Annotated in this window: 61 protein-coding genes and 1 pseudogene; 15 read left to right on the top strand and 47 right to left on the bottom strand. The window is 67.6% G+C overall.

Features of this window, described 5'->3' with window-relative positions; translation table 11 throughout:
• Positions 1 to 121: 121 nt before the first annotated feature.
• On the bottom strand, positions 122 to 565 hold the full coding sequence (locus MFF07_RS05070; protein ID WP_147814951.1) for a DUF488 domain-containing protein: 444 nt from the start codon (positions 563 to 565) through the stop codon (positions 122 to 124).
• Positions 566 to 755: 190 nt separating this feature from the next.
• On the opposite strand from MFF07_RS05070, the gene MFF07_RS05065 reads away from it, so the two are divergent.
• Both MFF07_RS05065 and MFF07_RS05060 read left to right on the top strand, forming a co-directional pair.
• The gene (locus tag MFF07_RS05065; RefSeq protein ID WP_147814883.1) at positions 756 to 1610 is read left to right on the top strand and encodes a glycoside hydrolase family 25 protein; all 855 of its coding nucleotides are present in this window, start codon (positions 756 to 758) and stop codon (positions 1608 to 1610) included.
• 190 nt (positions 1611 to 1800) lie between these two features.
• A complete protein-coding gene (locus tag MFF07_RS05060) occupies positions 1801 to 2616 on the top strand; it encodes a Crp/Fnr family transcriptional regulator (RefSeq protein WP_147814885.1) in 816 nt (271 codons plus the stop codon).
• Between the two features lie 21 nt (positions 2617 to 2637).
• Here the strand turns inward: MFF07_RS05060 and MFF07_RS05055 are convergent, their stop codons facing one another.
• Positions 2638 to 5790 carry an efflux RND transporter permease subunit gene (locus tag MFF07_RS05055; RefSeq protein ID WP_147814887.1) on the bottom strand — a complete coding sequence of 1051 codons (3153 nt, stop codon included), beginning with the start codon at positions 5788 to 5790 and terminating at the stop codon, positions 2638 to 2640.
• Between the two features lie 119 nt (positions 5791 to 5909).
• On the opposite strand from MFF07_RS05055, the gene MFF07_RS05050 reads away from it, so the two are divergent.
• Complete coding sequence (locus MFF07_RS05050; protein ID WP_238230861.1) at positions 5910 to 7115, top strand: efflux RND transporter periplasmic adaptor subunit; 1206 nt, start codon at positions 5910 to 5912, stop codon at positions 7113 to 7115.
• Between the two features lie 57 nt (positions 7116 to 7172).
• On the opposite strand, the gene MFF07_RS05045 is transcribed toward MFF07_RS05050, so the two are convergent.
• Positions 7173 to 9227, bottom strand: coding sequence for a methyl-accepting chemotaxis protein (locus tag MFF07_RS05045; protein ID WP_238230859.1), 2055 nt, complete (start codon positions 9225 to 9227; stop codon positions 7173 to 7175).
• A 183-nt stretch (positions 9228 to 9410) separates the two neighbouring features.
• Here MFF07_RS05045 and MFF07_RS05040 point away from each other — a divergent pair.
• Positions 9411 to 9834 (top strand): annotated as a pseudogene (locus tag MFF07_RS05040) (cupin domain-containing protein).
• Between the two features lie 6 nt (positions 9835 to 9840).
• On the opposite strand, the gene trpB reads toward MFF07_RS05040, so the two are convergent.
• From trpB to dapF, 8 genes are all read right to left on the bottom strand, one after another.
• A complete protein-coding gene (trpB, locus tag MFF07_RS05035) occupies positions 9841 to 11082 on the bottom strand; it encodes a tryptophan synthase subunit beta (RefSeq protein WP_147814894.1) in 1242 nt (413 codons plus the stop codon).
• Positions 11083 to 11194: 112 nt separating this feature from the next.
• Positions 11195 to 11839: a phosphoribosylanthranilate isomerase gene (locus tag MFF07_RS05030; protein WP_147814896.1), complete on the bottom strand. Its 645-nt coding sequence runs from the start codon at positions 11837 to 11839 to the stop codon at positions 11195 to 11197.
• 26 nt (positions 11840 to 11865) lie between these two features.
• Complete coding sequence (locus MFF07_RS05025; protein ID WP_238230856.1) at positions 11866 to 12219, bottom strand: lipopolysaccharide assembly protein LapA domain-containing protein; 354 nt, start codon at positions 12217 to 12219, stop codon at positions 11866 to 11868.
• A gap of 37 nt (positions 12220 to 12256) precedes the next feature.
• On the bottom strand, positions 12257 to 12562 hold the full coding sequence (locus MFF07_RS05020; RefSeq protein WP_147814900.1) for an integration host factor subunit beta: 306 nt from the start codon (positions 12560 to 12562) through the stop codon (positions 12257 to 12259).
• Between the two features lie 50 nt (positions 12563 to 12612).
• Entirely contained in the window at positions 12613 to 13584 is a 972-nt protein-coding gene (gene sppA, locus MFF07_RS05015) for a signal peptide peptidase SppA (protein WP_147814902.1), read from the bottom strand.
• Between the two features lie 477 nt (positions 13585 to 14061).
• On the bottom strand, positions 14062 to 15777 hold the full coding sequence (rpsA, locus tag MFF07_RS05010; RefSeq protein ID WP_147814904.1) for a 30S ribosomal protein S1: 1716 nt from the start codon (positions 15775 to 15777) through the stop codon (positions 14062 to 14064).
• A 222-nt stretch (positions 15778 to 15999) separates the two neighbouring features.
• Positions 16000 to 17277, bottom strand: coding sequence for a tRNA (N(6)-L-threonylcarbamoyladenosine(37)-C(2))-methylthiotransferase MtaB (mtaB, locus tag MFF07_RS05005; RefSeq protein ID WP_147814906.1), 1278 nt, complete (start codon positions 17275 to 17277; stop codon positions 16000 to 16002).
• Positions 17274 to 18164, bottom strand: a complete 891-nt coding sequence (gene dapF, locus MFF07_RS05000; protein ID WP_147814908.1) for a diaminopimelate epimerase — start codon at positions 18162 to 18164, stop codon at positions 17274 to 17276. The genes mtaB and dapF overlap by 4 nt, the downstream gene beginning before the upstream one ends.
• Before the next feature lie 218 nt (positions 18165 to 18382).
• Between dapF and MFF07_RS04995 the strand changes: the two genes are divergently transcribed.
• From MFF07_RS04995 to trpS, 3 genes are all read left to right on the top strand, one after another.
• Positions 18383 to 19135 (top strand): GyrI-like domain-containing protein, encoded by a 753-nt coding sequence (locus MFF07_RS04995; protein WP_147814910.1) that lies wholly within the window; start codon positions 18383 to 18385, stop codon positions 19133 to 19135.
• Between the two features lie 115 nt (positions 19136 to 19250).
• The gene (locus MFF07_RS04990) at positions 19251 to 20027 is read left to right on the top strand and encodes an endonuclease III domain-containing protein (protein ID WP_147814912.1); all 777 of its coding nucleotides are present in this window, start codon (positions 19251 to 19253) and stop codon (positions 20025 to 20027) included.
• Between the two features lie 106 nt (positions 20028 to 20133).
• Complete coding sequence (gene trpS / locus MFF07_RS04985) at positions 20134 to 21195, top strand: tryptophan--tRNA ligase (protein WP_147814914.1); 1062 nt, start codon at positions 20134 to 20136, stop codon at positions 21193 to 21195.
• A 109-nt stretch (positions 21196 to 21304) separates the two neighbouring features.
• On the opposite strand, the gene MFF07_RS04980 is transcribed toward trpS, so the two are convergent.
• The 8 genes from MFF07_RS04980 to MFF07_RS04945 all read right to left on the bottom strand — a co-directional run bounded on the left by MFF07_RS04980 (position 21305) and on the right by MFF07_RS04945 (position 27721).
• Positions 21305 to 21958, bottom strand: a complete 654-nt coding sequence (locus tag MFF07_RS04980; RefSeq protein WP_147814916.1) for a pyridoxamine 5'-phosphate oxidase family protein — start codon at positions 21956 to 21958, stop codon at positions 21305 to 21307.
• A 185-nt stretch (positions 21959 to 22143) separates the two neighbouring features.
• Complete coding sequence (gene ilvC, locus MFF07_RS04975; RefSeq protein ID WP_147814918.1) at positions 22144 to 23163, bottom strand: ketol-acid reductoisomerase; 1020 nt, start codon at positions 23161 to 23163, stop codon at positions 22144 to 22146.
• A 13-nt stretch (positions 23164 to 23176) separates the two neighbouring features.
• Entirely contained in the window at positions 23177 to 23830 is a 654-nt protein-coding gene (locus MFF07_RS04970; protein ID WP_147814920.1) for a TetR/AcrR family transcriptional regulator C-terminal domain-containing protein, read from the bottom strand.
• Positions 23831 to 23904: 74 nt separating this feature from the next.
• A complete protein-coding gene (locus MFF07_RS04965; RefSeq protein ID WP_147814922.1) occupies positions 23905 to 24549 on the bottom strand; it encodes a glutathione S-transferase family protein in 645 nt (214 codons plus the stop codon).
• Positions 24546 to 24929, bottom strand: coding sequence for a type II toxin-antitoxin system PemK/MazF family toxin (locus MFF07_RS04960; RefSeq protein WP_147814924.1), 384 nt, complete (start codon positions 24927 to 24929; stop codon positions 24546 to 24548). The genes MFF07_RS04965 and MFF07_RS04960 overlap by 4 nt, the downstream gene beginning before the upstream one ends.
• Positions 24910 to 25212, bottom strand: a complete 303-nt coding sequence (locus tag MFF07_RS04955; protein WP_147814926.1) for an AbrB/MazE/SpoVT family DNA-binding domain-containing protein — start codon at positions 25210 to 25212, stop codon at positions 24910 to 24912. Before MFF07_RS04955 ends, MFF07_RS04960 begins: the two co-directional genes overlap by 20 nt.
• A gap of 48 nt (positions 25213 to 25260) precedes the next feature.
• Entirely contained in the window at positions 25261 to 25803 is a 543-nt protein-coding gene (gene ilvN / locus MFF07_RS04950; protein WP_147814928.1) for an acetolactate synthase small subunit, read from the bottom strand.
• 142 nt (positions 25804 to 25945) lie between these two features.
• Complete coding sequence (locus MFF07_RS04945) at positions 25946 to 27721, bottom strand: acetolactate synthase 3 large subunit (RefSeq protein WP_147814930.1); 1776 nt, start codon at positions 27719 to 27721, stop codon at positions 25946 to 25948.
• 474 nt (positions 27722 to 28195) lie between these two features.
• On the opposite strand from MFF07_RS04945, the gene MFF07_RS04940 reads away from it, so the two are divergent.
• Genes MFF07_RS04940 through MFF07_RS04905 form a run of 8 tightly spaced genes read left to right on the top strand, consistent with a single transcriptional unit; the run spans position 28196 to position 39366 of the window.
• Positions 28196 to 28696: a chemotaxis protein CheW gene (locus MFF07_RS04940; protein WP_238230854.1), complete on the top strand. Its 501-nt coding sequence runs from the start codon at positions 28196 to 28198 to the stop codon at positions 28694 to 28696.
• Between the two features lie 11 nt (positions 28697 to 28707).
• A complete protein-coding gene (locus tag MFF07_RS04935) occupies positions 28708 to 30189 on the top strand; it encodes a CheR family methyltransferase (RefSeq protein WP_238230850.1) in 1482 nt (493 codons plus the stop codon).
• Positions 30186 to 30731, top strand: a complete 546-nt coding sequence (locus MFF07_RS04930) for a chemotaxis protein CheW (RefSeq protein ID WP_147818278.1) — start codon at positions 30186 to 30188, stop codon at positions 30729 to 30731. Before MFF07_RS04935 ends, MFF07_RS04930 begins: the two co-directional genes overlap by 4 nt.
• A gap of 35 nt (positions 30732 to 30766) precedes the next feature.
• Positions 30767 to 32440 (top strand): methyl-accepting chemotaxis protein, encoded by a 1674-nt coding sequence (locus tag MFF07_RS04925; RefSeq protein WP_238230848.1) that lies wholly within the window; start codon positions 30767 to 30769, stop codon positions 32438 to 32440.
• A gap of 20 nt (positions 32441 to 32460) precedes the next feature.
• On the top strand, positions 32461 to 34695 hold the full coding sequence (locus MFF07_RS04920; RefSeq protein ID WP_147818276.1) for a hybrid sensor histidine kinase/response regulator: 2235 nt from the start codon (positions 32461 to 32463) through the stop codon (positions 34693 to 34695).
• 35 nt (positions 34696 to 34730) lie between these two features.
• Positions 34731 to 35786 (top strand): chemotaxis-specific protein-glutamate methyltransferase CheB, encoded by a 1056-nt coding sequence (cheB, locus tag MFF07_RS04915; protein ID WP_147818281.1) that lies wholly within the window; start codon positions 34731 to 34733, stop codon positions 35784 to 35786.
• Entirely contained in the window at positions 35783 to 37504 is a 1722-nt protein-coding gene (locus MFF07_RS04910) for a response regulator (protein ID WP_187272605.1), read from the top strand. The genes cheB and MFF07_RS04910 overlap by 4 nt, the downstream gene beginning before the upstream one ends.
• On the top strand, positions 37501 to 39366 hold the full coding sequence (locus MFF07_RS04905) for a response regulator (protein ID WP_147818274.1): 1866 nt from the start codon (positions 37501 to 37503) through the stop codon (positions 39364 to 39366). Before MFF07_RS04910 ends, MFF07_RS04905 begins: the two co-directional genes overlap by 4 nt.
• Positions 39367 to 39427: 61 nt before the next feature.
• On the opposite strand, the gene rplQ is transcribed toward MFF07_RS04905, so the two are convergent.
• The 28 genes from rplQ to MFF07_RS04765 all read right to left on the bottom strand — a co-directional run.
• A complete protein-coding gene (gene rplQ, locus MFF07_RS04900; protein WP_147818273.1) occupies positions 39428 to 39844 on the bottom strand; it encodes a 50S ribosomal protein L17 in 417 nt (138 codons plus the stop codon).
• A gap of 203 nt (positions 39845 to 40047) precedes the next feature.
• Positions 40048 to 41067, bottom strand: a complete 1020-nt coding sequence (locus MFF07_RS04895; protein ID WP_147818272.1) for a DNA-directed RNA polymerase subunit alpha — start codon at positions 41065 to 41067, stop codon at positions 40048 to 40050.
• Positions 41068 to 41163: 96 nt separating this feature from the next.
• Complete coding sequence (locus tag MFF07_RS04890) at positions 41164 to 42045, bottom strand: MBL fold metallo-hydrolase (protein WP_238230845.1); 882 nt, start codon at positions 42043 to 42045, stop codon at positions 41164 to 41166.
• Positions 42046 to 42071: 26 nt separating this feature from the next.
• Entirely contained in the window at positions 42072 to 42461 is a 390-nt protein-coding gene (gene rpsK, locus MFF07_RS04885; RefSeq protein WP_147818270.1) for a 30S ribosomal protein S11, read from the bottom strand.
• 173 nt (positions 42462 to 42634) lie between these two features.
• Complete coding sequence (gene rpsM, locus MFF07_RS04880) at positions 42635 to 43003, bottom strand: 30S ribosomal protein S13 (protein WP_147082367.1); 369 nt, start codon at positions 43001 to 43003, stop codon at positions 42635 to 42637.
• A gap of 223 nt (positions 43004 to 43226) precedes the next feature.
• Positions 43227 to 43829: an adenylate kinase gene (locus MFF07_RS04875; RefSeq protein WP_147818269.1), complete on the bottom strand. Its 603-nt coding sequence runs from the start codon at positions 43827 to 43829 to the stop codon at positions 43227 to 43229.
• 130 nt (positions 43830 to 43959) lie between these two features.
• Positions 43960 to 45306, bottom strand: coding sequence for a preprotein translocase subunit SecY (gene secY, locus MFF07_RS04870; RefSeq protein WP_147818268.1), 1347 nt, complete (start codon positions 45304 to 45306; stop codon positions 43960 to 43962).
• A gap of 104 nt (positions 45307 to 45410) precedes the next feature.
• Positions 45411 to 45908 (bottom strand): 50S ribosomal protein L15, encoded by a 498-nt coding sequence (gene rplO / locus MFF07_RS04865; RefSeq protein WP_147818267.1) that lies wholly within the window; start codon positions 45906 to 45908, stop codon positions 45411 to 45413.
• 10 nt (positions 45909 to 45918) lie between these two features.
• Complete coding sequence (gene rpmD, locus MFF07_RS04860; RefSeq protein WP_147047099.1) at positions 45919 to 46110, bottom strand: 50S ribosomal protein L30; 192 nt, start codon at positions 46108 to 46110, stop codon at positions 45919 to 45921.
• A 12-nt stretch (positions 46111 to 46122) separates the two neighbouring features.
• A complete protein-coding gene (gene rpsE / locus MFF07_RS04855; RefSeq protein ID WP_147818266.1) occupies positions 46123 to 46710 on the bottom strand; it encodes a 30S ribosomal protein S5 in 588 nt (195 codons plus the stop codon).
• A gap of 133 nt (positions 46711 to 46843) precedes the next feature.
• Complete coding sequence (gene rplR / locus MFF07_RS04850) at positions 46844 to 47206, bottom strand: 50S ribosomal protein L18 (protein WP_147818265.1); 363 nt, start codon at positions 47204 to 47206, stop codon at positions 46844 to 46846.
• A 10-nt stretch (positions 47207 to 47216) separates the two neighbouring features.
• Positions 47217 to 47750, bottom strand: coding sequence for a 50S ribosomal protein L6 (gene rplF, locus MFF07_RS04845; protein WP_147818264.1), 534 nt, complete (start codon positions 47748 to 47750; stop codon positions 47217 to 47219).
• A gap of 15 nt (positions 47751 to 47765) precedes the next feature.
• Positions 47766 to 48161 carry a 30S ribosomal protein S8 gene (gene rpsH / locus MFF07_RS04840; RefSeq protein WP_147818263.1) on the bottom strand — a complete coding sequence of 132 codons (396 nt, stop codon included), beginning with the start codon at positions 48159 to 48161 and terminating at the stop codon, positions 47766 to 47768.
• Between the two features lie 12 nt (positions 48162 to 48173).
• A complete protein-coding gene (gene rpsN / locus MFF07_RS04835) occupies positions 48174 to 48479 on the bottom strand; it encodes a 30S ribosomal protein S14 (protein ID WP_147818262.1) in 306 nt (101 codons plus the stop codon).
• 38 nt (positions 48480 to 48517) lie between these two features.
• Positions 48518 to 49204, bottom strand: a complete 687-nt coding sequence (gene rplE / locus MFF07_RS04830) for a 50S ribosomal protein L5 (RefSeq protein WP_238230843.1) — start codon at positions 49202 to 49204, stop codon at positions 48518 to 48520.
• Complete coding sequence (rplX, locus tag MFF07_RS04825) at positions 49197 to 49514, bottom strand: 50S ribosomal protein L24 (protein ID WP_147082387.1); 318 nt, start codon at positions 49512 to 49514, stop codon at positions 49197 to 49199. The genes rplE and rplX overlap by 8 nt, the downstream gene beginning before the upstream one ends.
• Complete coding sequence (gene rplN / locus MFF07_RS04820) at positions 49514 to 49882, bottom strand: 50S ribosomal protein L14 (RefSeq protein WP_147047092.1); 369 nt, start codon at positions 49880 to 49882, stop codon at positions 49514 to 49516. The genes rplX and rplN overlap by 1 nt, the downstream gene beginning before the upstream one ends.
• A gap of 400 nt (positions 49883 to 50282) precedes the next feature.
• A complete protein-coding gene (rpsQ, locus tag MFF07_RS04815) occupies positions 50283 to 50564 on the bottom strand; it encodes a 30S ribosomal protein S17 (protein ID WP_147818261.1) in 282 nt (93 codons plus the stop codon).
• 12 nt (positions 50565 to 50576) lie between these two features.
• Positions 50577 to 50792 carry a 50S ribosomal protein L29 gene (rpmC, locus tag MFF07_RS04810; RefSeq protein ID WP_147818260.1) on the bottom strand — a complete coding sequence of 72 codons (216 nt, stop codon included), beginning with the start codon at positions 50790 to 50792 and terminating at the stop codon, positions 50577 to 50579.
• Positions 50793 to 50806: 14 nt separating this feature from the next.
• Positions 50807 to 51220 (bottom strand): 50S ribosomal protein L16, encoded by a 414-nt coding sequence (gene rplP, locus MFF07_RS04805; RefSeq protein WP_147082392.1) that lies wholly within the window; start codon positions 51218 to 51220, stop codon positions 50807 to 50809.
• 35 nt (positions 51221 to 51255) lie between these two features.
• Positions 51256 to 52002, bottom strand: coding sequence for a 30S ribosomal protein S3 (gene rpsC, locus MFF07_RS04800; RefSeq protein WP_147818259.1), 747 nt, complete (start codon positions 52000 to 52002; stop codon positions 51256 to 51258).
• Positions 52003 to 52012: 10 nt separating this feature from the next.
• Positions 52013 to 52396, bottom strand: coding sequence for a 50S ribosomal protein L22 (gene rplV, locus MFF07_RS04795; RefSeq protein ID WP_147818258.1), 384 nt, complete (start codon positions 52394 to 52396; stop codon positions 52013 to 52015).
• 1 nt (position 52397) lies between these two features.
• On the bottom strand, positions 52398 to 52676 hold the full coding sequence (gene rpsS / locus MFF07_RS04790; protein ID WP_147082398.1) for a 30S ribosomal protein S19: 279 nt from the start codon (positions 52674 to 52676) through the stop codon (positions 52398 to 52400).
• A gap of 5 nt (positions 52677 to 52681) precedes the next feature.
• Positions 52682 to 53518 (bottom strand): 50S ribosomal protein L2, encoded by an 837-nt coding sequence (gene rplB / locus MFF07_RS04785; protein ID WP_147818257.1) that lies wholly within the window; start codon positions 53516 to 53518, stop codon positions 52682 to 52684.
• Positions 53519 to 53544: 26 nt separating this feature from the next.
• Positions 53545 to 53841 carry a 50S ribosomal protein L23 gene (locus MFF07_RS04780; RefSeq protein WP_147082402.1) on the bottom strand — a complete coding sequence of 99 codons (297 nt, stop codon included), beginning with the start codon at positions 53839 to 53841 and terminating at the stop codon, positions 53545 to 53547.
• Positions 53838 to 54458: a 50S ribosomal protein L4 gene (rplD, locus tag MFF07_RS04775; RefSeq protein ID WP_147818256.1), complete on the bottom strand. Its 621-nt coding sequence runs from the start codon at positions 54456 to 54458 to the stop codon at positions 53838 to 53840. The genes MFF07_RS04780 and rplD overlap by 4 nt, the downstream gene beginning before the upstream one ends.
• On the bottom strand, positions 54458 to 55198 hold the full coding sequence (rplC, locus tag MFF07_RS04770) for a 50S ribosomal protein L3 (protein WP_147818255.1): 741 nt from the start codon (positions 55196 to 55198) through the stop codon (positions 54458 to 54460). The genes rplD and rplC overlap by 1 nt, the downstream gene beginning before the upstream one ends.
• A gap of 50 nt (positions 55199 to 55248) precedes the next feature.
• The coding region (locus MFF07_RS04765; protein ID WP_238231034.1) for a 30S ribosomal protein S10 at positions 55249 to 55353 on the bottom strand (105 nt) is incomplete at its 5' end.

Below are 55353 nucleotides of genomic sequence, written 5' to 3'. Positions count from 1 at the left end.
CGTCATGGTCGCTTTGGTCGCCATCGCTTGCCTGCTGACGCTGGGTCTGGTCCTGGCCGGCGGAGCCAAGGGCGTGGCGATGCACGACGCCAACCGGCAATGCGACGGCTACTGGTAGCCCTCAGCCGAACAGATCCACCGTCACGAAGCCCTTCGCCTCCAGACGCTCCGCCAGTACCCGGCGGTGGCAGCCCGCGGGATCGCGCTCGAAGCAGAGCAGGCAGATCGGCGCGCCTTCTGCCAGTTCGATCAGCTGATCGAGGGCGAGGCCGCCATCGGCGGTGTCGAGGACCTCCTCGCAATAGATTTTGCGCATCAGCGCCGCATCGTGGGCGCGGGCGGCCTGGCGGCCCGCCTTCGGCGTGCCGAGGGAGCGGAAATGGTCGTAGCCGAGGCCCACCTCCTCCAGGCCCGCCTTCAGCGCGCCCTTCGAGAAACCGCGCTTTCGCGAGTTGGCGACGGCGCGGACATCGGTGAGCCGGGCCACGCCCGCATCCTTCAGTGCGGCCGTCAGCCGCTCGGGATCGAGACCTTCGTAACCAATGGTAAACAGGGTTTTCGCCACGTCGGCCTCACGTGATTGTCGCATCGGTTCAATGGTTTGCTCGGAACAGCGACAGCGCCGCGCGAGCCGTTTGTGCTGTTTGGGCAACGCTTGCCGGCAATCTGTTCCGTTGCCGTCAAACCTCCGTTAACCGCGTCTAGGGCATCGATTAGCCATACAGATGGCGCGGCCGAGGTCGAGCGGGGGCACGATGTCTTTGGGGAACGAGTCTTGTCTCGCGCCTGCGTCTCGAATCCGTCGCTGGATCGGGCGCGCCGCGGCCGTCGTCCTGCTGACGGGCCTCGCCGCCTGCGCCGGCGACACCTTCAATTATTACCCCACCAAGGGCGATACGAAGCCTCATCCGGGCGTGGCCAAGGCCAAGCAGCATCCGATCCAGGGCATCGACATCTCGAAGTGGCAGGGCCCGATCGATTGGGCCTCGGTCCGGGCGGCCGGGACGCAGTTCGCCTTCATCAAGGCGACCGAGGGCGGCGACCATGTCGACGACCGCTTCCGTGCGAACTGGGACGGGGCGGCCCAGGCCGGCGTGCCCCGCGGCGCCTACCATTTCGTGTTCTGGTGCCGCTCCGCCGAGGAGCAGATGGCCTGGTTCAAGCGCAACGTCCCGAACGATCCGAGCGCCCTCCCCCCGGTGCTCGACGTCGAATGGAATGGCCATTCGCAGAGCTGCCCGCGCAAGCTCCCCAAGGCCCAGGCTTTGGCCATGACGAAGTACATGCTCGTCGAGATGGAGCGCTACACGGGCAAGCGGCCGATCATCTACACCGACATCACCTTCCACAAGGACGTGCTCGAGGACGAGCTGCCCGACTACCCGCACTGGCTGCGCTCGACCGCCGCCGAGCCCGAGCAGCGCTTCGCCAACCGCAAGTGGATGCTGTGGCAGTTCACCTCGACCGGCCGCGTCCCCGGCGTGCGCGGCGACGTCGACCGGAACGCCTTCTACGGCACGCCCGCCGAGTGGGCCTCGTTCCTCTCGACGGATTGCGATCCGCGCGAACATCCGCGGCTGGCCGGCCAGGGATTGTGCACGGGCAGATAGTCGGGAACCCGACACAACCAGTCGTTGGACGAGCCTTGCGAGGTCCACGGCATTGCTTCAGTGTCGTGGTATCCTTGCCAAGGATCTAGCAACCCGGAGTAATCGGCGAAACTGTATATTTCCATACAGACGCCGACGAGGACGGTGCGTTACGCAGTCCGGCAGACGAACCGTGAACATAGCACAGCGAATGCCGGCACCGAGCGAGCTCCTGGAAAGCAACCTTCTGCTCAAGGCGCTTCGGAGGGCGGATCGCTCCTTGCTCGAGCCGCATCTCGAGCTCGTCGAGTACGGGCGCGGCGACACGGTCTTCGCGGCCGGCGGCGACATCTCGTACATCACCTTTCCCTGCGACCGGACGGTGGTGACCCTCCTGATCGCGATGGCGGACGGCCGCAGTGCAGAGACCGCCACCATCGGCCGAGAGGGCGCGGTGGGCGGCATCGTCAGCAATGGTGGATTGCCGGCTTCGACCCAGGCCGTCGTGCAGCTCGGCGGTCAGGTCCTTCGGATCGATTCGAGCCGCCTGCAGGAGGCCAAGCGGCTCTCCGAGCCCGTGCGCAACCTGTTCAGCCGCTACGCCGACTGCCTTCTGGCGCAGGTGCTGCAATCGGTGGCGTGCAATGCCCTTCACCCGATCGAGTCGCGCTGCCTGCGCTGGCTGATGACGCTGCAGGACAGGCTCGGCTCGGACGTTCTGCCGGTGACGCAGGAGCTGCTTGCCGCGATGCTCGGGGTACAGCGCACCTACCTCACCCGCATCCTGCGGACCCTCCAGGACCAGGGCCTGATCGAGGTCGGGCGCGGTCGCATCACAGTCATCGCCCGCGCCGCGATCGAGAAGGCGGCGTGCGAGTGCCACGGCTCCGTCCGGCGCCACTTCGACGCCGTCCTGGGCACAGTCTACGGACCGACCGGGCGCTTCATCGCTTTCGAACCACCCCCGACACCGAGGCCGGGACGCAAAGGCCGCGTCGTGCCGTTCGTGGAAGACGCGGATTCTTGAGAGCCGCGACCCGCCGACCCGCTATTGCGCGGGGCTCGGCGCAGGCCCGGCGCCACTGCCCTGCTTCCGCTCCTCCGGCATCTCCCTCCGCAGCCGGTCGGCCGCGACGTAGAAGACCGGCGTGACGAACAGCGTCAGGATCGTCGCCACCAGAAGGCCGCCGATCACCACCGTCCCCATCGAGAGCCGGGCGTTCGCGCCAGCTCCGCTCGCGATCGCCAGCGGCACCGAGCCGAGGATGAAGGCGAAGGAGGTCATCAGGATCGGGCGCATGCGCAGGCGCGTGGCGTGCTGGGCCGCCGCGAGCGCGCTCTCGCCCTTCTCGCGCAGCTCTTCCGCGAAGGAGACGAGCAGGATGGAGTTCTTGGCGGCCAGCCCCACGAGCAGCAGCAAACCGATCTGCCCGAACACGTCGAGCGGCATGCCGCGCAGCGCCAGCGCGCCGATCGCGCCGAAGATCGCGAGCGGCGTGGCGAGCAGGATCACCAGCGGCAGGCGCAGGGACTCGTACTGCCCGGCCAGCACGCAGAAGATCATGAACACGCCGAAGCCGAAGATGATCGGCGCGTAGCCGCCAGCGATCTTCTCCTGGAAGGCGACCTCGGTCCATTCGGCCGAGAAGGTGCGCGGAAGCTCCTTGTCCGCCAGCGCCTCGATGTCGGCGATGGCTGTGCCGGAACTCGCCGTGGCCTCCAGCGCGATGGAGACCTCGATCGCCGGATAGGTGTTGTAGGACAGGACGGCCGTCGGCCCGGAGGCGAAATGCGGCTGCACCAAAGAGCCGATCCGCACCGGCTGGTTCTGGCTGTTCAGCACCGTTAGCGCTTCGATGTCCGAGAGGGTCCGCCTGCCGGAATCCTCCGCCTGCAGATAGACTTGGTAGACGAAGCCGAAGCGGTTGAAGAGGTTGATGTAGGAAGAGCCGACATAGGCCCCGAGCGCATCGAACAGCCGCGAGAGCGGCACACCGAGCTGCTCGGCCTTGGCGCGGTCGATGTCGAGCCGGATCTGCGGCACGCCGAACTCGGTCGTCGGTGCGGCGCTCGCGATGCCGGGCAGCGCCTCGATCTTCTTGATGAACTCGCCCGCGGTCTTGGCGAGGCCGAGGCCGCCATTGCCGCTGCGGTCCTGGATCTCCAGGGTCAGGCCGCCGCGCGTGCCGAGCCCCGGCAGCGGCGACGGGTTGGCGACGCGGACTTCGCCGTCGGGATCGTTCCTGAAGCGCTTCTCCGCGTCCGCGATCATGTCGTTGACCGTCGTCGTGCGCTCGCCCCAGTTCTTCATCACCGGGATGTTGAACCCGTAGAACGGGGCCACGGTATCGGCGAGGAAGCTGCGTCCGCCGACGCCGACCGTGTGGTCGACGTCGGCCCGCTCGCGCAGGTAGCCGCCGACCCGCTGCACCATCGCTTCGCTGCGCGCGACGGACGCTCCCTTCGGCAGGGCGACCTCGATATAGGCATAGCCTTGGTCCTCGTCCGGTACGAAGCCGGTGGGGCGCAGGGTGAACAGCCAGAAGGTCAGCCCGGCGAAGATCGCGAACACGGCGAGCGTCAGGACGATGTGGCGCGAGAGCGGTCCGGCGGTCGCTGCGACTGCGTTGGCGCTGCGCTCCAACGCCGTGTCGAACCAGCGCAGCGGCGCTCGCCACCACGAACGCTTTTCGCCCTCATGCGCGCGCAGGAGCAGGCCGCAGAGGGCTGGGGTCAGGGTCAGCGAGACCAGTCCCGAGATGCCGACCGAGATCGCGATGGTCAGGGCGAACTGGTTGTAGAGCTTGCCCGTCAGGCCCGGAATGAAGGCCACCGGTACGAACAGGGCGGCGAGCACCAGAGTCGTTGCGATGACGGGGCCGGCCACCTCGTTCACCGCCTCGCGCGAGGCCGCCTTCGGTTCCATGCCTTCGCCCATCAGGCGTTCGGTGTTCTCGACCACGATGATCGCGTCGTCGACGACGAGTCCGACCGCGAGCACCAGACCCAGCAGGCTCAGCGTATTGAACGAGAAGCCCAGCGCCGCCATCGGCCCGAAGGTGCCGATCAGCGCCACCGGCACCGCGATCGAGGGGATCAGCGTCGCACGCCAGTTCTGCAGGAAGAGGTAGGTGACCACGATGACGATCAGGATCGCTTCGACGAGGGTGTGCACCACCTCGTAGATCGCCTCCTTCACGAACTCCGTGCGGTCGAGCGCGATCTTGTAGTGCAGGCCCGGGGGGAAGCTCTTCGCCAAATCCTTCATCGTCTCGCGGGCGCCGTCCATCACCTCGACGGCATTGGCGTCGGGGTTCTGGTAGATGCCGAGCGTCGCCGAGGGCTTGCCGTCGAAGCTCGACGTAACCCCGTACTGCTCGGAGCCGAGTTCGACCCGGGCCACATCCGACACACGGACCACCGAACCGTCGGGATTGGCCCTGAGGACGATGTTGCCGAACTCCTCGGGCTTGGTCAGGCGGCCCTTGGTGACGATCTGCAACTGGAACGGCGTCGGGTTGTCGAGCGGCGGCTTGCCGAGCGAGCCGGTGGTGATCTGGGCGTTCTGGGCGGTGACCGCCTCCCGGACCCGGTCGACGCCGATGCCGAGCCCCTCCATCTTGGCGGGGTCGAGCCAGAGCCGCATGGCGTAGCGCATCTGCGAGAAATTCTGGATGCGCCCCATGCCGGTGACACGCCGCAGCGGCTTGATCACCTGCGTCTCTGCCCAGTTCGAGAGGAAGAGCTCGTCGTAGCCGGAGCCCTCGTCGGCATAGAGCACGATGTTGCCGAGCTGCTGGCGCGAGCTCTTCTGGATTTCCAGGCCCTGGCGCTGCACGGCCTCCGGCAGCTTGTCCTCGGCGCGTTTGGCGCGGGTCAGCACGTCGGCGGCGGCGCCGTTGAGGTCGTAGCCGACCTCGAAGGTCGCATCGATCGAGACGCTGCCGTCGGTGCTCGACGTCGAGTTGATGTAGAGCAGGCTCTGCGCGCCGTTGATCTCCTGCTCCAGCGGGATCGCGATCGACTCGTAGGCCTGCTGGGCGCTGGCGCCGGGATAGCTGGCCTGAATGTTGATCACCGGCGGCGCGATCTCGGGATACTGCGCGATCGGCAAGGTCACCCCGGCGACGATGCCGACGGCGATGATGATGATCGAGATCATGGCCGCCAGGATCGGACGGTCGACGAACTTGGCGAACATGCGTCTTCGTCGAACTCCCGGAACCGCAATCGAGCTTGCAACGTGTTCGCTCTCGGCGTGTTCCTCTGTCGGCTGGAGCGTCGTGGGGCGGATTCGGTCTTGTCCCGCGGGAGCGTCTGGTGCGGTCAGGTCTCGGTTTCGTTGTCGCCGGCGCGCTGATCGCGACGGCGGGGGTCGGCGGCGGTGTCTGGTGGGCCGCCGGCCATCCGATTCCGAATTTCTTGGCCGAACACTTCCACACGACGAAGCGGGCCGAGAAGCCCGAGAGGGACGATCCGCGCATCGACGTCCGCGTCGTCCAGGCCTCCCAGCAATCGGTCCCGATCGCCTTCGAGTACACCGGCACGATCATTTCGCCGGCCGATGCCGAACTGCAGGCGCGCGTCTCCGGCAAGGTGATGGAGCGCTCCTTCGAGCCCGGCGGGCACGTCAGGAAGGGTCAGTTGCTCTTCAAGATCGATCCGCGCCCGTTCGAGGTGGCGCTGCAGACGGCCAAGGCGCAGCAGGGCCAAGCCAAGGCGGCCCTCGAATTCGCGCAGGCCGAACTCAGCCGGACCGAGCAACTCGTCGAGAAGGGCTACGCCTCCGAGCAACGCAACCAGCAGAACCAGTCGAACCTCGCAGGCGCCCTGGGCAAGCTGCAGGAAGCCGAGGCGGCCATCGCCCGGCAGGAGCTCAACCTGAACTACGCGGAGGTCAACGCGCCGTTCGACGGCCGCTCCAGCCTGTCCCTGGTGAACACCGGCGACATGGTCATCGAGAACCAGACCAACCTCGTCTCGGTGGTCCAGGTCGATCCGATCGACGTGCAGCTGGCGCTCTCCTCCGAAGACGTCGAGGCGGTGCGGCAGGCGATGCACAGCGGCGCGGTGAAGGTCCAACTTCTCGACGAGCGCCGTAAGCCGGTGCGTGAGGCGACGATCTACAAGCTCGACAACCGCTTCGATCCGCGCACGGCGCGGCGCCTCGTGCAGGCCAAGGTCGAGAACAAGGACGAGCGCTACCTGCCCGGCCAGTTCGTGCGCGCCCGCGTCGAGGTCGGGCGGCAGGAGCGCCTGCTGGTGCCGACCTTCGCCCTGTCCTCACAGCTCGACCAGCAGGTCGTCTGGACCGTGGCCGAGGACGGCACCGTGCACATGATCCCGATCGAGACGGGCGACGTCTACGGCGAAAACACCGCCATCGTCAGCGGCTTGAAGCCGGGCGTTCAGGTTGCTGTCGACCACCTCCAGGGCCTGCGCCAGAACCTGAAGGTGAACCCGCGCGCAGGCGGCGAGGTAAGCGCCATCGCCGACGAGCCGGCCCAGGGCGAAGCGCGGCATTGACGATGATCCACGTCGTCCGGTCGCGCCCCGCCGCGGCGGCGCGAAGGTAAGGACAGCTCAGGCCGCCCGTACCGTGGCCAGGAACCCGCCGATCTCCGATCGCAGCGCCTGCGCCTGCAGGGCGAGATCGCTCGCCGCCGAGAGCACCTGGGCCGAACCGGCGCTTGCGGAATCCGCAGCCTGCGCCACGCCGGCGATGTTCTCGGAGACGAGGCGGCTGCCCTGCGACGTTTCGGCCGTCGTGCGGGCGATCTCCGTGGTCGCCGCCCCCTGCTCCTCGACGGCGGAGGCGATGTCGGCGGAGATCCGCGACAGGTTGCGGATCGTCGCCGTGATGCCGGAGATTCCTCTGACGGAGGCCTCGGTCGAGGTGGTGATCTCGCCGACGCGGGCCGCGATCTCCTTCGTAGCCTTCGCCGTCTGGCTGGCGAGGTCCTTGACCTCCGCCGCCACCACGGAGAAGCCGCGTCCCGCCTCGCCCGCGCGCGCCGCCTCGATCGTCGCGTTGAGCGCGAGCAGGTTCGTCTGCCCGGCGATCTCCGAGATCAACCCGACGATGCTGCCGATGCTGCCGGCCGCAGTGGCGAGGCGCTCGACCTCTTCCGTCATGCGGGTGGCGTCGTGCTCGGCGGTGCTGGCGGCGTCCGCGGATGCGGTCACCTGCATGGCGATCTCGCGGATCGAAGCCGACAGCTCTTCGGTCGCCGCCGCGACGGTGTCGGAGGAGCGGGCGGCCTGTTCGGAAACCTGTGCCACCGCCGTGCTGCGGCTCGAGGTTTCGCCGGCTGTGGCGCTCATGGCGCGAGCCGCGGCTTCGAGTTGATGAGAGGCCGCCGAAACGGCCTCGACGATTCCGCCGACCCTGGCCTCGAATCCGTCGGCGATGCCCATCATCGCCTCCCGCTGGCGGGCGGCCTGCTCGTCGCTCATCCGCTCCTGCGCCTCGCCGGCCAGACGGCGTTCCCTCACGCTGTCGCGGAAGTTGGCGGCAGCGGCGGCGATGGCGCGCACCTCGCTCGGCCCCTTCGCGGCGATCTTCATGTCGGTCCGGCCCTGGCCGATGGCCGTCAGCGTCTCGGCCAGTCGGGTGAGCGGTCCGGCGATGGCCGAACCGAGGCCGAAGGCGACCATCACCGAGAGCGCGAAGGTGGCAAAGCCCGCCCCGGCCCACATCCGGATGGCGGCCTCGGCCTTGCCACGCACGGCCGCGGCCTCCGTGGCGATGTCGGCGGTCAGCTGGTCCTCGATCGTCTTGAGGCTGTCGATGCGCTGCGTCGCGAGCTTGAACCAGCCCTTGGCATCGGTGAAGAGCAGCGGCTGGCCGGGGATCGTGTCGAGGGCGATGCCGCGGATGCGGGCGACCTCGCGGGCCGGCTCCGAGGCGTTGGCGGCGTCGAGGGCCGCACCGTGTTCGGCCGGGCTGCCGGCGCGGAACAGGCCCTCGAAGGTCGCCTGGCTGGAGGCGAGCCCGCTCAGGCGCTTGAGCCCGGCCAGATCGAGGTTGCCCGAGGCGAAGATGCCGGAGGCCGCGGCCCGCTCCTGGCCGGCGAATTCCTTGAGCGAGAGGAAGGCGGAATAGGCCGAAATGCGCGCGCCGATCGCGGGATCGGACGCGACTCGCGAGACGTCCCGCACGACGTCGAGGGCCTCGGCGATGATGCCCGTGTAGCCTGCCGTCCCCTGCGGCGGCGTCAGCGAGACGGTGTCCACCGCCCTGCGATGCGCGTCGATCGTGGCGAGGCTGGAGCGCAGGTTCGCGACCTTGCGGACGAAGCCGTCTCCGAGGCCGTCGATCTCTATGCTGTCGAGACCGCTCAAGAGCGGCCCGCGCGTACCGTCGAGGGACTGGCGCTGCGCCGTGAGTTCGCTCCCGAACTGCGCGCCCTTCGCGCCGAGGAACAGGCTCGATGCGCCGCGTTCCTTCTGCGCTTCGTGCACGAAGAGGCTGATCTTGCCGGACAGGGCGACGAGCCCTTCCAGGCGGGCCATCTCGCGGCCCTGGGCCATGCGGTCGAACACCGCCAGCATCGCGACGACCGCGAAGGCCAGGCAGGGAATCAACGCGACGGCGACGATGCGGCCGCGAAGGGACGAGACGAAACCGCCGGACATGCGATCAACCTGAACTGTCGGAACTCGCTCGAACGTTGAACATCGACGGTAAATACTTCGCTGCCGTGTGGGCCGGACGCCTGACGAGGAGGGGGGCGACACCGGCTGCGAACACGGGCTGGACCTGCGCGTCCTCCGCTCCGAAGCGAAGAGCCAGCCGTGTCCATTCCTGCAGGGGGCGAGATGACCGACAATGCGCCGACCGGATCGACCGGCCGCTTCGATGTCGCGGCCATCGCGGCGTCTCTGCCCGAAACGGCTTCGACGCTTCTCGTCGACACCTCTCTGACCGACCGCGCGGCGGCGAGCGCGCGCGTCTTTCGCGTCTATAGGCCGACGCCGCCGCACGACCTGCGACAAGTATCTCTACGTCGTGGCCGGGCGCGGCACGTTCTGGATGGGGGATGCCGGCACCGAAGCCGAGTTCGGCCCGGGCGAACTGCTGTTCTTCGAGAAGGGCACCGTGCACGCCCTCCCGCAGATTCTGGCCGAGCCGCTGGTGTTCCTGACGGTGGACACGCCGCGGCGCGATCCCGCCGACATCGTCTTCGCCAACCCGGAGGACGAGAGCCCCGCGACCTTCATGGCGCGGAACGCGTCTTCCTGAGGCAACCTACTGCATCTTCGAAAAGATCTCGGAGACCTGGGGGATGTCTTTGTCGCCGCGGCCGGAGAGGTTGAGCACCATGAGGTGGTCGGCCGGACGCTGCGGGGCGAGATCGACCACCCGGGCGAGCGCGTGCGCCGGTTCCAGTGCCGGGATGATGCCCTCCAGCGAGGAGCACAGCTTGAACGCCTCCAGCGTCTCGCCGTCCGTCGCCGAGAGATAGGTGACGCGGCCGGCCTCGTGCAGGAAGGCGTGCTCCGGGCCGATGCCGGGATAGTCGAGGCCTGCCGAGATCGAGTGCGCGTCGGCGATCTGGCCGTCCTCGTTCATCAGCAGGTAGGTGCGGTTGCCGTGCAGCACGCCCGGCTTCCCGCCCGAGAGCGAGGCGGCGTGCAGGCCGCTCGAAATGCCGTGCCCGGCCGCTTCGACCCCGAAGATCTCGACGTCGCGGTCGTCGAGGAAGGGATGGAACAAGCCCATGGCGTTCGAGCCGCCGCCGATGCAGGCGATCAGCGAGTTCGGCAGCCGGCCTTCGAGGGCCAGCATCTGTTCCCTCGTCTCGCGGCCGATGACCGACTGGAAGTCCCGCACCATGGCCGGATAGGGATGCGGCCCCGCCACCGTGCCGATGCAGTAGAACGTGTCGGCGACGTTCGTGACCCAGTCGCGCAGGGCCTCGTTCATCGCGTCCTTGAGCGTCCGGGTACCGGATTGAACCGGAATCACCTCGGCGCCGAGCATCTTCATGCGGAAGACGTTCGGCGCCTGCCGCTCGACATCGACGGCGCCCATGTAGACGACGCATTTCAGGCCGAAGCGGGCGCAGAGCGTGGCGGTGGCGACGCCGTGCTGGCCGGCGCCCGTCTCGGCGATGACCCGCGGCTTGCCCATGCGGCGTGCGAGCAGGATCTGCCCGAGGACGTTGTTCACCTTGTGCGAGCCGGTGTGGTTCAGCTCCTCGCGCTTGAAGTAGACCTTCGCGCCGTTGCCCGCCGGAGCCGTCGCGCGCAGGTGCTCGGTCAGCCGCTCGGCGTAATAGAGCGGGCTCGGCCGGCCGATATAGTGGGTACCGAAGGACTCCATGTCCGCCTTGAAGCCCGGATCGTCCTTGGCGGCCTCGTAGGCCTTCTCCAACTCCAGGATCAGCGGCATCAGCGTCTCGGCGACGAAGCGCCCGCCGAAAATGCCGAAGCGGCCGCGCTCGTCCGGACCGGTGCGGAAGGAATTGGGCTCGGGAGCGATGGTCACGGACGATGTCCTTCGCGAAGGGATTTTCGTGGATGTTGCGCCTGCGTAGACCTGTCGACGGCGGCCTGCAATGCGGCCGTACGAGGCGGTATCGACCCCGCCATTGCTCAGGTTAGACTTGGCGGGCTGCCGCAACGAACGCCGCGATCCTGTCGATGTCCTTTACTCCGGGGACCGTCTCAACCCCGGACGACACGTCGACCGCCGTCAGTCCCGTGCGCCGCAGCGCTTCCGCCACCGTTTCCGGCGTGAGGCCGCCCGACAGCATGGTGCCTGCCGGCAAGTCCGCTCCGCACAGAAGACTCCAGTCGAACGCGAGACCATTACCGCCGGGCAGTGCGGCGTCTTTCGGCGGTTTGGCGTCTAAGAGGATGCGGTCGGCGGCGTGCGAATATTCGGCGATCGTCGCGAGATCAGCGCGTGTGGCCACGCCGAGTGCCTTCATCACCGGGAGCCCGGTCCGCGCGCGGATCGCTGCGACGCGCGCAGGGCTTTCGTGCCCGTGCAGTTGGATCAGGTCCGGATCCAGGGACGCGACCGCAGCGGCGACGAGGGTATCGTCGGGATCGACCAACAACACGACGCGCCCTGCCCTGCCCTTCGCGCGTCGCGACAGCACTGCCCCATGGTCGAGGGCGACATGGCGCGGGCTCCTCGAAAAATGCACGAAGCCGACGAGGTCGGCGCCCGCATCGAGGGCGGCATCGAGCGTCGGCTCGGTGCTGAGACCGCAGATCTTGACCTGTATGGGGGGCAACGGCCGGGTTCGAACCTCCGGCGCGATCAGCGCGGCGCCGGCAGGGCCGCACGGCCGCCGCCATAGGCGGGGCTGCCGGCGTCGGGACCGAACGTGCGGATCTGAGCGGTCTCGCGCTCCAGCTTCTCGCGCTCGCGGCGATGGTGGCGGGCGCTCGCGCGGGTCTTGCCCTGTCCGAGCCAGGCACCGATGCCGCCGACCAGGATGCCGACAGCCACGGCCGCGAAGACGATGGCGTAGAGCGGCAGCACGATGCTGAACGCCGGCTCGGGCGAGAACGGGTCGAAGGACAGCGTCACGGCGTTCCTGTTGGCCACGGCCAGGAGCAGCACGACGAGCGCAACGGGCAGCAGGATCAGGGCCTTGAGGAAGCGGATCATCTCGGGTCTCCGGCGGGCTTTTCGGGACGGCTCAGGATTAACCGACCGCTTCCGCGCCGATCCCCGCCTTGTTGAGGCGAAGGCGCATCTCCTTGCCCGTCTTGAACACGGGGATCGCCTTCTCGGACACGGCAACGGCTTCGCCCGTGCGCGGGTTGCGTCCGCGCCGCGCTTCACGACGCTTCACCGAGAAGGCGCCGAAGCCGCGCAGCTCGACCCGGTCGCCGCGGGCGAGGGCGTCGGCGATGGTGTCGAGGATCGCGTTGACCAGGGTCTCGACGTCGCGCTGGTAGAGATGGGGGTTCTGCTCGGCAATCTTGAGCACGAGTTCCGATTTGATCATGCGTCCGTCTTCCGAGGTCCGGTATGGGCGGGAGGCGCGGCTCGTCGCGATCAGGGCGCCGGGCGCCAGAGCACGAGGAGGCCTCCGCCGGCATAGCCTTCCGCCTCCGTGCCGACGGCGCGAAGCCGCGCTGCGAGCTCGTCGAGGCCGATCAGGGACGCGCTGGAGCCCAAAGCCGACCACAGGGTGAAGCCGCTGCCGGATTTCGGCTTCCAGTCCTTCACGGGGAGGTCCTTGGCGACCCCCCTGTTCGCCTCGAGCCACGCCACCGCCTGACGCTCGGCGCCGAGCTCGTCCACGAGCTTGAGCGGAATGCTCTGCCGGCCGGAGAAGACCCGGCCGTCGGTGACCTTGGCGAGTTCCTCGTCGTTCATGTGCCGGCGCTCGGCGACGAGCCCCTTGAACCAGCCGTAGGTGTCGGAGACGACAGAGGCGAGGGCGGCGCGGGCCTCGGGCGAGGTCGGGGTGAAACCCGACGGCTCGGCCTTGAGCGGCGAGGACTTGATCGACTCCATCTTGACGCCGACCTTGTCGAGCAGCCCCGACACTTCCGGGTACTGGAACAGCACGCCGATCGAGCCGACGAGCGCGGTCTCGCGCGCGACGATGTGGTCGGCCGCGATGGCCGTGATGTAGGCGCCCGACGCGGCGGTGCCGTCGACGAAGGCCACGATCGGCTTCTTCTCGGCGAGTGCGCGGAGGTTGCGGTAGAGTTCCTCTGAGCCGGTCGTCGTGCCGCCCGGCGAGGAGATCGAGACGACCACGCCCTTCACGGCGGCGGATTCGCCGACGCTCTTGATCAGCTTGGTGGTGGATTCACTGCCGGCGATGAAGCCGCCGATGGAAATCCGCGCGATCTGGCTCGGCGCCGCCGAGAAACCGAAGACCTCCGTGCCGACCCGGGCGCGATAGCCGACGGCTCCCACCGCCACGATCAGTCCGCCGATGCCGAGCACCCGCCATAGGGTGAGTTTGCGGCGCAAGCGCCGACGATCGATCAGAACTTCGGCGTCTGCGGCCATGCGACGGCTCACTCCTTCGCCTTCCGGCCTGTGCCGGCCGGTGCGCGCCCCGCGCCCCGGTGCCGTCGAAACGACGGATCAGGCGGCTTCGGGGCCGGTCAATTTTCGACTCGCTTACCGCAGCATCCCATGCGGAGCCGCGGTTTGCACTCAGTCTTTCCGGTAGGGCGATCCGAGCTGCCGCGAGGGTCAAGTCCTTGACCGGCATGGGCTCGCGGCGTTTCGCCCAACACCGGCGGGTGTTTTAGCCCCGGCGGCGGCGCGCGAGCAAGAGCCGTTCAGGAACGATACACTCGCGGTTGTCCTGCCGGACGCGCGCAACAACCGTAGCGACATTCAGATCGGCCGTTCGGCTCGGCGCCGAACGCGGGTGACGGCTGTTTCGAGATCCTCGGCATGCAAGCCCAACAGGGTCCAGAAACAAAAAAGCCCCGGGATCGGCGAACCGATCCCGGGGCGATCAGAGCTCGGACGAACTTACTCGTCGTCGCCCTTCTTCTTGTTGAAGGCCGCGCCGAGGATCTCGCCGAGCGAGGCACCGGAATCGGTCGAACCGAACTGGGCCATCGCCTCCTTCTCCTCGGCGACTTCGAGCGCCTTGATGGAGACCTGGACGCGGCGTGCCTTGCGGTCGAACTGCACGACGCGGGCATCGAACTTCTCGCCGGCGGCGAAACGCTCGGGGCGCTGGTCGCCGCGATCGCGGGCGAGTTCGGCGCGGCGGACGAAGGTGGTCATGTCGCTGTCGACGATCTTCGCCTCCAGGCCCGAATCCTTCACCTCGGTCACTTCGCAGGTCACGATCTGACCCTTCTTGAGGTCACCGGCCTCGGCGAAGGGATCGCCGCCGACCTGCTTGATGCCGAGCGAGATGCGCTCCTTCTCGACGTCGACGTCGAGAACCTGCGCCTTGACCATGTCGCCCTTCTTGAACTCCTCGATGACCTGCTCGCCGGGGCGCTGCCAATCGAGGTCCGAGAGGTGGACCATGCCGTCGACGTCGCCCTCGAGGCCGATGAAGAGACCGAACTCGGTCTTGTTCTTGACCTCGCCCTCGACCTCGGACCCGACGGGATGCTTCTCGTTGAAGGCCTCCCACGGGTTCTGCAGGGTCTGCTTGAGGCCGAGCGAGATGCGGCGCTTGACCGGATCGACCTCGAGGATCTGCACTTCCACTTCCTGAGAGGTGGAGACGATCTTGCCGGGGTGGACGTTCTTCTTGGTCCAGCTCATCTCGGAGACGTGGATCAGGCCCTCGATCCCCGGCTCCAGCTCCACGAAGGCGCCGTAATCGGTGATGTTGGTCACGCGGCCCTTGAGCTTGGCCTCGACCGGGTAGCGCTGGGCGATGCCCTCCCACGGATCGGCGAGCAGCTGCTTGATGCCGAGCGAGATGCGGTGGGTCTCGTGGTTGATCTTGATGATCTTGACCTTGACCGTGGCGCCGATCGCCACGACCTCGGACGGGTGGTTGACGCGGCGCCAGGCCATGTCGGTGACGTGCAGCAGGCCGTCGATGCCGCCGAGGTCGACGAAGGCGCCGTACTCGGTGATGTTCTTGACGACGCCGTCGATGACCTGACCCTCTTCGAGGTTGGCCACGAGCTCGGAGCGCTGCTCGGCGCGGCTCTCTTCGAGGACGGTGCGGCGCGACACGACGATGTTGCCGCGGCGGCGATCCATCTTGAGGATCTGGAAGGGCTGCGGCGTGCCGAGCAGCGGGGTCACGTCGCGCACGGGGCGGATGTCGACCTGGGAGCGCGGCAGGAACGCCACGGCGCCGTCGAGGTCGACGGTGTAACCGCCCTTGACCTGGTTGAAGATCGTGCCGGTGACGCGGTCGTTGTTCTCGAACGACTTCTCCAGCTTGACCCAGCTCTCTTCGCGGCGGGCCTTGTCGCGCGAGATGACGGCTTCGCCCAGCGCATTCTCGATGCGGTCGACATAGACTTCGACGACGTCGCCGACCTTGAGGTCGCCTTCACGGCCGGGGCCGTGGAATTCCTTGAGGGCGACACGGCCTTCCGTCTTGGCGCCGATGTCGATGACCGCGACATCCTTCTCGATGCCGACGACGGTACCCTTGACGACCGAACCCTCGGTGATCTCGTGTTCGAGGAAGGACTCTTCGAGCAGCGCGGCGAAATCGTCACGGCTCGGCGCGGTGTCGCGCGCGTTCAGACCTGCAGACATTCTCTCTCCTGAATGGCCTCTCGCGGAGGCCGGCGTCGGCGGCTCGTGTTGCGGAAGACCCTCTTCCTCGCCGCCCGGGAACCGAAACGGTCCGGGCTCACCCCCCGATCAAGAAGGGGCCGACGCATGCTCGATAAGCGATGGTCGAGGGCCGACCTCCCGGCGGACAGGAGGCGGTGCAATCCGCAACCTACGAATCCGATGGGAGAATCGGGCGAGTCATTACCCGACGAGCGGGTTTTTCGCAACACGCGCAGCGGTGAGTCGTCGCCCGTCATGCCCGCCGATCGCGACGTCGGCGAGATCGCCCGGGGACAGACGCGTCCCGAGGTCGTCGTCGAGCCGCACGGCCGTGAACGTCTCGGTGCGTCCGATGCCGCCTCGCTCCACCAGGATGCACCGGGTCTGCCCGACCTCGCCGTCGAGATGGTGGATCAAGGCCGAGGCACCGGCCTCGCGCAGTCGCGCAGCCCGTTCGCGCACCACGTCGCCCGCGACCTGCGGCATTCGTTCGGCCGGCGTGCCGGGGCGGGGCGAGTACGGGAAGACGTGGAGATGCGTCAGGCCGCATTCCGCGACGAGGTCGAGGGAGCGGGCGAACTGCGCCTCGGTCTCGGTCGGAAATCCCGCGATCAGGTCGGCGCCGAACACCGTCTCGGGACGCAGGCGGCGTACCTCCTCGCAGAAGCGGATCGCGTCGGCGCGGGTATGCCGGCGCTTCATCCGCTTGAGGATCAGGTCGTCGCCGGCCTGCAGCGAGAGGTGGAGATGCGGCATCAGCCGCGCCTCCCTCGCGAAGGCGTCGAGCAGGTCGTCATCCGCCTCGACCGAGTCGATCGAGGAGATCCGCAGGCGGGCGAGCTCCGGCACCGCGGACAGGATCGCCTTCACGAGGCGGCCGAGGGTGGGGTTCCCGTCGAGGTCGCGGCCGTAGGCGGTGAGATCGACGCCGGTCAGCACCACCTCGCGGCCGCCATGGGCGACGATGCGGCGAACCTGGGCCACGGCGTCGTCGAGGGGAACCGAGCGCGAGTTTCCGCGTCCGAACGGGATCACGCAGAAGGTGCAGCGGTGGTCGCAGCCGTTCTGCACCGGCACGAAGGACCGGGTGTGTCCGGCCATGCCAGTGATCCGCGTCGCATCCGTTTCGCGGGCCTGCATGACCGCGCCGATGCCGGGATCGTTCGCGGCGGGCGTCGCCCAGGTCTCGGGCTTGGTCTTGGAGGCGTTGCCCACGAGGCGGGCGACCTCCCGCATGCCGGCATAGGCTTGCGTCTCGATCTCCGCGCCGCAGCCGGTGACGACGATCTCGGCGTCGGGCCGCTCCCGCGCGAGCTTTCGGATCGCCTTGCGCGCCTGCCGGCCGGCTTCTGCCGTCACTGCACAGGTGTTGACGAGGACGAGATCGCGGTCGGCAGACGACCCGAGCGCATGGCTGCGCATCACCTCGGACTCGACGGTGTTGAGCCGGCAGCCGAAGGTGAGCGTCTCGACGCTCAAGGGGCGAGCCCGGAAAAGATCTCCGGCGCGAAGGTGCCCTCCCCTTCGAGGAAGACCGGGCCGGTCATCAGGACGTGGTCGTCGGCCCGCCATTCGACGGAGAGCTGGCCGCCGGGCAGGCTCACGGTGGCCTGCCGGCCGATCATGCGCAGCCGCGAGGCCGCGACCACCGTCGCGCAGGCGGCCGTGCCGCAGGCGAGCGTCAGGCCTGCACCCCGCTCCCAGACGCGCAGCTTGATGATGTCGCGGGCGACGACCTGGGCGATCGAGATGTTGGCGCGCTCCGGGAAGATCGGATGACCTTCGAGCATCGGCCCGATCTGTTCGAGGTCGTATGCCTCGGGATCGCGGTCGACGAAGAAGATCGCGTGTGGGTTGCCCATGCTGACCGCACCCGGCGAGTGCAGGATCGGATCGTCGATCGGGCCGATCTGCAATTCGATCCGGCGCGTGTCGGGGAAAGGATCGCGGAGCGGAATCTCGTCCCACTTGAGACGCGGCTTGCCCATGTCGACGGTGAAGCTGCGGTCGGCGACCCGCTTCACGCCGACGAGCCCCGCCTCGGTCTCCAGCGTCAGAGACCCGCACTCGACCGGACGCGCCATGGCGGGGTCGTCGAGCATGGCGAAGGCGACGCAGCGGGTGCCGTTGCCGCAGGCGCCGGCGCGGGAGCCGTCGGTGTTGTAGATCCTGAGATAGGCGTCGGTGCCGGGCGTGACGGCGTCGTGGAGCACCATCAACTGGTCGAAATGCGAGCGCGGATCTTCGGCGATGGCCTTCGCCTCCCGGCCGCTCACGATATGACGCGAGCTGCGCAGGTCGAGCACGACGATGGCGTTGCCGGCGCCGTGCATCTTCAGGAAGCGGTGATTGGCGAGTGCGGTCATGCGGGTGTGTGGGCGATCGCTGCGGTGACGGGTGCTCGGGCGACGGTTCGGGGATGGCCCGCGTATATGGCAAACCACGCCGCCCGACGCGAGGGCCGGGCCGGCATGCGCCATGCGTGCTGAACCGCAGCCTCGCGGAGCGACCGCATCGCCGCTAGCTTGGCGAGAACCGACGGCCCACGCGATTCGCGGGGGGCGTAGAGACCGGAGCGCTGCCTTTGACCCGACTTCGTCCCGTGACCGCTGCCGCTCTCGCGCTCGTGCTGGCCACCTCCTCGGCGAGGGCGGCAGAGCAGCCGGCGCCGCCGCCTTCCAACGCACCTTCCCCCGCCGAGGCGAACCCGCTCTCGACCACGACCGCGCCGGATACCTCCGCGAAGCCCGCCGGGACCGCAAACCCCGCGCCCGATAAATCGCTGGCGCCGCCCAGCGTCCCCGGAACGGCGCCGGCCCGCTCCTCTGCCGCGCCGGCGCGCCAGACCCTGGTGGCGCCGTCGGCCGAGGCGAACGACGTCGAAGAGGTCGCGCTCCCGGCCAAGCCCGCTGCGATCCTCTCGGGCAAGACGACCTGGGAGGAGGCGGTGGCGAGCCTGAAGGCCTCCTTCGCCAGGATGGAGGGCGAGCTTTCGAAAGCCGGCATCCGCCCGACGGGGCGCCCCCTCGCGGTCTTCACCAAGACCGAGGACAACGGCTTCCAGTACGAGGCGATGATTCCGATCGAGGCCGCACCCTCTTCCGGTCCGGCGTCGGGCGAGGGCCTGCATTTCGGCGCGACGCCCAGCGGCAAGGCGCTACGCTTCAAGCATTCCGGGTCCTACGACGAGATCAGCGGCACCTACGACACCCTGATCGCGTATTTCGACGCCAAGGACATCGCGGTGCAGGACCGCTTCATCGAGGAATACGTCACCGACCTCAGTGAATCCGCCGACGACAAGCTCGACATCAACATCTACGCCCTGCCGAAATGAGGTTTCGGAGCGAAAGGCGGTCGCCGGCTTTCGCTCCGATGCTTCCACATGGTGCTTTTGCGGATCGCAATGCCGCAGGCGGGAACGGGCATGACTCGTCGCGGATTCCGGCTCCATGCCAATCTCCTCCGCTCACACACGGCCTTCCCCCCGATCGCGCTTCGACCCGACCAGTTCCGACGAGGCGGATCGCCTCTCGGCCAAGGCTCTCGAGATCCACCGCCACCTCTGCGGGGTGTACGGCTGCCCGATCGCCTATTTCCATGATCTCGATCCGCTGAGCGAACTGGTCTCGTCGCTGCTCTCGCACCGGACGCGCAACGCCGATTCCGGCCGCGCCTTCAAGGCGCTGAGGGCACGTTGGCCGGACTGGGAACGGGTCATGGACGCCGATCCGGCGGAGATCGAGGCGACGATCCACGGCGTGACCTGGCCGGAGCTGAAGGCACCGCGCATCCGCGCAGTCCTCTCGGCGATTGCCGAGACGCGCGGCGCGTTGTCCCTGGATTTCCTGGCCGGCCTGAGCGTCGACGCGGCCCGCAACTGGCTCGAAGCGATTCCGGGCGTGGGCCCGAAGACGAGCGCGGCGGTGCTGTCGTTTTCGACCCTGCGCATGCCGGCCTTACCTGTCGACAGTCATCATCATCGGGTGGCGCAGCGGACCGGCCTGATCGGCGCGAGGACCGATGTCGGACCCTCGCACGCGATCCTGCGCGCCCAGCTTCCCGACGATTGGTCGGCACAGGCGCTCTACGACAATCACGAGGTTCTGATGCTGCATGGGCAGCACGTCTGCCACCACCGCAATCCGGCCTGCGGGCGCTGCGTCCTGCTCAGCCTGTGTCCCACCGGTCGCGCGCGGGAGCCGGCCGCGAACCTCACGGTGTCTTGAGCGCGATCGCCGCGCATCCTTGACCGTGCCGCGCACCGGGTGTCAGAACCCGGCCCTTCGATCGGGCGGTGGGCCGCTCCGGCGCATGGCTTGAAGGATCGCGCCGATGGCGGCGTTTTCGGAACTGGTATTTTCGGGCGTTCAGCCGACCGGAAACCTGCACCTCGGCAACTATCTCGGCGCGATCAAACGCTTCGTGGAGATGCAGGAGCGCGACGCGCAATGCCTCTACTGCGTCGTCGATCTGCACGCGATCACGCTCTGGCAGGACCCGGAGGCGCTGAAGGGCCAGATCCGCGAAGTCACGGCTGCGTTCCTCGCCGCCGGCATCGATCCCAAGCGCTCGATCGTGTTCAACCAGAGTCAGGTGCCGCAGCACGCCGAGCTGACCTGGATCCTCAACTGCGTGGCACGGCTCGGCTGGCTGAACCGCATGACCCAGTTCAAGGACAAGGCCGGCAAGGACCGCGAGGCCGCCTCGATCGGGCTCTACGATTATCCCGTGCTGATGGCCGCCGACATCCTCGCTTACCGCGCGACGCACGTCCCGGTCGGCGAGGACCAGAAGCAGCACCTCGAACTGACCCGCAACATCGCCCAGAAGTTCAACAACGACTTTTCGGGGTCGATCCTGGCTCACGGCCACGGTGAGTCCTTTTTCCCCATCACCGAACCGCTGATCGGCGGCCCGGCAGCGCGGGTCATGTCGCTCCGCGATGGTTCGAAGAAGATGTCGAAGTCGGACCCGTCCGACAATTCGCGCATCAACCTCACGGACGATGCCGACACGATCGCGCAGAAGGTGCGCAAGGCCAAGACCGATCCGGAGGCCCTGCCCTCCGAGGTCGCGGGCCTCGCGGGACGGCCGGAAGCGGACAACCTCGTCGGCATTTTTGCCGCGCTCCGCGGCATCACGCGCGAGGAGGTTTTGGCCGATTACGGCGGCTCTCAGTTCTCGACCTTCAAGCCGGCCCTGGTCGACCTCGCCGTCGAGAAGCTGGCGCCGATCGCCGGCGAGATGAAACGGCTGGTGGCCGATCCGGCTCACATCGACGCTGTGCTCGCCGAAGGCTCGGAGCGGGCCGAGGCGCTGGCTGCACCGACCCTCGACGCGGTCAAGGACATCGTCGGCTTCGTGCGGCGGGGGCCGGCTTTGCGGGCTGTGTGAGCCGATCAGCCGGCGCGGACTTCGGTGAATCCGCGCTGTCGTTTCGGGTCGTGGTTCTGGCAGGTGCGCTCAGCTTGAAGGGCCTGCGCCCGATGGACCGAAACCCTGATCAAGCCTCACCGCGCGCGACCAGCGCCTCGTATTCCGGCACTTCGAGCCGGCCTTCCTTGGCGACGCGGGCCTTGTCCTCGTCGCTGATCACGTCCCCGGCGAGATCGAGGCGCTTCCAGGCGGCCAGCGGCGTCTCCTTGTTCGGCGCCGGCACGTACTTGTTCTGCTGCAGCTTCTGGTACTTGTGGATGTAGCGCGGGCAGTTGACCCAGATCTTGGTGACATCGACTTTCACGAGATACTTCGCTTCGGTGTAGTCGGCCATCAGCGGGTGGTCGCGCAGCAGGCTGGCATGGCCCTGGACGCGGACGCGATGCGGCGTCTCGAAGTCGATGAAGAGTAGGCCGACCTTGGACTGACCCTCGACGTTGCCCATCGAGTAGAACATGCCATTGCCGTCGAAGCCGGGGAAGACCAACGTATGGTCGTCCAGCACCTTCACGAAGCCCGGCGCGCCGCCCTTGTAGGAGACGGTCGGCATCCCGTCGGGATCGACGGTGGACAGGAAGAACATGTCGCGGCTGCCGATGAAGCCGGCCTCGTCCTCCTTGACGGTCTCGTGAACCCATTGGGTGTCGAGCCGCTCTGCCAGCTTGGTGGTGCCGAACTCCTCCTGAAGCGCCCGGTGCGCGTCGAAATAGAGCGATGCCATCGTGTCCTCCTCCGGCCCGCTTCTTCTGAGAGGGCACCGAGAAGGCTTATCGCCGAAGTGGGAGGGTCATCGCAACGGTTTGGCCGCTCCTGCGCCGGACATGGAAAGGCCGATGCCGCTCGCGCGACACCGGCCGAGATCCTATCGCCGAGGCCGAGCGAAGCCCGGCCTCAACTCCGAAAAGATCAATTCTTGGACTTGTCGACGAGGGCCTTCTCCGAAATCCACGGCATCATGCCGCGCAGCTTGGCGCCGACCTCCTCGATCGGGTGACGGGCGAGCTTGGCGCGAGTGGCCTTGAACGAGGTCTGGCCGACCTTGTTCTCCAGCATCCAGTCGCGGGTGAACTTGCCGGACTGGATGTCATCCAGCACGCGCTTCATCTCGGCCTTGGTCTCGGCAGTGACGATGCGCGGGCCGGTGACGTATTCGCCGTATTCGGCGGTGTTCGAGATCGAGTAGTTCATGTTGGCGATGCCGCCCTCGTAGATGAGGTCGACGATCAGCTTCACCTCGTGCAGGCACTCGAAATAGGCCATCTCGGGGGCGTAGCCGCCCTCGACCAGGGTCTCGAAGCCGGCCTTGATGAGCTCGACGAGGCCGCCGCAGAGCACGGCCTGCTCGCCGAACAGGTCGGTCTCGCACTCCTCCTTGAAGGTGGTCTCGATGATGCCGGCGCGGCCGCCGCCATTAGCCGAGGCGTAGGACAGGCCGAGGTCGTGGGCGTTGCCCGAGGCATCCTGGGCGATGGCGATGAGCGTCGGCACGCCGCCGCCCTTGAGGTACTCGCCGCGCACGGTGTGGCCGGGGCCCTTGGGGGCGACCATGAGCACGTCGAGGTCCTTGCGGGGCTCGATCAGGTTGAAGTGGACGTTGAGGCCGTGGGCGAACAGGAGGGCGGCGCCCTGCTTCATGTTGCCCTCGAGCGACTCCTTGTAGATGTCCCCCTGCAATTCGTCGGGGGTGAGCATCATCACGACGTCGGCCTGCTTGGCAGCGTCGGCGACGTTCATCACCGTGAAGCCCTCGTGCTCCGCCTTCTTGGCGGTGGCGGAGCCCTCGCGCAGCGCGATGACGATGCCCTTCACGCCGGAATCACGGAGGTTGAGCGCGTGGGCGTGGCCCTGGCTGCCGTAGCCGACGATGACGACCTTCTTGCCCTTGATCAGGTTCAGGTCGGCGTCGCGATCGTAATAAACCCGCATGTCTTTTGTCCTTTTACCGAAGTGGAAGTTGCTGACGTTGGGGCTGGCCGTAGAGGGCCAGGAACTGCTCCACCGCGCTGGCGGCGTCGCGTCTGATCGTGGCGGCGTCGAAATCGATCGCATCGCCGAGCAGAAGTCTGATCTGGACGTCGCGGCCGACGAGGCCGAAGAACGTCCGGAAGGCGGTCTCGCTGTCGTCGAAAGCCAGAAGCCCGGCCTCGCGCCCCGCCTCCAAGAGCGGCTTCAGGCGGTCACCGATGGCGAAGCGTCCGTTCGCTAGGACGATGCTGCCGAGATTGCTTTTTCGCGACGCTGCGTCGCCGATGGCGATACGGTTCAGCGCGATCGACGCGGAACTCGAAATCACCTCCAGCCACGTCGTCGCGAAATCCCGCAAGCTCTCGCTCAGCGTGGCGACATCGAGCGCGCGGGCCTCGAAGCGGCCGGCGCGGACCCGAGAGGCCTGCCACTGCACCGTCGCGGTCAGCAGGCCGTCGCGGTCACGAAACCACTTGTAGAGCGTCTCCTTCGAGCAGCTGGCACGGCGCGCGACGGCGTCCATGGTGAGCTGATCGCCCGCCTCCACCATCAATCCGAGCACCGCGTCGAGCACGGCCTGCTGGCGGGCGGACGGGGTCGTGGTCTCGATGGCGGGGCCTGATTCCATTGCGTTCTAGAAGCCGTACCGTACCGTACGGTTCGGCTCTTAGGCGGATTTGGAGGAGACTGCAAGCGGCGCTGTCAGGCTGGAAGCGTCAGCCCTTCGCGCGCCAGAACGGCCTGCACCGCCGGCCGCGCCGTGACGCGGCGGGCATGAGCGGTCCAGGCCGGGAAGCGACCGGCCATGTCGAAGCGCAGACACGGCCCGCCGCCCCAGTTCCAGAACACCAGCAGGTAGGCATCGACCACGCCGTAGCGCTCGCCGACAGCCCAGCCGCCGTTCGAGAGCTTCACCTCGGTCATGGTGGCGAGGTCGCCGTAGGTGTCGGCGCCCTTGGCGCGGATCGCGTCGAGGTCCTCGTCGTCGTCGGAGTAGCGCGACGGGGTATGCGCCTGCGCAAACGCGACGTGGTGATTGGTGGCGAGCCAGGCGAGCCATTCGTCGGCGACGGCCTGCTCGCGCGGATCCTCGGGCCAGAGCCCGGCTTCCGGATGCGAGCGGGCGACGTGGCGCAGGATCGCCTGGGTCTCCGTGAGCACCCAGCCATCCTCCCAGAGCGCCGGCACCCGGCCGCGCTCGTTGACGGCGAGGTATTCCGGTGCGCGCTGGCCGCCCTTGGCGAGGTCGATCCGCACGGTCTCGAAGGGCGTGCCGGTTTCTTCGAGGGCGATGTGCGCGGCGAGGGAGCAGGTGCCGGGGGCGTAGTAGAGGGTGCGGGCGGTCACGGTGCCGATCCCGAAAACTCCGCGTCCGTGACCGCTCCGATCAACAACGCCACCTTGAGGCGGATCTCTGCAAGCACCGACGCCGGCACGGCTCCGACGCGCCGAAAACCGCGCGACGATCGATCGACGCAGCGGATCTGATCGGCGAGCACGGCTCCGGCGACCGGGAGGCCTGCAGGCAGGATGACCTTGGTGGGCCAAGGCCGCGTATAGCTCGTGATCGGGCAGATGATTGCTGTCGCGTTCCGCTGATGAAACGCGCTGTCGGTCAGGACGACGGCCGGTCGGACGCCGGCCTGTTCATGACCCTTGGTCGGCCTCAGATCGACCCAGACCAAGTCTCCTGAAGACAGCAACGGCTCATCGACTGTCGTCGTCATCAATGATCTCGGCGCCGACGTCCGGACCCCATTCGACCAACGCTGGCCGATGGGACGGACCGAGCCGGTCCATCTCGGCGACCATGTCCGCGAGCGTGTAGGCGGGCCGGCCATTCTCGTAACGAGGGCCGCCCGGGGTGTCGGCCGGACGTCCCGAACTCCCGGCATCTGGTTTCGCCACGACCTCCACCGTCTGCCCCTCGCTCAACCCGTGCTGCTCGGCTTCCTCGGCCGAGAGGCGCACGGCGAGGTCGTCACCCCACCGAATGACCTTCGCTTCCATGACGGAACTCCGGAACTGATCGGGGCTCAGACTGTCACGAAAGCGCGTTCAGAGCGCCTCCGCCCCCCGCTCCATCGCCGCGATCCCGGTGCGCGAGATCTCGACCAAGCCGATCACGCTGAGAAGCCGGATGAAGCGGTCGACCTCCTCGGTCGTGCCGGTCAGCTCGAACACGAAGGAGTTGAGCGTGGCATCGAGGGTGCGCGCGCCGAAGGCGGCGGCGAGCGTCAGGGCCTCGCTGCGGTGGTCGCCGGTGCCGGCGACCTTCACGAGGCAGAGTTCGCGCTCCAGTGCCCGGCCCTGCAGGGTCAGGTCGACGACGCGGTGGACCGGGACGAGCCGGTTCAGCTGCGCCTTGATCTGCTCGATCACCACGTCGGTGCCGGTGGTGACGATGGTGAAGCGTGAGATATGGCGCGCCTCCTCCGTCTCCGAGACCGTCAGGCTCTCGATGTTGTAGCCGCGGCCCGAGAACATCCCGGCGATGCGTGCCAGTACGCCGGGTTCGTTGTCGGCGATCACGGCCAGGGTGTGCCGGGCCTTGGTCTCGAACCGGGTCGGCTCGGGGTAATGCGTGTTCATGGCGTTCATCGCCGTTCTCCCAGGGCGCTCGTTACACCAACGGCCGTCTCTATCGACATCTTCTGCATTCGGCCGTTGGCAAGCGCGAATGCGCGCCGCCACCCGTGTGGCGGACGTCCTCGACCGCGAGCGGTCGAGGACAGCACATGAATCAGACCAGCATCTTGCCCGCGTCCGAGATCACGTCGCCGATCTCGACTCCGGTCTCGCCGAGGTAGTCGGAGAGCAGCATCTCGTTGTGCGCCTTGCCCGAGGGAATCATCGGGAAGCAGTTTTCCTTCTTGTCGACGACGCAGTCGAAGATCACCGGGCCGTCGTAGTCGAGCATCTCCTGGATCGCCGCGTCGAGTTCGCCCGGCTTCTCGCAGCGGATGCCCTTGGCCCCGTAGGCCTCGGCGAGCTTCACGAAGTCCGGCAGGCTCTCCGAATAGCTCTGCGAGTAGCGCGAGCCGTGCAGCAGCTCCTGCCACTGGCGCACCATGCCCATGTATTCGTTGTTCAGGATGAAGATCTTGATCGGCAGGCGATACTGCACGGCCGTCGACATTTCCTGCATGTTCATCAGGATCGAGGCCTCGCCGGCGATATCGATGACGAGTCCGTCCGGGTTGGCGAGCTGCGTGCCGATGGCGGCAGGCAGGCCGTAGCCCATGGTGCCGAGGCCGCCTGAGGTCATCCAGCGGTTCGGCTCCTCGAACTTGAAGTACTGCGCCGCCCACATCTGATGCTGGCCGACCTCCGTCGTGATGAAGGTCTTGCGGTCCTTGCACGCCTCGTAGAGCCGCTGGACCGCGTATTGCGGCTTGATGATCGTCCCCGACGGCCAGTAGGCGAGGCACTCGCGCGCCTTCCAAGTGTGGATCTTGGCGAACCACTCGTCGAGCCGGCCCTTGTCCGGCTGCTTCGGCAGGGCCCGCCAATCGGCCAGCATGTCCTCCAGCACCGAGGCGCAATCGCCGACGATGCCGATATCGGCGCGCACGACCTTGTTGATCGAGGAGGCGTCGACGTCGATGTGGATCTTCTTCGAGAACGGCGCGAAGGCGTCGAGCCGGCCGGTGATGCGGTCGTCGAAGCGCGCCCCGACGCAGATGATCAGGTCGCTGTCGTGCATCGCGAGGTTGGCCTCGTAGGTCCCGTGCATGCCGAGCATGCCGAGGAACCTGTCGTCCGAGGCCGGGAAGCAACCGAGCCCCATCAGGGTCGAGGTGACCGGGAAGCCGGTCTCGGCCACCAGCTCACGCAGCAACCTTGTCGCCTCGGGCCCGGAATTGATCACGCCGCCGCCGGTATAGAACACCGGACGCCGGGCGCTCGCCATCAGTTCGACGGCCGCCCTGATCCGCTCGCCGTCGCCCTTGAAGGCCGGGTGATAGGTCTTGTGGCCGTCCTCGGTCGGGCGCTCATAGAGGCCGCTCGCGAACTGGATGTCCTTGGGCAGGTCGATGACGACCGGGCCGGGGCGTCCGTGCGAGGCGATGTAGAAGGCCTCGTGCAGGATGCGCGGCAGGTCCTCGATCGAGCGGACGAGGTAGTTGTGCTTCGTGCAGTGGCGGGTGATGCCGACCGTGTCGCATTCCTGGAACGCGTCGGTGCCGATCAGGTGACTCGGGACCTGCCCGGTGATCGCGACGATCGGGATCGAATCCATCATCGCGTCGGTCAGGCCGGTGACGATGTTGGTGGCGCCGGGGCCGGAGGTGACGAGGACGCAGCCGACCTTGCCCGACGAGCGGGCGTAGCCCTCCGCCGCGTGGATCGCGCCCTGCTCGTGGCGCACCAGCACGTGCTTGATCTGCTCTTCGCCGAAGAGCGCATCGTAGATCGGCAGCACCGCACCGCCCGGATAGCCGAACAGGGTGTCGACGCCCTGGTCCTGGAAAGCCCGGATGACCATCTGGGCCCCGGTCATGACCTCGCCGCTCATCGTCTCCTCCATCATCCCGTTCGAACCGCGCCGGCCCCTCGGGGCGAGCACGGCTTCCATTCCGTTGCCGGTCGCGATCTCGTCACGCGTACCGTGTCCACTTCGCTCGAGATCGCTCCTCGCGTGCGACGACCCTGGCTTTCGGCAACAAAAAAGGGCCCCGAGGGACCCTGCATGCGCCACCGACCGGGTCTGCGGGCTCCGTTAAGCCCGCCCCGTCCGTGGCGCTTCCGCTACGATGAGAACCGTACGCATTTGAAAAATAGACCCGTCTCGAAGTCGAGCGGTTCGTGTAGTCGAAGGCCGCGGGAGCGTCAACGGCACAATCGAGCCTTCGATACCTCAGGAGCCGAGAGCCGATCGGCGACCGATTGCGCTTCTGCGGCCGAGACCGAACCTTCGGGCCGCGCCGAGATTGTCGCGACGGCAGGGCGACCCTATCTCGGCCGTACGCCTCGGCCACAAGGAGCATCGGTGGCGCTGCCCTCGACCACGACGTATCTCGTCCTCGACGTGGCAGGCACGCCCTGCGCCCTGCCGCGAGAGGCCGTCCGCGAGATCTTGCCCCTGCCGCACCTGCATGCGCCGCCCACCGCCGGCGGGCCGTTGGCCGGCTTCCTCAATTTCGGTGGCGCGCCCCTGCCCGTCCTCGATCTCGCCCGGTTGCTCGGGCTGCGCGACGCCGCGCCTCCCGACCCCTATCGTCATGTCCTGCATGCCGCCGACGGCAGCCTCGCGCTTCTCGTCGACCGTGTGGTCGACGTGGTGCAGGTCGGCGCCGATGCCATACGCCCGGTCGCCGACGGGCATACGTTCAACGGCTGCGTCGAGGCCGAGATCGCCCTCGGCGACCGTCTCGTCCACGCCCTGTCCATGGCGCATATCCTGACCGTCGAGGAGCGGGAGCGCGTCGCCCTGCTCGGCCGCCGTGCGGCGGAGCGGCTCGCCGCCTTCGACGCGCCGTCGGCGGCTTGAGGCGAGCGATCGTGCCCTTCGATCAGATCCGCCGCAGGCGCGTGTCGGAAGCGGCGGCGGACCCTGCCTTTCCCGCTCTGAAGGCGCGGGTGATCGCGCGCACCGCCCACCACTACTACGCCGACAAGGACGACCTGCTCTTCGACCGTCTCGTCAAGCGCTTCAAGGCGCTGAAACTGGCCGATTCGGCGGGCTATCTCGCCTATCTCGACGGAGCCGGCGGCCGTGAGGAATGGACGGCGCTCGAGGCCGAGATCACCATCGGCGAGACCTTCTTCTTCCGCTACGCCGAGCAGTTCGCGGCGCTGCGGGAGCAGATCCTGCCCGCACTCGTCGCAGCGCGGCGCGAGGAGCGCACCCTGCGCATCTGGAGCGCCGGCTGCTCGACGGGGGCGGAGCCCTACTCGATCGCGATCCTGCTGCACGAACTGCTCGGGCCGGACCTCGCCGATTGGGATGTCGGCATCGTCGGCACCGACATCAGCGCCGCGGCCCTAGCCACCGCCCGCTCCGGCGAGTTCGGCCGCTGGGCGCTGCGCACGATGCCCACCGAAGACCGCCTGCGCTGGTTCCGGCCCATCGCGCCCCAGCCGGGCGCGACCCGCGAGGGCGGCTATCGCCTGCGCCAGGAATTTCGCGAGATGGTGCGGTTCGAGCGCCGCAACCTGATGGGCCTGATCGATGGAAGCGTGCCCGCGACCTTCGCCGGCTTCGACCTGATCCTCTGCAGGAACGTGCTGATCTACTTCAGCGCCGAGCATGTGCTCGGCATGATGCGCGGCTTCGCCGACCGGCTCCGGCCCGGCGGCTGGCTGTTGATCGGCCATGCCGAGCCGAACCCCGCCTTCGATGCCTGGCTCAGCCCGGTCGCGCTGCCCGGCACCGCCGCCTACCGCCGCCGGGACGAGCCGGCGCTGCAGCCGGCCGGCGATCGCCGGGCCTGGGACTATTCTTCCACCCTCCCGGCTTCGGAGGCGCCGGTCGCAGGCGCTTGCGACGCGCTGCCGCAGGTCGTCACGCTCGATCCGATCCCCCTGCCCGTCCCGGATCCGGTCGTCCCGGCGACGGCCCTGCCCCTTCCCTCCCCGGAGGACTTGCTGCCCCGGATCCGCGCCCTCGCGGATGCGGGCGACACGGGCGAAGCTTGGCGCCTGCTGCGCGATGCCCTCGACGCCGACCCGACCGCGGCGCCCCTGCGCTACTATGAGGGCCTTCTCGCCCGCAGCCTCGGCCGCGAGGTGGAGGCTGAGCGGGCCTTGCGCGGCGCGCTCTTCCTCGACCGCGACTTCGTCATGGCCCATCTCCAGCTCGGCCTGATGCTGTCGTCGCTGGGCCGGCGTGCAGCCGCAATCCGAGCCCTCGACAACGCCCTGCGCCTCGCGCAAGGACTGGACCCGGATGCGGTCCTTCCCGAAGGAGACGGCGTGACGGCGGGCGATTTCGTGGTGACGGTACGCCGCGCGCTCGACGATCTCGGGCGGGTGCCGCGGTGAGCGAGACCGAGCGCCATCGCGCCCTGCTCGACCAGCGTTCGGCGGCTCTGGCTGCGCGCGGCCTTGCCGAGCGGCATCTCGGTGCGCGCGCGGACTTCCTGGTCTGCGCCGTGGGTGCCGAGCATTACGGATTTCCGATTGCGGCGACGGCGGCCGTGATGCCCGGGCGGCCCTGCACGGCGGTTCCCGGAGCACCCGCCGCCCTGCGCGGGATCGTTGCCCATGCCGGGATCATCGTCAGCGTCATCGATCTCGCCCACGTGCTGGGCCTCGGCCGCAACGGCGAGACCGTCGGCCAAGGCCACTTCCTGCGGCTCAGGGTCGACGGCCCGCCCGTTGCGCTCGCCGTCGATCGGGTCATCGGTCTGGCCAGCGTGGAGGCCGGCGCGATCGAGGCGCCCCCGCTGGTGGATGGCCGCGACGGCTTGGGCGCGGAGGCGGTTTCGGGCTATGCACCGGCGGGCTCGGATCGCGGCGGCTCCGTAAGCGACGGTTTCGCCATCATCGACCTGCAGCGCCTGCTGCGCCCATTCCTGTCCTGATGCGCTCGCGCGCGACGCCCGGAGCCTGACGTCACGTGTCGATCTCGATCGGAAACCGCATCCTGCTCGGCTTCGCCGTCATTACGGCAATCCTGGTCGCGCTCGGACTCTATGCCACCAGCCAGATCGGCACCGTTCGCGAAACGATCGACAGGATCGTTTCACGTGATCTGATGGTGCTGCGCCAGCTCGACGACCTCGGCAACCGGGCGCGCGACCTCGGCGTCCAGCGCCGCAACGCCGTGATCGCCGTGCTGATGCGCGAGCGCGGACGCAGCGTGAAGGACGAGGACTACTACGCTATCTGGCGGCGCACGGCCGCTGCCACCGACACGCTCTTCGCCGACCTCACGCGCATGTCCGGCGAGTTCCGGACCCAATCGATCTCGTCGGACCGCGCCGCCTCCTGGGAGCGCCTGAGCGGCGCGCTCAGGGACACGCTCCAGACCTACACCGTCTACCGCGACCGCAGCGACACGCAGCTCAAGGCCGTGACCGCCGCGGATTTCGACGCAGTCGAGACCATGAATGCCGAGGTCAGCCGCCTGTACGAGGCGACGGTCTCCGGCATCGACCAGACGCGTTCGGCGCTGGACGAGAGTATCGCGGCAGGCCAGCGCGGCGCCACCGGAACCTACGAGCGCAGCCGCCTCTCGATCATCCTGACGCTGATCGGCGCAGTGGCGCTCAGCCTGCTCGTCGCCTGGGCGATCACCCGCGCCGTCGTACGTCCGATCGAGGAGGTGATGACGTTCGTCGCGCGGATCGGAACGGGCGACCTCACCGTCCGCACGGCGGCCACCGGCAACGACGAGATCGGCCGGCTCGGCACCACCCTGAATGCGATGGTCGACAACCTCGCCGACCTCGCCCGCACCAACCGCTCGTCCACGGCCGACCTCAACGCCGCCGCCGCGCAGATCCGGGCCTCGGCCCAGGAGCAGGCGGCGAGCGTCGAGGAGCAGTTCGCCGCCGTCCAACAGACCGCGGCGACGGTGGACGAGATCACCCATTCCGGCGCGCAGATCTCGAAGCGCGCCAGCGACGTGATCGCCACCGCCCAGGCCTCCGCCCAGAACGCCAAGGCAGGGCTACGTGCCGCATCGGACACGGCCAAGGCCATGGATGCGATCCGCGAGCAGGGCGAGGCGGTGGCCGGCAACATCGTTGCCTTGAGCGAGAAGACCCAGGCGATCGGCGAGATCATCACCACGGTGAACGACGTCTCGGAGCGCACGCACCTGCTCTCGCTCAACGCCGCCATCGAGGCGGCGGCGGCCGGAGAGAGCGGCCGCAGCTTCGCGATCGTCGCCGCCGAGATGAAGCTCCTGGCCGATCAGGCCAAGGGCGCCACCGTGCAGGTCCGCTCGCTGCTGTCCGAGATCCAGCGCGGCATCAATTCGTCGGTGATGCTCACGGAAGAGGCGGTCAAGCGCGCCGCCGCCGGCAAGCTCCGGACCGACGCCACCGTGCGCACCATCGAGGAGATGGCCGCGCGGGTGGAGGAGAGCGTCCAGACCTTCCAGCAGATCGTCGCCTCGACGAACCAGCAGCAGCTCGGCATCGAGCAGGTGATGGGGGCGCTCCAGAACATCCGGCAGGCCAGCCAGCAGACCGCGGCCGGCACCCGTGAGGTCGAGATGGCCTCGGCCAACCTCACCGAACTGGCGCAGGGCCTGATGACGCTCGCTGAGCGCTACAGGCTCTAGGGACACAGCCGCGCGCCGGGATGGACATCCGCCAGCAGCTTCTCGCCGCCTTCGAGGCCGAGCATCGGGAGCATCTCGACGCGATCCGCTCGGGCCTCGCGGCCGCGGCCGACGGCCGGCCGGCGGACTGGAACGACATCTTTCGCCGTGCCCACAGCCTGAAGGGCGCCTCCCGCGCCGTCGACCTGCCGCCAGTCGAAGCGGTGGCGCATCGCCTGGAAAGCCTGTTCGAGCGGATCAAGGGCGGCGAGCGCAGTCTCGACCGCGACACGCTGGCGGCGATCCATCTCGCGCTGGATCGCATCGAGGCCTTCGTCGCGGAGATGAAGGACGGTGCGCCGGTCATGCCGGCCGATGCACTCTCCGCCCTCGATCGCTGCCTCGCGGGTTCGCCGGCAGAGCCCGCCGTCGTCGAACCGCCGCCACCCGCGGTCGCCGTTTCCCCACCGAGCGCCGAGCTGTCGCTCGAGCCTGCCGCGGACACGGCGCGACAGACCGTGCTGCGGGTACCGGCCGCCGCGGTCGAAGCGCTGACCGGCGCGACGCACGGCCTCGCCAACGCCCTGTCCGACCAGGCCGCCATCGGCGACGGGCTCGCCGGCCTCGCGGCGACCGCCGCCGGCCTACGCAAGCGTGTCGAGGCGATGCGCTCGGAAAGCCGGGCACGCGATCCCGAGCGTGCGCGGGCCGATCTCGGCGAGGTCGAGGCGGCGCTGTCCGCGCTGATGCGCGATGCCCTCGATCTCGGCCGCCGGCACCGCTCCGGTGTGGCTGCCATCGACACGGCCTCGGCCCGGATCCGCGAGGAATCCGAACGGCTGGCATTGGTCCCGGCCGAGACCGCGTTCGGCGGGTTCGCGCGGGCGCTGCGCGAGATGGCACGCGCGGACGGCCGTGAGGTCGACGTCACCGTGCGGGGGCTCGATCTGCCGGTGGACCGGGGGATGCTGCAGGCCCTGCGCGACCCGGTACTGCATGTCCTGAGGAACGCCCTCGGTCACGGAGCCGAGCCGCCGGAGACCCGCCAACGCGCCGGCAAGCCGGCGGCGCTGGCGATCTTGTTCGAGGTCGAGGTGCGCGGCAGCCGCCTAGTGATCGGCGTCCACGATGACGGACGCGGTCCCGACCTCCTTGCGATCGAGACACGCGGGCGTGAGCGCGACCTGCTCGCGCCCGGCGACGAGCCCGATCCCGAGCGCCTGCTCTCTCTCGTCTTCGAACCCGGTTTCTCGACGGCCGCAGGCGTCGATACGCTGTCCGGGCGCGGCATCGGTCTCGCCGTGGTGGCCGAGGCCGCGCGCAGCATGCAGGGCAGCGTGCGGCTCTTGCCCCGCACGCCGCACGGCGCCTCGCTCATCATGAACCTGCCGCTCTCGGCCGCGCGGCGGCCGTTGCTGCTGGTCAAGGTTGGGGACGCCACCTTCGCGCTGCCGAGCGCTTCGGCCGAGGCGCTGCTGCGGCTCGCCCCCGGCGACCTCGATACGGTGGCGGGCCGGCCCGTCGCCCGTGTCCGCGTGCGCGAGGGCGGCTCCGATAGCGCGCTCACGCTGCCTGTCGCCAAGCTCGGCGATCTGATCGGCGCGTCCGCCCCGGAGGACGACGCAGAACCCTCCGCCCACGTGATCCTGCTTAGGTCGGGCGGCCGCCGCTGCCTGCTGCGCGTCGACGCGCTGCAGGACGTACGCACGCTGCTCGTCCTGCCCGCACCCGCGATCGGCGCGGATCCGGGCCTGATCGTCGGCACGGTCGTTCTCGGCAGCGAGACGCCGGTGCTGGTGCTCGATCCCGATGGTCTGATCGCCAGGGCCGAGACGCCCGCGTTGCGACCGCGGGCATTCGGTCCGAAAGCATACCCTGCCGGCCACGGAACGATGCCGGAGGCGCGACGTTCGACGATTCTGGTCGTGGACGACTCCATCACCACCCGCACCCTGGAGAAGAGCATCTTGGAAGCGGCCGGGTACCGCGTCGTCGTCTGCGTCGACGGGCAGGATGCGCTCGATCGGCTCCGCGCCGAGATCGAGCCCGTCGATCTCGTCCTGGCTGATGTCGAGATGCCGCGCCTCGACGGTTTCGGGCTCGTGAAGGCCCTGCGCGCCGAGACAGCCTTCGCGACGCTGCCCGTGATCCTGATGACCTCCCGAGGGGCGTCGGAGGATGTCGCACGCGGCCTCGAGCTCGGGGCGGATGCCTATCTCACCAAGCAGAGGTTCGATCAGCGCGAACTCTTGGACACCATCGGTCAACTGCTGTGAGTGACGGTGTGGCTGCCAGCGCCCGCGTGCGCGTGATGCTCGTCGAGGATTCCCTCGTCGTGCGCACTCTCCTCACCCACATCGTCGCGCGCGATCCGCGCCTGGAACTCGTCGGCGCCGTCGCCTCCGGCGAGGAAGCGCTCGCCGCGATCGACACGGTGCGGCCCGACGTCATCTCCATGGACATCCGGCTGCCGGGCATCGACGGCCTGGAGACCACGCGCCGGATCATGGCGGAACGCCCGACGCCGATCGTTGTCGTGGCCGATTCGGTCGAGGATTCCTCGCTCAGGATCTCGATGAACGCGTTGCGCGCCGGGGCCCTCTCCGTGGTCGAGAAGCCGGTGGCCACCACCAATGCCGGCTACGAGGCCGTGGCCGGCCAGATCTGCACGCAGTTGCGCATCATGGCCGCGGTGCCGGTGATCCGGCGCCGTCCGATCGGAACGGAATGGACCTCCCGCGGTGCCGGCGGCCCCTTGCGCGGAACCGTCCTGCCCGCAACCGATGCGCGGCCGAGCGTGCTCGCCATCGCGGCGTCCACCGGCGGCCCGCCGGCGCTGGCCAAGGTCATCGGCGCGCTCCCCGAAAACTTCCCGCTGCCGGTGCTGCTCGTCCAGCATATGGGCGCGGCCTTCATGGAAGGCTTCGCCGCTTGGCTCGACGGAGTCGTGGGTCTGCCGGTGGCGATCGCCAGGGAGGGGGACCGGATCATGCCGTCCCGCGTCTACGTCGCCCCCGGAGACCGGCACCTCGAACTCGGCCCCGGCCGCACGCTGCGGATCAGCGACGCCGCTCCGGTCGGCGGCCAGAGGCCGGCGGCGACGGTGCTGTTTCGCTCGGTCGCGCGCCAGGCCGGCGCGCGCGGGCTCGGCGTGCTGCTCACAGGCATGGGCGAGGATGGCGCGCTCGGCCTCCTCGACATGCACCGCGCCGGGGCCGCGACCGTTGCCGAGCACGAGAGCACGGCGGTGGTCTACGGCATGCCGGCGGCCGCCGTGCGCCTGTCGGCGGCGGGCAGCGTGCTGCCTCTCGACCACGTCGCCGGCCATATCCAGCGTCTCGCCCAGCAATCCGAGGGGGCCACGTGAGCGGGGCCGAGAACCGGGTGGACCAGGCGCCCCGCCTCCTCCTCGTCGAGGATTCCGAGACGCAGGCACTCGAACTGCGCCTGCTGCTCGAAGCCCAGGGTTTTGCCGTCGAGCGCTGCGCGACGGCCGAGGCCGCCCTCGACCGGCTCAACGAAGGTCTGCCCGACCTCGTCGTCGCCGACTACCACCTGCCCGGCATGAACGGCGACGAGTTCACCCGGCAGATGCGTCTGTCGCTGCGCACGCGCGCGCTGCCGGTGCTGATGCTGACCGGCGCGCAGGACGGCGAGCGCCAGGGGCTCGAGAGCGGCGCCGACGCCTACATCGCCAAGTCCGCCGACCGCGATCTGCTCGTGCTGCGCATCCGCGCTCTCCTGCGCGAGCGCAAGGGCGTCCATGCGGAGGCCGCCGGCGGCTCGGCCTTCCGGCGCGGGCGCATCCTCGTCATCGACGGCAGCGCCACCTACCGCACCTTCTTCGCCGGTTTGCTCAGCCAGGACGGCCATGCCGTCGAGACCGCCGCGAGCCGCGAGGCGGCGCTCGCCGCCCTCGACGCGCCCGACGCTGCGGTCGATTGCGTGACCGTCGACCTGATGGGCTATTCCTATGACGGGCTCGATCTCTGCCGCGAGATCGCCGCACGCCGCAGCGCAGGCTCCGATGCCGAGGGCGGACAAGCCTTCCATCTGGTCTGCGTGGCCGGCAGCGCGCCGGACAAGGCGCTCCTCGTCGCGGCATTCTCGGCCGGGGCCGACGACGTCGTCGCCAAGACCGACGGCGAGGTGCTGGCCATGCGCGTGCGCGGCCTCGTGCGCCGCCGTCTCCTGGAAGAGGACAACCTGCGCGTTGCCGGCGCGTTCGGCGCGCGCGAGCGAGCCCTGGAACGCGCCCGCGCCGAGGCCGAGGCGGCGGAGGCCCGCGCCGCCCTGGCCGACGCCCTGGAGCAGGCCAACCAGGATCTCGCGGATGCCAACCGCCGCCTCACCGACGCCCAGGCCAAACTCGTCCAGGCCGCCAAGATGGCCTCGCTCGGCGAACTCGTCGCCGGCATCGCTCACGAGATCAACAATCCGCTCGCTTTCATCCTCGCTCATCAGGGCACCGTCGAGCGGGTGCTCGGCGACATCCCCGAGCCCGAGGGCGATCCCGGCCGGCGTGCCCTGACCAAGGCCCGCGACCGGGTCGGTTCGATGCGGATCGGGCTGACCCGTATCCAGGACCTCGTCCTGAACCTGCGGAAGTTCTCGCGGCTCGACGAGGGCGAGCGGGCGTTGGTCGACGTGCCCGAGGCGATTGAGACGGTGCTCGCGCTGCTGCAGCACAAGCTCGGCGGCCGGGTCGCGGTGGTGCGTGATTTTCGCGGGCGGGAGCAGATGCACTGCACTCCGGCGCTACTCAATCAGGTCGTGATGAACATCGTCGGCAACGCGGCCGATGCGATCACCGGCGAGGGCACCATCACCATCGCGACCCTGGCCGAGCCCGATGCGGACGTGATCCGGATCAGCGATTCCGGCCCCGGCATTCCCGAAGCGTTGCGCGAGCGGATCTTCGAGCCCTTCTTCACGACGAAGCCCGTGGGCTCCGGCACCGGGCTCGGCCTCGCGATTGCGTACAGTGTCGTACAGGCGCATAGCGGCTCGCTCAGTGTGGAGGCGGCAGAGGGAGGCGGAGCCTGTTTCGTGATCGTCATCCCACGGCAGGCGGAGCCGGCATGAGCCACAGGGGCACGATCCTGGCCGTCGACGACGAGCCGGACATCCTGATCGCCATCGAGGACCTGTTCGAGGACGAGTACCGGGTCCTGACCAGCTCCAAGCCGGCTGAGGCGTTGGCGCTTCTGCGTGACGAGCCCGACGTCTCCGTCATCGTCTCCGACCAGCGCATGCCGGGGATGAACGGCGATGCGCTGTTGGCTGAAGCCCGCGCCTTCCACGATGCGCAGGCGATCCTGCTCACGGGCTATGCCGACATCTCGGCCGTGATCGCCGCGCTGAACAAGGGCGGCATCATCGGCTACGTGACGAAGCCCTGGGATCCGACGCTGCTGCGCACCACCGTGCGCAATGCCTACGAGCGCCACCGCCTCGCGCGCGACCTCGCGACGGAACGGGCGTTGCTGCACGGGCTTCTCAGCCATTCCGACGACGCGATCTCCTTCAAGGATTCCGCCGGCCGTCTCGTGCGCCTCAACGTCCGCAAGGCGACACAGCTTGGCCAGGAGCCGGCCGCCTGCCTCGGGCGGCCGGAGCGCGATTTTCGCGACGAGGCCAGCGCCAGCGCGATCGAGCAGGCCGATGCTGCGGCCATGGCCGCTGCCGTGCCGAACGAGATCATCCTCTCCCAGGGTCCGCTCGGTGCAGAGCGTTGGTCGAACATCGCCCGCGTGCCGATTCGCGGGGCCTCGGGCGCGATCGAGCACCTCGCCACGATCGAGCGGGACATCACCGAGCAGAAGGTGCTCGAGGCGCGTCTGCGCCAGTCGGACAAGATGCAGGCGCTCGGCACGCTGGCCGGCGGCATCGCCCACGACTTCAACAACTTGCTCACCGCCATCCTCGGCAGCCTCGAACTCGCCGGCCCCAAGATCGCCGACCAGCCGCGGGTGAAGCGACTCATCGACAATGCCACCGGTGCCGCGCAGCGCGGCTCGGCCCTGACCAAGCGCCTGCTCAGCTTCAGCCGCTCCGGCGACCTGCGCCTGCGCAGCGTCAACGTGAATGCGCTGATAGAAGGCATGAGCGACCTGTTCGGGCGCAGTCTCGGCGGCCTCGTGAGCGTCAAGACGGCTCTCGACCCCGCCTTGCCGCAAGCCTGCGTCGACCCGGACCAGCTCGAACTCGCGATCCTCAATCTCTGCATCAATGCCCGCGACGCGATGCCCGAAGGCGGCACCATCACGCTTACGACGCGCTCGGCCGTGCTCGGCGGAGATGCCGACCTCGCCGACGGCGACTATGCCGTCCTGACCGTCGCCGACGAAGGCACGGGTATTCCGCCGGAGCTGCTGGAGCGGGTTTGCGAGCCGTTCTTCACCACCAAGGCCGTGGGACAGGGCACCGGGCTCGGCCTCGCCATGGTCTTCGGTCTCGCGCAGCAGGCCAAGGGACGGCTGCGCATCACCAGCGAAGTCGGCACCGGCACACAGGTCGAACTCGCCCTGCCCCGCGCGGACGTGGCTGCCCTCGGCGCAGTAACGCCGGAGGCCGAAGCCCCTCCGGCGCCGGCGGCGAGCCCGGCCCGGATCCTGGTCGTCGACGACGACGAGGAGGTCCGGCACGTCACCGCCTCCTTCCTCAACGATTTCGGCTACACCGAGTCTGAGGCCTCCGACGGGGCCTCGGCGCTGGCGATGATGGAGCGCACGGCGTTCGATCTCGTCGTGGCCGATCTCGCCATGCCCGGGATGAACGGGATCGAACTCGCGGCGGAGGTGCGCCAGCGCTTCGCCGAGGTGCCGGTGCTGATTCTCACCGGACACGCAGAGGCCATGGCGATCCCCGAGGATCTGCCGGTACTGGCCAAGCCCTTCGAGTCGGCCGAACTGGCGCGCTGCGTCTCGTCGCTGTTATCCGCCTGACGGACATGAAAAAGGCGGCCACGAGGGCCGCCTTTTCCGAAAGACCGTATGCGCGAGGGGCTCAGGCCGCCTCGGACTCGCCGCCCTGCACCGGGCCTGAATCCTTGCCGCGGGCACTCACGTCGCGATCGACGAATTCGATGACGGCGAGCGGAGCGTTGTCGCCCTTGCGGAAGCCGGCCTTCATGATCCGGCAATAGCCGCCCGGACGGGTGGTGTAGCGCGGGCCGAGCACCGTGAAGAGCTTCTTGACCTGATCGGCGTCGCGAATCTGGCCCATGGCCAGACGGCGCGTGTGCACGCTGTCGATGCGGCCGAGCGAGATCAGCTTCTCCATGACCGGACGAAGATCCTTCGCCTTCGGCAGGGTGGTGATGATCTGCTCGTGCTTGATCAGCGCGGCAGTCATGTTCGCGAACATCGCCTTGCGGTGCTCGGTGGTGCGGTTGAAGCGGCGACCGCGAAAACCGTGACGCATGATGGCATTCCTTGTCTGATCGGCCGCCGTGCCACGGTACGGCCGAGCGCCTCGGGCGTGAGGCGATTGCTTAGCTCCGCTTGACCCCGCGGCGGGATTCTCTTGCGACTTCGACCCGGCGGTTCGGTGCCGGGTCGAAAAGACCAAACTGCCAGCACCGATGCGCGCCGCCAGATCCAGCCCGAGGCGGATTCGCCTGCGCCTCAGTAGTGCTCTTCGAAGCGCTTCGCGAGATCTTCGATGTTCTCCGGCGGCCAGCCGGGGATGTCCATGCCGAGATGCAGGCCCATGCCCGCGAGCACTTCCTTGATCTCGTTGAGCGACTTACGGCCGAAGTTCGGGGTGCGCAGCATCTCGCCCTCCGACTTCTGGATGAGGTCGCCGATGTAGACGATGTTGTCGTTCTTCAGGCAGTTCGCCGAACGAACCGACAGCTCGAGCTCGTCGACCTTCTTGAGCAGCGCCGGGTTGAAGGGGAGCTGCGGCGCGAGCGGCGCGGCCTCTTCCTTGCGGGGCTCCTCGAAGTTCACGAAGATCTGCAGCTGGTCCTGGATGATGCGCGCGGCGTAGGCCAGCGAATCTTCCGGCGAGATCGCACCGTTGGTCTCGACCGTCATGGTCAACTTGTCCTTGTCGAGATCCTGGCCCTCGCGGGTGGTCTCGACGCGGTAGCTCACCTTGGTCACGGGCGAGAACAGGGCGTCGACCGGGATCAGGCCGATCGGCGCGTCCTCGGGACGGTTGCGCTCGGCCGGGACGTAACCCTTGCCGGTGGCGACGGTGAATTCCATCCGGATCTCGGCGCCGTCGTCCAGCGTGCAGAGCACGAGGTCGGGGTTGAGGATCTGGATGTCGCCGACCACGCCGATATCGCCGGCGGTGACGAGGCCCGGGCCGGTCTTGCGCAGGGTCATGCGCTTCGGCGTATCCGTCTGCGAGCGGATGGCGATCGTCTTGATGTTCAGGACGATGTCGGTGACGTCCTCGCGGACGCCCGGGATCGACGAGAATTCATGCAGCACGCCGTCGATCTGGACCGAGGTCACCGCAGCGCCCTGGAGCGACGAGAGCAGCACCCGACGCAGCGAGTTGCCGAGCGTCGTACCGAAGCCGCGCTCGAGCGGCTCGGCGACGACGGTGGCGACCCGCTTCGGATCGTCGCCGGCCGCGACCTGCAGCTTGTTCGGCTTGATGAGCTCTTGCCAGTTCTTCTGAATGACCACGATCCTACCTCTCGTCGAACGCGCACGGCCGGCGTCCCGATCCGTACTTCGGCCGACCCATGCGCGCCCCCGCGCCTGAGCCAGTCCCTGAAGTTGTTACTGCCCTGACACCCAGAGCTCCGGCACGAAGCGGTAGGCACCGTCCTCGCGCACCACGTAACCGATAGCCGGAAACTCGAGATGCGAGCCGGAGATCAGCGTACGTTCGTCGGCTACTTGCGCCAGAATCCGCTTGCGCGTCTCCCGCGCCCGATCGCCGTCCACATCGAAACCCATGCCCGCCTCGGGATTGGCGAACTGGATCGCCGGCAGGTGGACGATATCGGTCCACATCAGAAGCGACCGTTCGCCCGACGTGATCCGGAAACCCGTATGGCCCGGCGTGTGGCCGGGCAGTGGAACTGCCGTGATGCCCAGCGCGATCTCGCCGCCGCGATGTTCGCGGACGCGGCCCTCGTAGGCCGACACGACCTTGCGGGCGTTCTCGAAATACGCCTTGGCGCCGTCCGGTGCCGCAGCCAGCGCCGCGTCGGGCAGCCAGTGGGCCGCCTCGTCGGCATGGAGCACGAGCTCGGCGTTCGGAAAACGGGCCTTGCCGTCATCCCCCAGCAAACCGCCGACATGGTCGGGGTGCAGGTGGCTGACGAGCACCGTCTCGATTTCCTCCGGCGAGATGCCCGTGGTGGCGAGAGCCGCCGGGACGCGACCGAGGGTGTCGGTCGGCGCGAAACCGCCGTAGCCCGCATCGATCAGGAGCGGCTTGCGGCCCGCGCCCGTGATCAGGAAGGCGTTCAGCGTGATCCGCGGTCTTGAAGGCCGAAAACCGGCCTCCTGCAGGCGGATCGCCTCTTCCGCAGAGATCCCCGCGACGAGGTTCTCGGCCGCATCCTGAAACCAGCCGTCATTGAGCACGGTGACCGTGAGGTCGCCGAGATTCCAACGCAACACGCCAGGGAGCGGCTTCGCACCGTCCGACACGGGTATCTCCTTCTGCCTCGTACCGATCAGACGCGACGGCGCTTCCGCGGGCGGCAGCCGTTATGCGGGATCGAGGTCACGTCGCGGATCGAGGTGACGGTGAAGCCGGCAGCCTGCAGCGCGCGAAGTGCGGATTCACGACCCGAGCCGGGGCCGGAGACCTCGACTTCGAGGGTGCGCATGCCATGCTCGGAGGCCTTGCGGGCAGCGTCCTCGGCGGCGACCTGCGCGGCGTACGGCGTTGACTTGCGCGAGCCCTTGAAGCCCATCGCGCCCGACGAGGACCACGAGATCGTGTTGCCCTGCGCATCGGTGATCGTGATCATCGTGTTGTTGAACGAGGCGCTGACATGCGCGACGCCCGAGACGATGTTCTTGCGTTCGCGCCGGCGGACGCGGGTCGGTTCCTTGGCCATCTGTGTTCTCTACCTGTCCTTCAAGCGCACCCGTAATTCCAGGTGCTCGGGATTCTTTTGGGAGTTGGCGGCGTGTCCGTGGAGCGCTCGCCAGCGAAGCCGATGCCCATAGCGGAACACCCGGCTCGACGTTCAGGAGGCCGAGCGAAGCACGGCCTCCCAATCGCGATAGATTACTTCTTCTTGCCGGCGATGGGCTTGGACTTGCCCTTGCGGGTACGCGCATTGGTGTGGGTGCGCTGTCCGCGGACGGGCAGGTTGCGGCGATGGCGCAGACCGCGGTAGCAGCCGAGGTCCATCAGACGCTTGATGTTCATCGAGACGTCGCGGCGCAGGTCACCCTCGACCATGTAGTCGCGGTCGATCGTCTCACGGATCTGGAGAACCTCGGCGTCGGTCAGCTCGTTGACGCGGCGCTCGGCCGGGATGCCGACCTTCTCGGTGATCTCGCCGGCGTTCTTGGCACCGATGCCGTGGATGTACTGAAGCGCGATGACAACGCGCTTGTTGGTCGGGATGTTAACGCCGGCAATACGAGCCAAGGGTCTTCTCCATGGTCGGCGCGGGCAATGCCCGGCCTGATGAACATGCACGCGTCCGGTGGAGGCCGGCCCTTGCGTGCGGTGCAAGATACGCCCGTAACGACAAATCGGCCCAAGAGCAGCCTCATTGAGGCGCCCCGGACCCGATCGCGGTCTGGACGAAGGAGGCCCGCCTAGCGCAGGCCTCCAAAGGTGTCAAGGGTTGTATCCTCGACGGTTCCGTTCAGGAGGCGACAGTCTGCCGGTAAGGTTCGAGGATCGCCTTGAGGTCGGCCGTCACCTCATCGATCGGCTTCATGCCGTCGACCTTCTGCAGGTGGCCGAGCCCGTCATAGTAATCCGACAACGGCGCGGTCTGCTTCTTGTAGGCCTCGAAGCGTGACTTGAAGACCTCCGGCGTGTCGTCCTTGCGCACCGGCTGGCCGCGGGCGGCCGTCTCCTCGGCGCGCTTGGCAATCCGGCCGACGAGGGCATTCTCGTCCACCACGAACTCGATGACGGTGTCGAGGTCGAGCCCCTTCGCCTTCAGCATCGCATCCAACGCCTTGGCCTGCTCCACCGTGCGCGGAAAACCGTCGAGGATGAAGCCGTTCTTGGCGTCTGGCTCCTCGACGCGGTCGGCGACGATGCCGACGACGACGGCGTCCGGCACCAGGCCGCCGCTCTCCATGATCGACTTCGCCTCAAGGCCGACGGGCGTGCTGGCTGCGACGGCGGCGCGAAGCATGTCGCCGGTCGAGAGCTGGGGAACCTCGAAGGCGTGCGTGATTCGCTCGGATTGGGTGCCCTTCCCCGCCCCGGGCGGTCCGAGCAGAATGATCCGCATGACGTCGTAATCCTCCTCAGGCCCGCCTCGCGGGCTCTTTCTTCCGTCTGGCAGGATAATCTACCGAAGGGCGAGAGAGGAACGGCTTTCATGCCGCCTCTCCCGTAGACCTTTGACTGAGAGACGACCGTCAGCGTCGACGCTGGTTGGTCGAGGCGCCGCGCAGCTTCGCCTTCTTCACGAGCCCCTCGTACTGGTGCGCCATCAGATGCCCGTGGATCTGGGCGACCGTATCCATGGTCACCGACACCACGATCAGCAGCGAGGTGCCGCCGAAGCCGAGGCTCGCCGAGGTATAGGAGGCGACGATCTCGGGCACGAGGCAGACGAAGGTCAGGTACAGCGCACCGATCACCGTGATCCGGGTGAGGATCTTGTCGATGTAGGTGGCCGTACGCTCGCCGGGCCGCTGGCCCGGGATGAAGCCGTTATGCTTCTTCAGGTTGTCGGCCGTCTCCTGCGGATTGAAGACGACGGCCGTGTAGAAGAACGTGAAGAAGATGATCAGCGCGGCGTAGAGCACCATGTAGAGTGGCCGGCCGTGCCCGATATAGGCGGTCAGCGTACCGAGGATCCCGCTCGAGCCCTGGCTCGCGGAGAAGCTCGCCACGGTAGCCGGCAGCAGCAGCAGCGACGAGGCGAAGATCGGCGGGATCACGCCCGAGGTGTTGAGCTTCAGCGGCAGGAACGAGGTCTGGCCCTCGTACATCCGGTTTCCGACCTGGCGCTTCGGGTACTGGATCAGCAGCCGGCGCTGGGCCCGCTCCATGAACACGATGAAGTAGACGAGGCCGACGGCGGCGAGCGTCGCGCCCAGCAGCAGGGCGGGTGAGAGCGCGCCGGTGCGGGTCAGTTCCAGCGCGCCGAAGATCGCGGCCGGCAGGTGGGCGACGATGCCGGCGAAGATGATCAGCGAGGAGCCGTTGCCGATGCCCCGCGACGTGATCTGCTCGCCGATCCACATCAGGAACAGCGTGCCGCCGGTCAACGTCAGGACGGTGGAGAGAATGAAGAACGGGCCGGGATTGATCACGGCGTTCGAGCCCTGGAGGCCGAAGGCGATGCCCCAGGACTGCACCAGTGCCAGCACCACGGTGAGGTAGCGGGTATACTGGTTGATCACCTTGCGGCCGGACTCGCCCTCCTTCTTGAGGGCTTCGAGCGTCGGGACGACCGAGGTCAGGAGCTGAACGATGATCGAGGCCGAGATGTACGGCATGATGTTCAGCGCGAACACCGCCATGCGCTCGACGGCACCGCCGGAGAACATGTTGAACATGCCGAGCACGCCGCCGGCCTGACTCTGGAAGTTCTTGGCGAACTGCTCCGGGTCGATGCCCGGAATCGGGATGTAGGTCCCGAGGCGGAACACGATGAGCGCACCGATCGTGAACCAGATCCGCTTCTTGAGTTCGTCGGCCTTCGCGATGGCGCCGAAGTTCAGATTGGCGGCAAGCTGCTCGGCGGCTGAGGCCATGTCACGGGTTCCCGAAGAATGCCGTCCGGAGGATCGTCAAAACGAATGCGGCGGCCGCGCGAGGTGCACGGGCCGCCGCAGGATGCCTGGACTTAAGCGTTGGCTCAGGCCGACGCAACAGACCCGCGATGGGCGACGCCCGACGCGAACTTGGTCGTGACCGAACCGCCGGCCTTCTCGACCGCCTCGACGGCGGACTTCGAAGCACGCGTGACCTCGAAGCTGAGCTTCACGGTCAGTTCGCCGACGCCGAGCAGCTTCACGCCGTCGCGAGCCCGGGCGATGACGCCCGCCTCGACGAGGGAATCGACCGTCACGGTCGCCGCCTTATCGAGCTTGCCGGCGTCGATCGCCTGCTGCACCCGGCCGAGATTCACCTCGTTGAGGTCGGTCGAGTACAGGTTGTTGAAGCCGCGCTTGGGCAGGCGCCGATGCAACGGCATCTGGCCGCCCTCGAAGCCTTTGATGGACACGCCGGTGCGGGCCTTCTGACCCTTCACGCCGCGTCCACCGGTCTTGCCCTTGCCGGAGCCGATGCCCCGGCCGACGCGCATCCGGTTCTTGGTTGCGCCTTCGTTGTCGTGGATTTCGTTGAGCTTCATCGCGCCCTCCTCAAGCCACGTCGCCGTGGACGCGCACCAGGTGCGCAACCTTGCGGATCATGCCGCGAACGGAGGGCGTATCCTCCAGTTCGGACACACGATGCAGCTTGTTCAACTTCAGGCCGATCAGCGTCGCGCGCTGAGAAGCCTCACGGCGGATCGGCGAACCGATCTGCTCGATGCGGACAGTCTTGGTAGCCATTCTGCCCTCCCCTTACGCCACTGCGGCTTCGGAGGTGTCGGCCGGATCCGAATCGCGACGGCGCGACTGCAGAGCGGACACCTTGAGGCCACGGCGCGCGGCGACGGAGCGCGGGCTATCCTCGTTCTTGAGCGCGTCGAACGTCGCGCGGACGAGGTTGTAGGGGTTCGAGGAGCCGAGGGACTTGGCGACGACGTCCTGCATGCCGAGGGTCTCGAACACGGCGCGCATCGGGCCGCCGGCGATGATGCCGGTACCCTGGGGCGCAGCGCGCAGGATGACCTTGCCGGCGCCGTGACGTCCGTTGACGTCGTGATGCAGGGTACGGCCTTCGCGCAGGGACACCCGGATCAGACCGCGCTTGGCGGCTTCCGTGGCCTTGCGGATGGCCTCGGGGACCTCACGGGCCTTGCCGTGACCGAAACCGACGCGACCCTTCTGGTCGCCGACGACGACGAGAGCGGCGAAGCCGAAGCGACGACCACCCTTCACGACCTTGGCGACGCGGTTGATGTGGACGAGCTTGTCCACGAACTCGCTGTCGCGCTCCTCACGGTCATCGCGGCGGCCGCGACCACCGCCTTCACGTTCACGTGCCATTTGTTTTCCACTTCATCTCACTGGCGCGGATCGTAACGATCCGCTCGCTCGATGGTCCAAATCCGCCGATCAGGGACGGGCGGTTCGTACCGGGTCCGGGCAGCGTCGGCCGCCCGGACAAGTCACGCAGGAATCAGAACTCGAGGCCGCCTTCGCGGGCCGCGTCGGCAAGTGCCTTGACGCGGCCGTGGAAGATGTAGCCCGAGCGGTCGAAGATGACCTTCGAGACGCCGGCAGCCTTGGCGCGCTCGGCGACGAGCTTGCCGACGGCCTGAGCGGCGGCGACGTCGGCGCCGGTCTTCAGGTCGCCCTTGATGCCCTTGTCGAGGCTCGACGCCGCAGCCAGCGTGGTGCCGGCGGCATCATCGATGACCTGAACGTAGATCTGCTTGGACGAGCGGAACACCGAGAGACGGGGCCGACCGTTTGCCGCTGCCCGAAGCGCACGACGCACACGCGCCTTACGCTTGATGAGGGCTTCGTTCTTCGTAGACATGATCGCCCCCTTACTTCTTCTTGCCTTCCTTACGGAAGATGAACTCGCCCGCGTACTTCACGCCCTTGCCCTTGTAAGGCTCGGGACCGCGATAGTCGCGGATCTCGGCGGCGACCTGGCCGACCTTCTGACGGTCGATCCCGGTAATGGTGATCTCCGTCGGCTTGGGCGTCACGATCGTGATTCCGGCCGGGATCTCGTATTCGATGTCGTGGCTGTAGCCGAGCGACAGCTTGAGAGCCTTGCCGGCCATGGCCGCACGATAACCCACGCCGGTGATCTCGAGCTTCTTCTCGAAGCCCTTCGACACACCTTCGACGAGGTTGGCGACGCGGGCACGCGACGTACCCCAGAGCGACCGCGCGACCTTCGACTGGTCCTTGGGCTGCACCGTGACGGCGCCGTCCTCGAACGCAACGATGACCTGCGAGGGCACCACGAACTCGAGCTCGCCCTTGGAGCCCTTCATCTTAACCGTCTGACCCGTGACCGTGGCGGTGACGCCGGACGGAACGGGGACGGGCTTCTTGCCTACGCGAGACATTGGCTGTCCTCCGGATCAGAACACCTTGCAGAGCACTTCACCGCCGACGTTGCGCTCGCGCGCAATGTGATCGGCCATGACGCCCTGCGGGGTCGAGATGATGGTGATGCCGAGACCGTCGGCGACACGCGGCAGCTCGCCAACCGACGAGTAGACGCGGCGGCCGGGCTTGGACACGCGCTGCAGAGAGCGGATCACCGGCTGGTTGTCATAGTACTTCAGTTCGATGGCGAACTCCGTACGGCCGTTACCGAGGTCGGTCACGGCGTAGTCACGGATGTAGCCCTCGGACTTGAGCACATCGAGAACGCTCTTGCGCAGCTTGGAGCCGGGCGTCTGGACGACGCTGCGGCGGCGAAGCTGGCCGTTGCGGATGCGGGTGAGCATATCACCCACGGGATCGTTGACCATGGTGGCTCCCCCTTACCAGCTGGACTTCACGAGGCCCGGGATCAGGCCCTTGTTGCCGAGCTCACGCAGGGCAATACGGGACAGACCGAGCTTGCGATAAAAGGCGCGGGGGCGCCCGGTGACCTCGCAGCGGTTGCGAACGCGAACCGGCGACGAATTGCGCGGCAGCTCGGCGAGCTTGAGACGCGCTTCGAAGCGCTGCTCCATCTCGTTCGAGGTGTCGTTGGCGGTGGCGAGGAGCGCCTTGCGCTTCTCGGCGAAGCGCTTCACGAGCGCCTTGCGGTGGTTGTTCTTCTCGACTGAGCTTTTCTTAGCCATCTGCTATCTCCGGTGTCCGCGTATGAGGGGCGTAGTCCTCACTGCCGGAACGGGAAGTTGAACTGGGCGAGGAGAGCCTTCGCTTCGGCGTCGGTCTTGGCGCTGGTCTGGACGACGATGTCCATGCCCCACACCTGCTCCGCCTTGTCGTAGGAGATCTCCGGGAACACGAGATGCTCCTTGAGGCCCATGGCGTAGTTGCCGCGACCATCGAAGGAACGCGGGTTCAGGCCACGGAAATCGCGGACGCGCGGGAGCGCGATCGTGATCAACCGATCGATGAACTCGTACATGCGCGCCTTGCGGAGCGTCACCTTGCAGCCGATTGGCATGCCTTCGCGCACCTTAAAGGTCGCGATGGCCTTCCGGGCCTTGGTGATCACCGGCTTCTGGCCGGCGATGAGGGCGAGGTCGGCAGCGGCCACGGTGGCCTTCTTGGAATCGGCAGTGGATTCGCCGACGCCCATGTTGATGACGATCTTCTCGATCTGCGGCACCTGCATGGGGTTCTTGTAGCCGAACTCTTCGATCAGCTTCTGACGAACCACCTCTTCGTAGTGCTTGCGCAGACGAGGCGTGTAACCATCCGGAGATGCCGCCTTGCGGGGCTTCGCCTTCACTTCGCCGCCGCCGGCAGCCTGGGCGATGTCCTTGGACTTCGCCTTGTCCTTGGCGCCGTCCTTGGGAGCACCCTTGGCCGGCTTGGTGTTCTTGGCATCAGCCATCGATCAGATCCCCCGAGCGCTTGGCGAAGCGGACCTTGCGGCCGTCGTCGAGAATGCGAAAACCGACGCGGGTCGGCTTGCCGTCCTTGGGATCGGCGATCGCGATGTTGGACAGGTGAATGGCGGCCTCCTTGGAGATGATGCCGCCTTCCTGGCTCTGCGTCTGCTTCTGGTGCTTCTTGACCAGGTTGACGCCGCGGACGAGCGCACGGCTCTCCTTCGGGATCACCTGGATCACCTCACCGGACCGACCTTCGTCGCGACCGGTCAGAACGACGACGGTGTCGCCCTTCTTGATCTTGGCGGCCATTACAGCACCTCCGGGGCGAGCGAGATGATCTTCATGTGGTTGCGGGCGCGAAGTTCGCGCGGCACGGGCCCGAAGATACGGGTGCCGACCGGCTCCTTCTGATTGTTGATCAGAACGGCGGCGTTCTTGTCGAAGCGGATCACGGACCCGTCGACACGCTTCACGGCCTTGGCCGTGCGCACGACGACCGCCTTCATGACGTCGCCCTTCTTCACGCGGCCGCGCGGGATGGCTTCCTTGACGGAGACGACGATGATGTCGCCGACGCCGGCATATTTGCGCTTCGACCCGCCGAGCACCTTGATGCACATCACACGACGCGCACCCGAGTTGTCAGCGACGTCCAGATTCGTCTGCATCTGGATCACGGAAGTGACCTTTCCTTGTTTCGGGCGGGTATCCGCACGCGGACGGTATTGTCCGGCGGACGACGCCTGATGGGGATTGGGGATCCCCGAATGTAACGGACCGCGCTTGCGTGGCCCGTAAAGGCCCCGGCGCGGTCACCGCGGTCGAAGGGTGCAAACACCCTTTTGAATGTCGCGAAGGTGCGGCGGATACTACGATCGATCCGACCGTGCAAGACCTAAAGCACCGCGTCGCGCTCTCACATCATGACGAACACACCGGCGAGCGGAGTGTCCGTCCAGCGCAACCGAACGAAAAACCGGCAGGGAACCCGAGATCGGGCGACCTGCCGGTGTTTGCGATGGAAGAACCCGGACGCGTCGAAAACTCGGGATGCAATCCTCCCGGTAGACGATGGCCTCAGGCGTGGTCGGCGACCGGAGCCTGACCGGCAGCTTCCGCTGCGGCGGCCTGATCTTCGACCAGCTTCCACGTCTTGGTCTTCGAGTAGGGCCGCGACTCCTCGATGAACACCGTCTGCCCGGTCTTGGCGGAATTCGCCTCGTCATGGGCATGGTAGTGCTTCGAGCGGCGCACGGTCTTTTTCATGACCGGGTGGGTGAAGCGGCGCTCCACCTTCACGGTGATGGTCTTATCGGTCTTGTCGCTGACGACGGTGCCCTGAAGGACGCGCTTCGGCATGGTTGAAACTCCTCAGGCCTGAGCCGACGCGAGCGTCTTGTGACGCTGAAGCGTACGGACGCGGGCGATGTCGCGGCGAACCTCACGGACGCGGGCGACGTTCTCGAGCTGGCCCGTGGCACCCTGGAAGCGCAGGTTGAACTGCTCCTTCTTGAGCGCGATGAGCTCGTCGCTCAGTTGATCCGGCGACAGGGCGCGCAGATCCGACAGTCTCTGTGACGACTTCATGATCCCCTCCCCTCTCAGTCGGCGATTCGGGCGATGATGCGGGTGCGCACCGAAAGCTTGGCGGCCCCGAGGCGAAGCGCCTCGCGGGCTACGGTCTCGGCGACGCCGTCCACTTCGAACATGATACGGCCCGGGTGAACGCGAGCCGCCCAATACTCGGGCGCTCCCTTACCGGAGCCCATGCGGACTTCGGTGGGCTTGGCGGTGACCGGAACGTCCGGGAACACCCGGATCCAGACACGACCCTGACGCTTCATCTCGCGGGTGATCGCGCGGCGGGCCGCCTCGATCTGCCGCGCGGTAACACGCTCCGGCTCGACAGCCTTGAGGCCGAACGTGCCGAAGTTCAGGTCGTACCCGCCCTTGGCCGCGCCATGGATGCGCCCCTTGAACTGCTTACGGAACTTGGTCTTCTTGGGTTGCAGCATGGCAGCCTCTCAAAACTCTCCTAAGGCTCAGGCGATCAGGCGTGAGCGGGTTCGCGGCGGCCGCGGCCACCACCACCATCGCCGTCACGATCGCGACGTCCGCCGGAACGGCCGCCTTCTTCCTGGGCCTTCTTGTCCTGGGCCATCGGGTCGTGCTCGAGGATCTCGCCCTTGAACACCCAGACCTTGATGCCGCAGGTCCCGTAGGTCGTGAATGCGGTGGCCGTGCCGTAATCGACGTCGGCGCGAAGCGTATGCAGGGGCACACGGCCCTCGCGGTACCATTCGGTCCGGGCGATCTCGGCGCCGCCGAGGCGACCGGCACAGTTGATGCGGATGCCTTCGGCACCCAGACGCATCGCCGACTGCACCGCGCGCTTCATGGCGCGGCGGAAGGCGACACGACGTTCGAGCTGCTGGGCGATCGAGTCGGCGACGAGGACGGCGTCGATCTCGGGCTTGCGGACCTCGACGATGTTGATCGTCACGTCGGCCTTCGTCATCGAGCCGACGAGCTTGCGCAGCTTCTCGATATCCGCGCCCTTCTTACCGATGACCACGCCCGGGCGACCCGAGTGGATGGTGACGCGGCACTTCCGGTGCGGACGCTCGATCACGATCTTGGAGACAGCGGCCTGCTTCAGCTGCTTCATGAGGGCGGCGCGGATCGCGACGTCCTCGTGCATCAGCTTGGCGTATTCGCCCTTGCCGGCGAACCAGCGAGAATCCCAAGTCCGGTTGATGCCGAGACGCAGGCCGATCGGATTGATTTTCTGACCCATGGAGTCCTCCTCAGGCCGCTTCAGCGCGCACTTCGCGGACCACGATGGTCAGGTTCGCGAAAGGCTTCAGGATACGGGCGCCGCGACCGCGGGCGCGGGCATGGAAACGCTTGAGAACCAGCGCCTTGCCCACGAAGGCCTGGCTGACGACGAGATCGTCGACGTCCAGATCATGGTTGTTTTCGGCATTGGCGATGGCGCTCTCGAGGCACTTCTTGACCTCGACGGCGATGCGTTTGCGGGAGAACTGCAGGTCGGCGAGGGCCGAATCGACCTTCTTGCCGCGAATGAGCTGAGCGACGAGGTTCAGCTTCTGCGGGCTGACGCGCAGCATGCGCGCGACGGCCTTGGCTTCGTTCTCCGGCAGAGCGCGCGGGGTGGATGGCTTGCCCATGTCAGCGCCTCTTCGCCTTCTTGTCGGCTGCGTGACCGTGGAAGGTGCGGGTCGGCGAGAACTCGCCGAACTTGTGACCGACCATTTCCTCGGTGACGTAGACCGGAATGTGCTTCTGCCCGTTATGCACACCGAAGGTGATGCCAACGAACTGCGGGAGGATCGTGGAGCGGCGGCTCCAGATCTTGACGACCTCGTTGCGGCTGGAGCCGCGGGCGGCGTCGGCTTTCTTGAGGAGGTAGCCGTCGACGAACGGCCCCTTCCAGAGGGAGCGTGCCATGGCGATTACTTCTTACGGTTATGACGGCTGGACAGGATGAAGGTGTCGGTCCGCTTGTTGGACCTCGTCTTCTTCCCCTTGGTCGGCACGCCCCAGGGCGTGACCGGATTGCGGCCGCCCGAGGTACGTCCCTCGCCGCCGCCATGCGGGTGATCGACGGGGTTCATCGATACGCCGCGGTTGTGAGGACGCTTGCCGAGCCAGCGGTTGCGACCGGCCTTGCCGAGCGAGATGTTCATGTGGTCCGGGTTCGACACCGCACCGACGCTGGCGAAGCACTGACCGTGCACGAGGCGCTGCTCGCCCGAGTTCAGGCGCAGCGTCACGTAGCCCTGGTCACGTCCGACGATCTGAGCGTAGTTGCCGGCGGAGCGGGCGATCGCGCCACCCTTGCCGATCTTCAGCTCGACGTTGTGGACGATGGTGCCCACCGGCATGTTGCCGATCGGACCGGCATTGCCCGGCTTGATGTCGACCTGCTCGGCCGCGATCACCTTGTCGCCGGGCTGAAGCCGCTGCGGCGCGATGATGTAGGCCTGCTTGCCGTCGGGGAAGCCGATCAGCGCGATGAAGGCCGTGCGATTCGGATCGTACTCGATCCGCTCCACGGTCGCCGACACGCCGAGGTTCTCGCGGCGCTTGAAGTCGACGTTACGCAGGGTGCGCTTGTGACCACCGCCGCGGAAGCGGACGGTGATGCGACCGAGGTTGTTACGGCCGCCGGAGGACGACTTGCCCACGGTCAGCTTCTTTACCGGCTTGCCCTTGTAGAGCTCACGGCGGTCGACGAGCACGAGCTGGCGAAGGCTCGGCGTGACCGGTTTGAATGTCTTCAAGGCCATCGGCTTGATCCTAGACTATCGCGTTCTCAGAGGCCGGTCGTGACGTCGATCGTATCACCCTCGGCGAGGGTGACGATCGCCTTCTTCACGTCGGACCGCTGACCGCGTTGACCGCGGAAGAACTTCTTCTTGCCCTTGGTGATCAGCGTATTCACGCCGGTCACCTTGACGTCGAACAGCTTCTCGACCGCTTCCTTGATCTGCGGCTTGGTAGCCTTCGGTGCGACCCGGAAGACGACTTTGTTCTGTTCGGTGAGGTTCGTCGCCTTCTCGGTGATAACCGGGGAGACGATGATGTCGTAGTGGCGCGGATCGGCACTCATTTGAAACGCTCCTCCAGCGCATCGACGGCCGCGCGCGTCAGCACGAGCGTGTCGCGGCGCAGGATGTCGTAGACGTTGATGCCCTGCACGGGCAGGACGTCGATCTTCGGCACGGCGCGGGCGGCGCGGCCGAAATTCTCGTCGACCTCGGGCCCGCCGATGATCAGCGCGCTCGACCAGCCGAGCTTGCCCAGCCGCTCGACCATGGTCCTGGTCTTGTGGTCGTCGACCTTGATGTCGTCGACGATGATCAGGGTCGAGGCCTTGGCCTTGGCCGAGAGGGCATGACGGAGAGCCAGGGCACGAACCTTCTTGGGAAGGTCGTGGGCATGGCTGCGCACGACCGGACCGAAGGCGCGACCACCACCGCGGAACTGCGGAGCGGAAGCGGCGCCGTGACGGGCGTTACCGGTGCCCTTCTGCTTGTAGATCTTCTTGGTCGACCGATCGATGTCCGAACGGTTCTTGACCGCATGGGTGCCGGCGCGGCGCTTGGCGAGCTGGTAGCGCACCATACGCTGCAGAAGGTCGGCACGAGGCTCGAGACCGTAGATGGCCTCGCTGAGCTCGACCGAGCCGGCCGAAGACCCGTCGAGCGTGGTGATATCGAGCTTCATCACGCGTTCTCCTCGGCTGCGGGCGCCTCGGCGGGCGCCTCTTTGGAAGCCGAACCGTTGGCGCCGTTCTCACGGAACTTGCCGGGAAGCGGCACGTCTGCGGGAAGCGCGCGCTTCACCGCATCGCGAACCTGGATCCAGCCGCCGGCGACACCGGGGACGGCACCCTCGACGAGGATCAGGCCACGCTCGGGATCGATACGCACGACCTTGAGGTTCTGCGTGGTGACCCGATCGACGCCCATGTGACCGGGCATCTTCTTGTTCTTGAAGGTCTTGCCCGGGTCCTGACGGCCGCCGGTCGAACCGATCGAACGGTGCGACACGGACACGCCGTGGGTGGCGCGCAGACCACCGAAGTTCCAGCGCTTCATACCGCCGGCGAAACCCTTACCCGTGCTGGTGCCCGTCACATCGACGAACTGGCCCGGGATGAAGTGATCGGCCGTGATCTCGGCACCGACCGGGATCAGCGAGTCTTCGCTGACACGGAATTCGGCAAGCTTCTGCTTCGGCTCGACCTTGGCGACCGCGAAGCGGCCACGCTCGGCTGCCGAGACGTTCTTAACCTTGGCCTTACCGACACCGACCTGAAGGGCGACGTAGCCATTCTTCTCGACGGTGCGGTGTGCCACGACTTGGCACTGATCGATTTGAAGCACGGTAACCGGCACATGCTCGCCTGCGTCCGTGAAGACGCGGGTCATGCCGACCTTTCGTGCAATGACGCCTGAGCGCATAGGTCTCTCCCTCGCGCGATGATCGCTAAAGCTCTAGGTCCCCGCGGGGCTTAGAGCTTGATTTCCACGTCCACGCCAGCGGCGAGGTCGAGCTTCATCAGCGCGTCCACGGTCTGGGGGGTCGGATCGACAATATCGAGCACACGCTTGTGCGT

The sequence above is a fragment of the Methylobacterium thuringiense genome (assembly GCF_022179645.1).
GTDB classification, from domain to species: domain Bacteria; phylum Pseudomonadota; class Alphaproteobacteria; order Rhizobiales; family Beijerinckiaceae; genus Methylobacterium; species Methylobacterium thuringiense.
Note: the sequence above shows the minus strand (reverse complement) of the source record. Positions and strands in the feature narration are given on the sequence as shown.

Coding starts and splice junctions, on each gene's coding strand:
- rpsC (WP_147818259.1), bottom strand. CDS start 52,002: ATGGGTCAGAAAATCAATCCGATCGGCCTGCGTCTCGGCATCAACCGG.
- rplV (WP_147818258.1), bottom strand. CDS start 52,396: ATGGGCAAGCCATCCACCCCGCGCGCTCTGCCGGAGAACGAAGCCAAG.
- rpsE (WP_147818266.1), bottom strand. CDS start 46,710: ATGGCACGTGAACGTGAAGGCGGTGGTCGCGGCCGCCGCGATGACCGT.
- MFF07_RS04875 (WP_147818269.1), bottom strand. CDS start 43,829: ATGCGGATCATTCTGCTCGGACCGCCCGGGGCGGGGAAGGGCACCCAA.
- sppA (WP_147814902.1), bottom strand. CDS start 13,584: ATGGCCGCAGACGCCGAAGTTCTGATCGATCGTCGGCGCTTGCGCCGC.
- rpsQ (WP_147818261.1), bottom strand. CDS start 50,564: ATGCCGAAGCGCGTCCTTCAGGGCACCGTCGTCAGCGACAAGACCGAT.
- MFF07_RS05025 (WP_238230856.1), bottom strand. CDS start 12,219: ATGATCCGCTTCCTCAAGGCCCTGATCCTGCTGCCCGTTGCGCTCGTC.
- MFF07_RS05045 (WP_238230859.1), bottom strand. CDS start 9,227: ATGTCCGGCGGTTTCGTCTCGTCCCTTCGCGGCCGCATCGTCGCCGTC.
- MFF07_RS05020 (WP_147814900.1), bottom strand. CDS start 12,562: ATGATCAAATCGGAACTCGTGCTCAAGATTGCCGAGCAGAACCCCCAT.
- MFF07_RS04955 (WP_147814926.1), bottom strand. CDS start 25,212: ATGGAAGCGAAGGTCATTCGGTGGGGTGACGACCTCGCCGTGCGCCTC.
- MFF07_RS05065 (WP_147814883.1), top strand. CDS start 756: ATGTCTTTGGGGAACGAGTCTTGTCTCGCGCCTGCGTCTCGAATCCGT.
- MFF07_RS04780 (WP_147082402.1), bottom strand. CDS start 53,841: ATGAGTGCCGATCCGCGCCACTACGACATCATCGTCTCCCCGGTTATC.
- MFF07_RS04960 (WP_147814924.1), bottom strand. CDS start 24,929: ATGACGACGACAGTCGATGAGCCGTTGCTGTCTTCAGGAGACTTGGTC.
- rpsS (WP_147082398.1), bottom strand. CDS start 52,676: ATGGCACGCTCCCTCTGGAAGGGGCCGTTCGTCGACGGCTACCTCCTC.
- trpS (WP_147814914.1), top strand. CDS start 20,134: ATGGCGGCGTTTTCGGAACTGGTATTTTCGGGCGTTCAGCCGACCGGA.
- rplE (WP_238230843.1), bottom strand. CDS start 49,204: ATGGCTGATGCCAAGAACACCAAGCCGGCCAAGGGTGCTCCCAAGGAC.
- rplQ (WP_147818273.1), bottom strand. CDS start 39,844: ATGCGTCACGGTTTTCGCGGTCGCCGCTTCAACCGCACCACCGAGCAC.
- rplX (WP_147082387.1), bottom strand. CDS start 49,514: ATGGCCGCCAAGATCAAGAAGGGCGACACCGTCGTCGTTCTGACCGGT.
- ilvN (WP_147814928.1), bottom strand. CDS start 25,803: ATGAACGCCATGAACACGCATTACCCCGAGCCGACCCGGTTCGAGACC.
- rplO (WP_147818267.1), bottom strand. CDS start 45,908: ATGAAGCTCAACGAAATCCACGACAACGAAGGCGCAACCAAGAACCGG.
- ilvC (WP_147814918.1), bottom strand. CDS start 23,163: ATGCGGGTTTATTACGATCGCGACGCCGACCTGAACCTGATCAAGGGC.
- MFF07_RS04970 (WP_147814920.1), bottom strand. CDS start 23,830: ATGGAATCAGGCCCCGCCATCGAGACCACGACCCCGTCCGCCCGCCAG.
- rplD (WP_147818256.1), bottom strand. CDS start 54,458: ATGAAGCTCGATATCACCACGCTCGACGGGTCTTCGGCCGGCTCGGTC.
- MFF07_RS04990 (WP_147814912.1), top strand. CDS start 19,251: ATGCCAATCTCCTCCGCTCACACACGGCCTTCCCCCCGATCGCGCTTC.
- MFF07_RS04905 (WP_147818274.1), top strand. CDS start 37,501: ATGAGCCACAGGGGCACGATCCTGGCCGTCGACGACGAGCCGGACATC.
- rpsA (WP_147814904.1), bottom strand. CDS start 15,777: ATGTCTGCAGGTCTGAACGCGCGCGACACCGCGCCGAGCCGTGACGAT.
- MFF07_RS04920 (WP_147818276.1), top strand. CDS start 32,461: ATGGACATCCGCCAGCAGCTTCTCGCCGCCTTCGAGGCCGAGCATCGG.
- rpmC (WP_147818260.1), bottom strand. CDS start 50,792: ATGAAGTCGTCACAGAGACTGTCGGATCTGCGCGCCCTGTCGCCGGAT.
- MFF07_RS05060 (WP_147814885.1), top strand. CDS start 1,801: ATGCCGGCACCGAGCGAGCTCCTGGAAAGCAACCTTCTGCTCAAGGCG.
- MFF07_RS04980 (WP_147814916.1), bottom strand. CDS start 21,958: ATGGCATCGCTCTATTTCGACGCGCACCGGGCGCTTCAGGAGGAGTTC.
- cheB (WP_147818281.1), top strand. CDS start 34,731: ATGCTCGTCGAGGATTCCCTCGTCGTGCGCACTCTCCTCACCCACATC.
- rpmD (WP_147047099.1), bottom strand. CDS start 46,110: ATGGCTACCAAGACTGTCCGCATCGAGCAGATCGGTTCGCCGATCCGC.
- secY (WP_147818268.1), bottom strand. CDS start 45,306: ATGGCCTCAGCCGCCGAGCAGCTTGCCGCCAATCTGAACTTCGGCGCC.
- dapF (WP_147814908.1), bottom strand. CDS start 18,164: ATGACCGCACTCGCCAATCACCGCTTCCTGAAGATGCACGGCGCCGGC.
- rpsN (WP_147818262.1), bottom strand. CDS start 48,479: ATGGCTAAGAAAAGCTCAGTCGAGAAGAACAACCACCGCAAGGCGCTC.
- rpsH (WP_147818263.1), bottom strand. CDS start 48,161: ATGGTCAACGATCCCGTGGGTGATATGCTCACCCGCATCCGCAACGGC.
- rplR (WP_147818265.1), bottom strand. CDS start 47,206: ATGTCTACGAAGAACGAAGCCCTCATCAAGCGTAAGGCGCGTGTGCGT.
- MFF07_RS05055 (WP_147814887.1), bottom strand. CDS start 5,790: ATGTTCGCCAAGTTCGTCGACCGTCCGATCCTGGCGGCCATGATCTCG.
- rplC (WP_147818255.1), bottom strand. CDS start 55,198: ATGCGCTCAGGCGTCATTGCACGAAAGGTCGGCATGACCCGCGTCTTC.
- MFF07_RS04945 (WP_147814930.1), bottom strand. CDS start 27,721: ATGAGCGGCGAGGTCATGACCGGGGCCCAGATGGTCATCCGGGCTTTC.
- rplF (WP_147818264.1), bottom strand. CDS start 47,750: ATGTCTCGCGTAGGCAAGAAGCCCGTCCCCGTTCCGTCCGGCGTCACC.
- rplP (WP_147082392.1), bottom strand. CDS start 51,220: ATGCTGCAACCCAAGAAGACCAAGTTCCGTAAGCAGTTCAAGGGGCGC.
- rpsK (WP_147818270.1), bottom strand. CDS start 42,461: ATGGCCAAGGAACCGACCCGCGTCCGCCGGCGCGAACGCAAGAACATC.
- rplB (WP_147818257.1), bottom strand. CDS start 53,518: ATGGCCTTGAAGACATTCAAACCGGTCACGCCGAGCCTTCGCCAGCTC.